55 protein-coding genes (1 of these 55 running past the window's edge) are annotated in these 55,913 nt (G+C 68.2%); 25 read left to right on the top strand and 30 right to left on the bottom strand.

Features of this window, described 5'->3' with window-relative positions:
• The 4 genes from A5784_RS19355 to A5784_RS19340 all read left to right on the top strand — a co-directional run.
• Window positions 1-663, top strand: the 3' portion of a protein-coding gene (locus tag A5784_RS19355) for an SOS response-associated peptidase (RefSeq protein WP_197514799.1). 135 nt of this gene lie to the left of the window's left edge; the window shows 663 of its 798 coding nt (coding positions 136-798); the start codon falls outside the window, past its left edge; its stop codon occupies window positions 661-663.
• An 8-nt stretch (window positions 664-671) separates the two neighbouring features.
• Complete coding sequence (locus A5784_RS19350) at window positions 672-2,165, top strand: DUF7059 domain-containing protein (protein ID WP_156750655.1); 1,494 nt, start codon at window positions 672-674, stop codon at window positions 2,163-2,165.
• A gap of 61 nt (window positions 2,166-2,226) precedes the next feature.
• Window positions 2,227-2,826 carry a TetR/AcrR family transcriptional regulator gene (locus A5784_RS19345; protein WP_064946518.1) on the top strand — a complete coding sequence of 200 codons (600 nt, stop codon included), beginning with the start codon at window positions 2,227-2,229 and terminating at the stop codon, window positions 2,824-2,826.
• Window positions 2,823-3,662, top strand: coding sequence for an enoyl-CoA hydratase/isomerase family protein (locus A5784_RS19340; RefSeq protein WP_064946517.1), 840 nt, complete (start codon window positions 2,823-2,825; stop codon window positions 3,660-3,662). Before A5784_RS19345 ends, A5784_RS19340 begins: the two co-directional genes overlap by 4 nt.
• Here the strand turns inward: A5784_RS19340 and A5784_RS19335 are convergent.
• The 3 genes from A5784_RS19335 to A5784_RS19325 all read right to left on the bottom strand — a co-directional run bounded on the left by A5784_RS19335 (window position 3,659) and on the right by A5784_RS19325 (window position 6,326).
• On the bottom strand, window positions 3,659-4,438 hold the full coding sequence (locus A5784_RS19335) for a class I SAM-dependent methyltransferase (protein WP_064946516.1): 780 nt from the start codon (window positions 4,436-4,438) through the stop codon (window positions 3,659-3,661). The genes A5784_RS19340 and A5784_RS19335 overlap by 4 nt on opposite strands.
• 99 nt (window positions 4,439-4,537) lie before the next feature.
• Window positions 4,538-5,395, bottom strand: a complete 858-nt coding sequence (locus A5784_RS19330; RefSeq protein WP_082944935.1) for an SDR family oxidoreductase — start codon at window positions 5,393-5,395, stop codon at window positions 4,538-4,540.
• A gap of 34 nt (window positions 5,396-5,429) precedes the next feature.
• A complete protein-coding gene (locus tag A5784_RS19325; RefSeq protein ID WP_064946514.1) occupies window positions 5,430-6,326 on the bottom strand; it encodes a LysR substrate-binding domain-containing protein in 897 nt (298 codons plus the stop codon).
• A gap of 77 nt (window positions 6,327-6,403) precedes the next feature.
• Here A5784_RS19325 and A5784_RS19320 point away from each other — a divergent pair, with 77 nt between their 5' ends.
• The 4 genes from A5784_RS19320 to A5784_RS19305 are packed head-to-tail and all read left to right on the top strand — an operon-like array spanning window position 6,404 to window position 9,820.
• Window positions 6,404-7,627 (top strand): acetyl-CoA C-acetyltransferase, encoded by a 1,224-nt coding sequence (locus tag A5784_RS19320; protein ID WP_064946513.1) that lies wholly within the window; start codon window positions 6,404-6,406, stop codon window positions 7,625-7,627.
• Window positions 7,624-8,370 carry a 3-oxoadipate enol-lactonase gene (gene pcaD / locus A5784_RS19315; RefSeq protein ID WP_064946512.1) on the top strand — a complete coding sequence of 249 codons (747 nt, stop codon included), beginning with the start codon at window positions 7,624-7,626 and terminating at the stop codon, window positions 8,368-8,370. The genes A5784_RS19320 and pcaD overlap by 4 nt, the downstream gene beginning before the upstream one ends.
• Window positions 8,367-9,143, top strand: a complete 777-nt coding sequence (locus A5784_RS19310) for a CoA transferase subunit A (RefSeq protein WP_064946511.1) — start codon at window positions 8,367-8,369, stop codon at window positions 9,141-9,143. Before pcaD ends, A5784_RS19310 begins: the two co-directional genes overlap by 4 nt.
• Window positions 9,140-9,820 carry a CoA transferase subunit B gene (locus A5784_RS19305; protein ID WP_064946510.1) on the top strand — a complete coding sequence of 227 codons (681 nt, stop codon included), beginning with the start codon at window positions 9,140-9,142 and terminating at the stop codon, window positions 9,818-9,820. The genes A5784_RS19310 and A5784_RS19305 overlap by 4 nt, the downstream gene beginning before the upstream one ends.
• Here the strand turns inward: A5784_RS19305 and A5784_RS19300 are convergent.
• Complete coding sequence (locus tag A5784_RS19300; RefSeq protein ID WP_064946548.1) at window positions 9,766-12,420, bottom strand: helix-turn-helix transcriptional regulator; 2,655 nt, start codon at window positions 12,418-12,420, stop codon at window positions 9,766-9,768. The genes A5784_RS19305 and A5784_RS19300 overlap by 55 nt on opposite strands.
• 73 nt (window positions 12,421-12,493) lie before the next feature.
• Here A5784_RS19300 and A5784_RS19295 point away from each other — a divergent pair, with 73 nt between their 5' ends.
• Together A5784_RS19295 and A5784_RS19290 are read left to right on the top strand one after the other, a co-directional pair.
• On the top strand, window positions 12,494-13,846 hold the full coding sequence (locus A5784_RS19295) for a 3' terminal RNA ribose 2'-O-methyltransferase Hen1 (protein ID WP_064946509.1): 1,353 nt from the start codon (window positions 12,494-12,496) through the stop codon (window positions 13,844-13,846).
• Entirely contained in the window at window positions 13,843-16,338 is a 2,496-nt protein-coding gene (locus A5784_RS19290) for a polynucleotide kinase-phosphatase (RefSeq protein WP_064946508.1), read from the top strand. The genes A5784_RS19295 and A5784_RS19290 overlap by 4 nt, the downstream gene beginning before the upstream one ends.
• Here A5784_RS19290 and A5784_RS19285 read toward each other — a convergent pair whose 3' ends face one another.
• From A5784_RS19285 to A5784_RS19260, 6 genes are read right to left on the bottom strand one after another with little or no spacing between them, the layout of a single operon-like run.
• Window positions 16,339-17,355 (bottom strand): zinc-dependent alcohol dehydrogenase family protein, encoded by a 1,017-nt coding sequence (locus A5784_RS19285; protein WP_064946507.1) that lies wholly within the window; start codon window positions 17,353-17,355, stop codon window positions 16,339-16,341.
• Window positions 17,356-17,381: 26 nt separating this feature from the next.
• A complete protein-coding gene (locus A5784_RS19280; RefSeq protein WP_064946506.1) occupies window positions 17,382-17,759 on the bottom strand; it encodes a YchJ family protein in 378 nt (125 codons plus the stop codon).
• Window positions 17,760-17,766: 7 nt separating this feature from the next.
• Entirely contained in the window at window positions 17,767-18,699 is a 933-nt protein-coding gene (locus A5784_RS19275; RefSeq protein ID WP_064946505.1) for a LysR family transcriptional regulator, read from the bottom strand.
• A 45-nt stretch (window positions 18,700-18,744) separates the two neighbouring features.
• Complete coding sequence (locus A5784_RS19270) at window positions 18,745-21,165, bottom strand: CaiB/BaiF CoA-transferase family protein (protein WP_064946504.1); 2,421 nt, start codon at window positions 21,163-21,165, stop codon at window positions 18,745-18,747.
• A gap of 5 nt (window positions 21,166-21,170) precedes the next feature.
• Entirely contained in the window at window positions 21,171-22,358 is a 1,188-nt protein-coding gene (locus A5784_RS19265; RefSeq protein WP_064946503.1) for an acyl-CoA dehydrogenase family protein, read from the bottom strand.
• 1 nt (window position 22,359) lies between these two features.
• Entirely contained in the window at window positions 22,360-23,448 is a 1,089-nt protein-coding gene (locus A5784_RS19260; protein WP_064946502.1) for an acyl-CoA dehydrogenase family protein, read from the bottom strand.
• A gap of 176 nt (window positions 23,449-23,624) precedes the next feature.
• Here A5784_RS19260 and A5784_RS19255 point away from each other — a divergent pair, with 176 nt between their 5' ends.
• Both A5784_RS19255 and A5784_RS19250 read left to right on the top strand, forming a co-directional pair.
• Entirely contained in the window at window positions 23,625-24,791 is a 1,167-nt protein-coding gene (locus A5784_RS19255; protein ID WP_064946501.1) for a thiolase family protein, read from the top strand.
• Between the two features lie 12 nt (window positions 24,792-24,803).
• Complete coding sequence (locus A5784_RS19250) at window positions 24,804-25,187, top strand: Zn-ribbon domain-containing OB-fold protein (RefSeq protein WP_064946500.1); 384 nt, start codon at window positions 24,804-24,806, stop codon at window positions 25,185-25,187.
• A 2-nt stretch (window positions 25,188-25,189) separates the two neighbouring features.
• On the opposite strand, the gene benC is transcribed toward A5784_RS19250, so the two are convergent.
• From benC to benA, 3 genes are read right to left on the bottom strand one after another with little or no spacing between them, the layout of a single operon-like run.
• Window positions 25,190-27,751, bottom strand: coding sequence for a benzoate 1,2-dioxygenase electron transfer component BenC (gene benC / locus A5784_RS19245; protein WP_064946499.1), 2,562 nt, complete (start codon window positions 27,749-27,751; stop codon window positions 25,190-25,192).
• Window positions 27,752-27,758: 7 nt separating this feature from the next.
• Window positions 27,759-28,274 (bottom strand): benzoate 1,2-dioxygenase small subunit, encoded by a 516-nt coding sequence (gene benB, locus A5784_RS19240; protein WP_064946498.1) that lies wholly within the window; start codon window positions 28,272-28,274, stop codon window positions 27,759-27,761.
• Window position 28,275: 1 nt separating this feature from the next.
• Window positions 28,276-29,643, bottom strand: a complete 1,368-nt coding sequence (gene benA / locus A5784_RS19235; RefSeq protein WP_156750654.1) for a benzoate 1,2-dioxygenase large subunit — start codon at window positions 29,641-29,643, stop codon at window positions 28,276-28,278.
• A 212-nt stretch (window positions 29,644-29,855) separates the two neighbouring features.
• On the opposite strand from benA, the gene A5784_RS19230 reads away from it, so the two are divergent.
• The 4 genes from A5784_RS19230 (at window position 29,856) to catC (ending at window position 33,063) form a co-directional block, all read left to right on the top strand.
• Window positions 29,856-30,758, top strand: a complete 903-nt coding sequence (locus tag A5784_RS19230; RefSeq protein WP_064946546.1) for a LysR family transcriptional regulator — start codon at window positions 29,856-29,858, stop codon at window positions 30,756-30,758.
• Window positions 30,755-31,858 (top strand): mandelate racemase/muconate lactonizing enzyme family protein, encoded by a 1,104-nt coding sequence (locus A5784_RS19225; RefSeq protein WP_064946497.1) that lies wholly within the window; start codon window positions 30,755-30,757, stop codon window positions 31,856-31,858. Before A5784_RS19230 ends, A5784_RS19225 begins: the two co-directional genes overlap by 4 nt.
• Window positions 31,859-31,930: 72 nt before the next feature.
• Window positions 31,931-32,785, top strand: a complete 855-nt coding sequence (catA, locus tag A5784_RS19220; RefSeq protein ID WP_064946496.1) for a catechol 1,2-dioxygenase — start codon at window positions 31,931-31,933, stop codon at window positions 32,783-32,785.
• Window positions 32,785-33,063 (top strand): muconolactone Delta-isomerase, encoded by a 279-nt coding sequence (gene catC / locus A5784_RS19215; RefSeq protein ID WP_064946495.1) that lies wholly within the window; start codon window positions 32,785-32,787, stop codon window positions 33,061-33,063. The genes catA and catC overlap by 1 nt, the downstream gene beginning before the upstream one ends.
• On the opposite strand, the gene ybaK is transcribed toward catC, so the two are convergent.
• Window positions 33,060-33,545: a Cys-tRNA(Pro) deacylase gene (gene ybaK / locus A5784_RS19210; protein ID WP_064946494.1), complete on the bottom strand. Its 486-nt coding sequence runs from the start codon at window positions 33,543-33,545 to the stop codon at window positions 33,060-33,062. The two genes, catC and ybaK, sit on opposite strands and share 4 nt — an antisense overlap.
• A 227-nt stretch (window positions 33,546-33,772) precedes the next feature.
• Between ybaK and A5784_RS19205 the strand changes: the two genes are divergently transcribed.
• Window positions 33,773-34,411, top strand: coding sequence for a sigma-70 family RNA polymerase sigma factor (locus A5784_RS19205; protein ID WP_197514798.1), 639 nt, complete (start codon window positions 33,773-33,775; stop codon window positions 34,409-34,411).
• Complete coding sequence (gene rsrA / locus A5784_RS19200) at window positions 34,408-34,710, top strand: mycothiol system anti-sigma-R factor (RefSeq protein ID WP_064946492.1); 303 nt, start codon at window positions 34,408-34,410, stop codon at window positions 34,708-34,710. The genes A5784_RS19205 and rsrA overlap by 4 nt, the downstream gene beginning before the upstream one ends.
• A gap of 80 nt (window positions 34,711-34,790) precedes the next feature.
• Here the strand turns inward: rsrA and A5784_RS39965 are convergent, their stop codons facing one another.
• Window positions 34,791-34,883, bottom strand: coding sequence for a 50S ribosomal protein bL37 (locus A5784_RS39965; protein ID WP_087078850.1), 93 nt, complete (start codon window positions 34,881-34,883; stop codon window positions 34,791-34,793).
• A 129-nt stretch (window positions 34,884-35,012) separates the two neighbouring features.
• Here A5784_RS39965 and A5784_RS19195 point away from each other — a divergent pair, with 129 nt between their 5' ends.
• Window positions 35,013-35,228, top strand: a complete 216-nt coding sequence (locus tag A5784_RS19195; protein ID WP_029373615.1) for a biotin/lipoyl-binding carrier protein — start codon at window positions 35,013-35,015, stop codon at window positions 35,226-35,228.
• Window positions 35,229-35,270: 42 nt separating this feature from the next.
• Window positions 35,271-36,764, top strand: coding sequence for a sensor histidine kinase (locus tag A5784_RS19190; RefSeq protein ID WP_064946491.1), 1,494 nt, complete (start codon window positions 35,271-35,273; stop codon window positions 36,762-36,764).
• A 146-nt stretch (window positions 36,765-36,910) separates the two neighbouring features.
• On the opposite strand, the gene whiB1 is transcribed toward A5784_RS19190, so the two are convergent.
• The 10 genes from whiB1 to A5784_RS19140 all read right to left on the bottom strand — a co-directional run bounded on the left by whiB1 (window position 36,911) and on the right by A5784_RS19140 (window position 44,853).
• Window positions 36,911-37,165 carry a transcriptional regulator WhiB1 gene (whiB1, locus tag A5784_RS19185; RefSeq protein ID WP_029373613.1) on the bottom strand — a complete coding sequence of 85 codons (255 nt, stop codon included), beginning with the start codon at window positions 37,163-37,165 and terminating at the stop codon, window positions 36,911-36,913.
• A 257-nt stretch (window positions 37,166-37,422) separates the two neighbouring features.
• Window positions 37,423-38,385 (bottom strand): diacylglycerol/lipid kinase family protein, encoded by a 963-nt coding sequence (locus A5784_RS19180; RefSeq protein ID WP_064946490.1) that lies wholly within the window; start codon window positions 38,383-38,385, stop codon window positions 37,423-37,425.
• A gap of 23 nt (window positions 38,386-38,408) precedes the next feature.
• A complete protein-coding gene (locus A5784_RS19175; RefSeq protein ID WP_064946489.1) occupies window positions 38,409-38,915 on the bottom strand; it encodes a M15 family metallopeptidase in 507 nt (168 codons plus the stop codon).
• Window positions 38,916-38,934: 19 nt separating this feature from the next.
• On the bottom strand, window positions 38,935-39,309 hold the full coding sequence (gene pcaC, locus A5784_RS19170; protein ID WP_064946488.1) for a 4-carboxymuconolactone decarboxylase: 375 nt from the start codon (window positions 39,307-39,309) through the stop codon (window positions 38,935-38,937).
• A complete protein-coding gene (locus tag A5784_RS19165) occupies window positions 39,306-40,502 on the bottom strand; it encodes a lyase family protein (RefSeq protein ID WP_064946487.1) in 1,197 nt (398 codons plus the stop codon). The genes pcaC and A5784_RS19165 overlap by 4 nt, the downstream gene beginning before the upstream one ends.
• Window positions 40,499-41,068: a protocatechuate 3,4-dioxygenase subunit alpha gene (gene pcaG / locus A5784_RS19160; RefSeq protein ID WP_064946486.1), complete on the bottom strand. Its 570-nt coding sequence runs from the start codon at window positions 41,066-41,068 to the stop codon at window positions 40,499-40,501. The genes A5784_RS19165 and pcaG overlap by 4 nt, the downstream gene beginning before the upstream one ends.
• A complete protein-coding gene (pcaH, locus tag A5784_RS19155; RefSeq protein ID WP_082944942.1) occupies window positions 41,068-41,784 on the bottom strand; it encodes a protocatechuate 3,4-dioxygenase subunit beta in 717 nt (238 codons plus the stop codon). Before pcaH ends, pcaG begins: the two co-directional genes overlap by 1 nt.
• 80 nt (window positions 41,785-41,864) lie before the next feature.
• Complete coding sequence (locus A5784_RS19150) at window positions 41,865-43,199, bottom strand: MFS transporter (RefSeq protein ID WP_064946484.1); 1,335 nt, start codon at window positions 43,197-43,199, stop codon at window positions 41,865-41,867.
• Between the two features lie 41 nt (window positions 43,200-43,240).
• On the bottom strand, window positions 43,241-44,101 hold the full coding sequence (locus A5784_RS19145; RefSeq protein ID WP_064946483.1) for a shikimate dehydrogenase: 861 nt from the start codon (window positions 44,099-44,101) through the stop codon (window positions 43,241-43,243).
• A 107-nt stretch (window positions 44,102-44,208) separates the two neighbouring features.
• Window positions 44,209-44,853: a TetR/AcrR family transcriptional regulator gene (locus A5784_RS19140; protein WP_064946482.1), complete on the bottom strand. Its 645-nt coding sequence runs from the start codon at window positions 44,851-44,853 to the stop codon at window positions 44,209-44,211.
• An 80-nt stretch (window positions 44,854-44,933) separates the two neighbouring features.
• Here A5784_RS19140 and A5784_RS19135 point away from each other — a divergent pair, with 80 nt between their 5' ends.
• Genes A5784_RS19135 through A5784_RS19125 form a run of 3 tightly spaced genes read left to right on the top strand, consistent with a single transcriptional unit; the run spans window position 44,934 to window position 47,541 of the window.
• Window positions 44,934-46,718 carry a bifunctional sugar phosphate isomerase/epimerase/4-hydroxyphenylpyruvate dioxygenase family protein gene (locus tag A5784_RS19135; protein ID WP_064946481.1) on the top strand — a complete coding sequence of 595 codons (1,785 nt, stop codon included), beginning with the start codon at window positions 44,934-44,936 and terminating at the stop codon, window positions 46,716-46,718.
• Complete coding sequence (aroQ, locus tag A5784_RS19130; RefSeq protein ID WP_029373603.1) at window positions 46,715-47,155, top strand: type II 3-dehydroquinate dehydratase; 441 nt, start codon at window positions 46,715-46,717, stop codon at window positions 47,153-47,155. The genes A5784_RS19135 and aroQ overlap by 4 nt, the downstream gene beginning before the upstream one ends.
• On the top strand, window positions 47,152-47,541 hold the full coding sequence (locus tag A5784_RS19125; protein ID WP_064946480.1) for a hypothetical protein: 390 nt from the start codon (window positions 47,152-47,154) through the stop codon (window positions 47,539-47,541). The genes aroQ and A5784_RS19125 overlap by 4 nt, the downstream gene beginning before the upstream one ends.
• 5 nt (window positions 47,542-47,546) lie before the next feature.
• Here A5784_RS19125 and A5784_RS19120 read toward each other — a convergent pair whose 3' ends face one another.
• A complete protein-coding gene (locus tag A5784_RS19120; RefSeq protein WP_064946479.1) occupies window positions 47,547-48,377 on the bottom strand; it encodes a helix-turn-helix transcriptional regulator in 831 nt (276 codons plus the stop codon).
• A gap of 83 nt (window positions 48,378-48,460) precedes the next feature.
• Here A5784_RS19120 and ilvD point away from each other — a divergent pair, with 83 nt between their 5' ends.
• Entirely contained in the window at window positions 48,461-50,371 is a 1,911-nt protein-coding gene (ilvD, locus tag A5784_RS19115; protein WP_064946545.1) for a dihydroxy-acid dehydratase, read from the top strand.
• On the opposite strand, the gene A5784_RS19110 is transcribed toward ilvD, so the two are convergent.
• Genes A5784_RS19110 through A5784_RS19095 form a run of 4 tightly spaced genes read right to left on the bottom strand, consistent with a single transcriptional unit; the run spans window position 50,355 to window position 55,018 of the window.
• The gene (locus A5784_RS19110; protein ID WP_064946478.1) at window positions 50,355-51,851 is read right to left on the bottom strand and encodes an aldehyde dehydrogenase family protein; all 1,497 of its coding nucleotides are present in this window, start codon (window positions 51,849-51,851) and stop codon (window positions 50,355-50,357) included. The two genes, ilvD and A5784_RS19110, sit on opposite strands and share 17 nt — an antisense overlap.
• A 33-nt stretch (window positions 51,852-51,884) precedes the next feature.
• Window positions 51,885-53,189: an alanine racemase gene (locus A5784_RS19105; RefSeq protein WP_064946477.1), complete on the bottom strand. Its 1,305-nt coding sequence runs from the start codon at window positions 53,187-53,189 to the stop codon at window positions 51,885-51,887.
• A 3-nt stretch (window positions 53,190-53,192) separates the two neighbouring features.
• Window positions 53,193-53,540 carry a hypothetical protein gene (locus A5784_RS19100; protein ID WP_064946476.1) on the bottom strand — a complete coding sequence of 116 codons (348 nt, stop codon included), beginning with the start codon at window positions 53,538-53,540 and terminating at the stop codon, window positions 53,193-53,195.
• Window positions 53,541-53,551: 11 nt separating this feature from the next.
• The gene (locus A5784_RS19095; RefSeq protein ID WP_064946475.1) at window positions 53,552-55,018 is read right to left on the bottom strand and encodes an APC family permease; all 1,467 of its coding nucleotides are present in this window, start codon (window positions 55,016-55,018) and stop codon (window positions 53,552-53,554) included.
• Window positions 55,019-55,250: 232 nt separating this feature from the next.
• Between A5784_RS19095 and A5784_RS19090 the strand changes: the two genes are divergently transcribed.
• On the top strand, window positions 55,251-55,895 hold the full coding sequence (locus tag A5784_RS19090) for a FadR/GntR family transcriptional regulator (RefSeq protein ID WP_064946474.1): 645 nt from the start codon (window positions 55,251-55,253) through the stop codon (window positions 55,893-55,895).
• Window positions 55,896-55,913: the final 18 nt, after the last annotated feature.

The following is a 55,913-nucleotide window of genomic DNA, read 5'->3' as shown; positions in this document are numbered from 1 at the left end:
AACGTGGCGCCGACGACGACCATCAGCAGCGTGGTCAAGCGGCACACCGAGCCCGACGACGAGTCGACGCGCCGGGTGCGGTCCATGCGCTGGGGGTTGATCCCGCCGTGGGTCAAGACGGCCGAGGACGGTGGCCCGGACAACAAGGGACCGCTGCTGATCAATGCCCGCGCCGACAAGGTGACCAGCTCACCGGCGTTCCGTAATTCGGCGAAGAACAAGCGCTGCCTGATCCCGATGGACGGCTGGTACGAGTGGCGGCCCAACGCCGCCGAGGCAGGCAAAAGGGCGAGCAAGACGCCGTTCTACATGTACGGAGCCGACGGCGAGCCGTTGTTCATGGCAGGCCTGTGGACGACGTGGCGCCCGCACGGCGCCCCCAAGGATGCCCCGCCGCTGCTGAGCTGCACGATCATCACCACCGACGCCGCCGGGCCGCTGGCCGAGATCCACGACCGGATGCCGCTGTCCATCAGCGAATCGGATTGGGACCGCTGGCTGGACCCGGACGCCCCGATCGACGAGGGCCTGCTGCGCGGCCATGGCGACCTGGACCGGATCGCCATCCGAGAGGTGTCGCGGCTGGTCAACAGCGTGCGCAACAACGGCCCCGAGCTCATCGAGCCCGCCAAGCCGGAACCTGAAGAGGCGGGCCTGTTTTGACCGGGTCGATCGACCCCGCCCTCGAACCCGCAGTGGTCGACGCCATCGGCGCCGACCTGCGCGAGGCCGGCTATACCATCGACGGGGTCGCCGAACTGCTGGGCGAGCAGGCCAACGCGGCGCTCGGGCGTGGCGTGTGGTGGCCGGTGCTGCGGGCGACGCGCGCCGCCCCCGCAGGCCGGCAACGGCTGGCGGTGCTGATCCGGCTGTTCCTGCTGGGTGCCGAGGAGCCGCACGAGCAGGCGCAGGCGGCCCTGCCGTCGACCCCGTTGGCGACCCTGGCCGCCGCCGGCGTGGTGGAGATAGCCGGCGGCATGGTCCGCGCGGCGCTCGACATCCGCCCGCACAGTGACGGCGTGCGCGAGTTCTACGTCGTGTCCGATCAGGACGCGGCCCTGCGCAGCGGGCCGTTGCGCCACGACCATGTGCTCGGCATCGGCGCCGCGTCCATGTCGCTGGCCCGGGCCGTCGTTCGCACGCCGGTGGGCCGGGCGCTCGACCTGGGCACCGGATGTGGCATCCAGGCGCTGCATCTCGACGCGCATTGTGCCCAGATCGTGGCCACCGACACCAACGACCGGGCGCTCGCACTCGCGGCGGCCACGGCCCGGCTCAACGGCATGGCGTGGGATCTGCGCGCAGGCAGCCTGTTCGAGCCGGTGGCAGGGGAGCGGTTCGACCTGATCGTCTCCAATCCGCCGTTCGTGGTGGGCTCCGGTGCGCGCGATTACATCTACCGCGACTCGGGGGTCGCCGGAGATGCGTTGTGCCAGAGCATTATTGAGCAGATCCCCGATCATCTGAACCCGGGTGGAACAGCCCACATCATGGCCAATTGGGTTGTGCTGGGCGATGATTGGCGCGACTGGGTCCGCGGTTGGCTGGCCGACACCGGGCTGCACGCCTGGGTGGTGCAGCGTGAGCTGGCCGATCCCGTCAGCTACGTGTCGCTGTGGCTGTCCGATGCCGGTGAGACGCCGGAGCAGGCGGCGCAGCGGGGCGGTCCGTGGCTGGATTGGTTTGCCGAGCAAGGCATTACGGGCATCGGCATGGGCATGATCTCGCTGCGCAAGCCGTACGGCGACGAGGCGCCCGAGCAGATTCTGGAGGAGATCACCGGCGCTGACGAGCTGGTGACGGGTCCGGAAGTCGACGCGTTCTTCGCTCGTCGGGCCTATCTGCGCGGCACCGGAGACGATGCGCTCTTGGGCGCCCGCCTCTCGACGGCGCCGGTGTTCCTGGAGGAGCAGTTCCTACCGGGTCCCGACGGCTGGCAGTCGCTCGGTGCGGCCGTGCGCCGCCCGGGCGGCCCCGGCGCGATCATCGGCGTCGACGAGGTGCTGCGGGCGCTGATGGCCGGCTGCCGCGGTGAGGTCCCGCTCGGCACCCTCATCGAATTGCTCGCGGCGCATCACGGTGTCGACGCCGACGCGCTGGCCCGTGCCGCGTTGCCCGAGGTCCGCGACGCGATCGGACGCGGCATCCTCTACCAGGCGCAATAGCAGCAGTTCGGCTGCGGCCGGTAGCGACAGAGGATTTCTCGGTTCTGGTAGAGTTTTCCTCGTGGCCGGGTCTGACGCCGCACGGCGGGACGCGCGTGGCCGGCTGTTGGCGGTGGCGCGGCGGCGGTTCGCGGCCGACGGCGCGCTCGGCCCGACGCTCGACGAGGTACGCCGTGAGGCGCAGGTCAGCGTCGGTGCTCTTTACCACCACTTCCCGGACAAACCCGCGCTCGCCGCGGCGGTGTACGCGCAGGTGATGGCCGAATACCAGGCAGCCTTCCTTGAGGCGCTGCGGGAGCAGGACAGTGCCGAGGGGGGTGTCCGCGGGGGCGTCCGGCAGCATCTGGAATGGGTTGCCGCACACCGTGGCGAGGTGCGCCTGCTGCTGGGCGACCGGCTGGACAGTGCCGAGTTGCAGGAGGCCAACCGGGTCTTCTTCGCCGCGATCCGCGACTGGTGGCGCCCTCACCACACGTACGGGGCGCTCGTGGCCATGCAGCCGGGGGTGACCGCCGCGTTGTGGCTCGGGCCGGCCCAGGAGTATGCCCGCTATTGGATCACCGGCGAGGAAGCCGAGATCGAGGCCGGGATCATCGAGACGTTCGCCGATGCGGCGTGGGCCGCGTTGCGCGCCAAGCCGATCGAGGAGGATACCCAATGAGTCTGTACCGGGACATGACCGCCGACGGGGACGCCCCGCACGCGCCACAGCGGGTGCGTGTCGAGCGCCGCGACGACCGCGCGGTGGTCACTTTGGACGAGCCCGACCGGCTCAACGTGCTGTCTGCCCCGCTGGTTCGGCAGCTCCGGCGAGTGCTGGAAGATCTGGTGTCCGACAACGACATTCGATCGGTGGTGCTGACCGGCGCCGATCCGGGCTTCAGCGCGGGTGGCGACCTGCGGATGATGCGCACGGCCGTGCAGCGTCAGAGCGAGGCCGAGGGCACCGCGGATGTCTGGCGGTGGATTCGCCGGGAATTCGGCGGCATCGCGCGACTCATCGCCGGGTCCGACACGATCTTCGTGGCCGCCGTCAACGGCCCGGCGGCCGGGGTCGGGCTGGCGTGGGCGTTGAGCTGTGATCTGGCGATCGCCAGCGAGCGGGCCGTGATCGTGCCCGCGTTCGGCCGCCTCGGCCTGATCCCGGAAGTGGGCACCAGCTGGGCGTTGACGCGGCGGCTCGGGTATCAGGGGGCGCTTGCCTATTACCTGCGGGGCGACCACATCGACGCCGAGACGGCGCAGCGCCTCGGGCTGGTCCACGAGGTCGTCCCTCACGAGCAACTGCTCACCGTGGCCGACGAATGGTGTTCGCGCGTCGCGGCATTGCCGCCGCACGCGGTCGCGATGACCAAGCCGCTGCTGCGCACGGCCGCCGACGCAGGCTGGAACGATGCCCTGACACTGGAGGAGTTCGCCGAGCCGACGTGCTTCACAACCGGCGCCTTCGCCGACAGCGTCGAAACCCTGCTCTCCGGCGGCACCAGCTCGGACTAGCCGCGGCGGCGGGCCGTGGCGATCAGGTACGGGCTGTCGAACACCACGTGACCGGAGTCCTCGACATGGCGGGCGAATGCCGACTCGAACGCGCCGAGCAACGCTGCGCGCCGTGTGTCGTCGAGACAATCCAGCATGGTGACGTGCATCGGTGATTCCCTCGCGATGAAATCCATGGCAGCGGGCTGTGATTCGAATACCCAGGTGTGGCTGCCCGTCCCGATCGTGATGTCGTCGAAGGCGCCCGCGAGCCGCTCCCGCAGCACATCGGCGTGCCCCCATTGGTCGGGGCGGGGCCCTGAGTCCTGCGGCGGCCCCAGCGTCTCGACGATCGGGGTGAAGAACGGATTGTCGGCATCGGGAATCCACGACGAGAATCCGAAGACGCCGTCGGCTCGCAGCAGCCGTGACACCTCGGCGACCAGGCTCTGCGGCTCGACGAAGATGGTGCCCATGTTCGACACCACGGCGTCGAATTCGGCTGCGGGCAAACCGGTGTCCGCCGCATCGGCAACCACCCACCGGACCGCGTCCGCCGCCGGCTTCTGTTGCGCGATCGCGATCAGTTCGGCGGTGAGGTCCACGCCGGTGACGTGGGCTCCTGCTGCTGCTGCGGCGAGCGCGGCACTGCCGGTACCGCAGGCGAGATCGACCACTGCGGCGTTTCGCAGCGGCTGCCTGCGGTCCACGGTGGCGACCACCTGGGTCGCGATACCTGCGATGCGTTCGCCGACGGCTTCGTAGCGGCCTGCCGCCCAGCCTGTGGGGTCTGCCATGCCACGAGCCTAGATGTGGCCGGCCCGGCGCCCACTGGCGAATGGCCAGTTATCGCCCGCCGCACTCGGTTTGGCGTGCGATAACTGGCCAGTGAGCGGTTAGGGCTGGACGTAGCCCGGCGGGTTGGGGGTGTCGACCCACAGGTCCACTCCGAGATCCGAGCCGGGGATGCAGTCGTACACCGATAGGTCGGTGACGCCGTTGGCGAGCAGCACGTCTTCACACAGCAGGCTCTGGCCGGTGTACTCGCGGGCGTCTTGGGTGAAGATCGCGTAGGCGGCATCGGCGTAGACCGACGGTTTGCGGGCCCGGGCCATCGCCTCGTCACCGCCGAGCAGGTTCTGCACCGCGGCGGTGGCCACCAGGGTGCGCGGCCACAGCGTGTTCGACGCGATGCCTGCTTCGCGCATCTCTTCGGCGATACCCAACGCGCACAATGTCATCCCGAACTTGGCCATCATGTACGCGGTGGGTTTGAGCCACTCGGACTCCAGGCGGATGGGCGGTGAGAGGGTGAGGATGTGCGGGTTCTCCCGGCCCTTCATGTGCGGGATGCAGGCTTGTGACACGGCGTAGGTGCCGCGGATCTGGATACCGTTCATCAGGTCGAAGCGCTTGAGCGGCACCTCTTCGATCGAGCCGAGGTTGATGGCCGAGGCGTTGTTGACGCACAGGTCGATACCGCCGAATTGGGCGACCGCTTGTTCTACTGCTGAGGCCACCGAGTCGCCGTCGCGGACATCTCCGACGATCGGCAGGGCTTGGCCACCGGCCTCCTCGATCTCCTTGGCGGCGGTGTAGATCGTGCCTTCGAGCTTGGGGTGAGGTTCGGCGGTCTTGGCGACCAGCGCGATATTGGCGCCGTCGGCGGCGGCCCGCTTGGCGATCGCCAGGCCGATACCGCGGCTGGCGCCGGAGATGAACATGGTTTTTCCAGACAACGAGGTGTTTGCCATGGGGCCACGATATGCGCCCGGGTGGTCCCGGCGGTCACGCTTGCCGATCAGCGGTCAGCCCGTGCAGCGCCGCCAGCACGTTGGCGATCACCGCCGACTCATTGCCTGCCAGGCGCGCGGCCACCAGATCGACCCCCAGCGTGTCGGGTCCCAGTGGCACGTAGGTGACCCCGGCGATGTCCAGCGCCGCAGTGGGGGCGGGCACGATCGCGACTCCGAGCCCGGCCGCGACCAGCGTGATCAGGGTCGAGGTCTCGGATACCTCCTGGCGGATGGTGGGGGTGTACCCGGCGTCGGCGCATACCGTCGCGACCAGGCTGCTCATCACCGACCGGCCATGCCCCACATGGCCGACGAAGGTGTCGTTGCGCAGGTCGGCGACGGTCAGTTCGTCGTGCCCGGCCAGCGGATGATCGGCGGGCAGGGCGACCAGCAGTCGGTCGCGGCGCACGGTCTCGGTGGTCAGGCCCTCGCCGTCCACGGGTGGGCGAAGTAGCGCCAGGTCGATGTCGCCGGCCCGCAGGGCGCTCAGCTGGGCGGGGGCAAGCATCTCGCCTCGCACGCTGACCTCGACACCGGGCAGTGACTCGCCCAGCGTGCGTACCAGGCGGGGGAGCAGGGAGTAGGTGGCCGAGCCGACGCACCCGATGGCCACCCGGCCCTCGACTCCGGCGGCGATGCGCCGGGCCTGGGTGCCCGCCTCGTCGACGGCGTCGAGGATCTCGACGGTGCGTTGCAGATACGCCCGCCCGGCGGGGGTGAGCTCGACGATGCGGGTGGTGCGGGTCAGCAGCGGCACACCGAGCTCGCGTTCGAGCTGACGGATCTGCTGGGACAGCGGCGGCTGAGCGATGTGCAGGCGTTCGGCAGCGCGCCCGAAGTGCAGCTCCTCGCCGACGGCGCGGAAATACCGGAGGTGACGCAACTCCACAGATTAGGACGATACAGATATTAATAATGCGAATCTAGGTATTTCAGAATATCTGTCGAGGTGCCTACCGTCGAAGTATGAGTTCCGCGACCGATGTGGTGATCTGCAACCCCGTCCGCACGCCAGTGGGCCGAATGGGCGGTGCGCTGGCGGCGCTCACCGCCGCCGATCTGGCCACCCTGACACTGCGGGAACTCGCCGCCCGCGCCGACTTGCGCGAGCACGACGTCGACGACGTCATCCTCGGCAACGGATACGCGAACGGCGAGGCGCCTGCCATCGGGCGCATTGCCGCACTGGACGCCGGTCTGGGCACCGGGGTTCCCGGCCTGCAGATCGACCGACGCTGCGGTTCGGGCCTGCAGGCCGTCCTCTACGCCGCGGGCCAGGTCGCCACCGGCGCTGCCCGTCTGGTGGTGGCCGGTGGTGCCGAGTCCATGTCCAACGTCGAGCACTACGCTCTCGGATTGCGCACCGGCGTCCGCCAGGGCGGCATCGAACTGCACGACCGTCTCGACCGAGCTCGTGAAACAGCTGGTGGCACAAGCCATCCCATGGCAGGCGGAATGATCGAGACCGCGGAGAACCTGCGCCGCGAATACCGCATCACCCGCGAAGAACAAGACGAGCTGGCGGCCCGCTCACATCACCGCGCGGTGGCCGCCCACGACGCCGGCCGGTTCGCCGACGAACTCATCGCCGTCACCGTCGCGGGTAAACGCGGCAAGCCCGACACCGTGGTCGACCGCGACGAGCATCCGCGAGCCGATATCAGTGTGGAGCGCCTCGCGGCGCTGCGCGCGATCCGCGGCAAAGTCGACGCCGACGCCACCGTGACCGCAGGCAACGCATCGGGTCAGAACGACGGCGCCGCCATGTGCCTGGTCACCACCCGCGCCGAGGCCGAAAAGCGGGGCCTGACACCGCTGTTGGCGTTGCGCGCCTGGGCGGTTACCGGCTGCGCCCCCGAAAAGATGGGCATCGGCCCGGTTACGGCCACCGCCGCAGCGCTGGACCGCGCCGGGCTGACCCTCGACGACATCGACCTCATCGAACTCAACGAGGCCTTCGCCGCGCAGGTGCTCGCCGTATTGGCCGAATGGAAGGTCGACCCGCTCGACGACCGGCTCAACCCGAACGGATCCGGCATATCCCTCGGGCACCCGATCGGTGCCACCGGTGCCCGCATCCTGGCCACCGCCGCGTATGAGGCCCATCGGCGTGACGCGCGGTACATGCTGGAGAGCATGTGCATCGGTGGTGGACAGGGCCTGGCGGCGGTGTTCGAGGTGACCAAGTGACTGACGTCCACGCCGTGGTGAGCGGCTCCGGTCCCGCGGTGGTGTTGTCGAACTCGCTGGGCTCGACCCACCGCATGTGGGACGCCCAAATCGCCGACCTCGAAAAGCGTTTCACCGTGGTGCGGTACGACACCCGCGGGCACGGTGCGTCCCCGGTGCCCGACGGTCCTTACACCATCGACGATCTCGCCGACGATGTCATCGCCCTGCTCGACCGGCTCGGAATCGACCGCGCGCACATCGTCGGCCTGTCACTGGGTGGCATGACCGCGATGCGGTTGGCTGCCCGCAACCCCGAGCGCGTCGCGCGAATGGTGTTGCTGTGCACCGGTGCTGCGCTTCCGCCCGCCCACGCCTGGACCGATCGGGCCGCCACCGTGCGGGCCGAGGGCAGCCAGGCGGTCGCCGCGGCCGTGGTGGACCGCTGGTTCAGCCCAGGCTATCGCGGCGACCGCGCGCCGTGGGAGGCGATGGTCGCCGCCACGCCTGCCGAGGGGTACGCAGGCTGCTGTGAGGCCATCGCGCAACTCGATCTGCGCCAACAACTTTCGACGATCGCCGCGCCGACGCTGGCCATCGCGGGCACCGACGACCCGGCCACCCCGCCGGCCAAGCTCGAAGAGATCGCCAACGCCATACCGGACGCGAAACTGCTCGTCGTCGAGCACGCGGCCCACCTGGCCAACGCCGAACAACCCGGCATCGTCACCCCCGCCCTCATCGCACACCTGGAGCAGTCATGACGCTGAACAAAGTGGTCGGCTCGGCCGCCGAAGCGGTCGCCGACATCCCCGACGGCGCCAGCCTGGCGGTCGGCGGGTTCGGCCTCGCCGGGATCCCGTGGTTTCTCATCGAAGCGCTGCTGCAGCAGGGCGCCGGGGACCTGACGATCGTGTCCAACAACTGCGGTGTCGACGGCGCCGGGCTGGGCCTGCTGCTGGAGGCCCGCCGGATCAGCCGCGTCATCGCCTCCTATGTCGGGGAGAACAAGGAGTTCGCCCGTCAATACCTGACCGGTGAGCTGACCGTCGAGCTCACCCCGCAGGGCACGCTCGCCGAACGCATGCGCGCAGGCGGCAGCGGTATCGGCGCGTTCTTCACGCCGACGGGTGTCGGCACGATGGTCGCCGACGGTGGCTTGCCGTGGCGCTACCACACCGACGGCAGCGTGGCGCTGGCCTCACCGCCCAAGGAGGTCCGCACCTTCGGCGGTACCGAGATGGTGCTGGAGGAAGGCATCGTCACCGACTACGCACTGATCCGCGCGGCGGTCGTGGACAAGGCGGGCAACTGCAAATTCCACGCCGCCGCACGCAATTTCAACCCGCCCGCCGCGATGTCGGGACGGGTCACCGTGGTCGAGGCCGAGCGCGTCGTCGAGGTCGGCGAACTGCATCCCGACGAGGTGCACCTGCCCGGGATCTTCGTCAAGCGGATCGTCGAGCTGACCCCGGAACAGGCCGCCCACAAGGACATCGAAAAGCGCACCACCCGCACCCGAGGAGCCGAGCGATGAGCTGGAACCACGACCAGATGGCCGCCCGTGCCGCCCGTGAGCTGCGCGACGGGGACTACGTCAACCTCGGCATCGGCCTGCCGACCCTGATCCCTGACCATCTGCCCGACGGTTCGGACGTCACGCTGCACGCCGAGAACGGCATCCTGGGGGTCGGACCGTTCCCGTACGACGACGAGGTCGACCCGGACCTGATCAATGCAGGCAAGCAGACCGTGTCGGTGGTGGCGGGTGCGTCGTACTTCGACTCGGCAACGAGTTTCGCGATGATCCGCGGCGGCCATGTCGACGTCGCGGTGCTGGGCGGTATGCAGGTGGCAGGCAACGGGGACCTGGCCAACTGGATGGTGCCCGGCGCGATGGTCAAGGGCATGGGTGGGGCGATGGATCTGGTCAACGGTGCCGGTCGCGTGATCGTGCTGATGGACCACGTCACCAAGAAAGGTGCGGCCAAGCTGGTTTCGGCCTGTGATCTGCCGCTGACCGGCAAGGCCGTGGTGAGCCGCGTGATCACCGACCTGGCGGTGCTCGACGTCACCGGCGACGGGTTCGCGGTCGTGGAGCTGGCGCCCGGCGTCACATTCGACGAGGTGGTCGAGAAAACCGCGGCGCCCGTTGCGGATCAACGGCGCAGCGCGACGAGTTCGGCGCGCGAACGCACACCCAGCTTGGCGTAGATCCGGGTCAGGTGGTACTGCACAGTTTTCGGCGAGACATAGAGCTCCGCCGCCACCTCGCGGTTGGAGAGGCCTTGGGCGACAAGTGAACTCACCGCATCCTCCTGAGGGGTGAGCTCGACGCTGTCGCGGGAGCCGCGCAGCAGGTGCAGGCCGCCCGCCTTGAGTTCACGCTCGCAGCGTGTCACGTAGGTCTGCGCGCCGAGCGCGAGATAGATATCGCGGGCCGTGCTGATGACCGCGTCGGCCTCACGGCGCTTACCGGCCCGGCGCAGCGTCTGCCCGTAGGCGAAGTTCACCCGTGCGGTGTCGTACCGCAGCGGCAACCCGTCGAGCAGCTCCAGAGCCCGCTCGAACGCTGCGCGTGCCGCGGGCAGATCCCCACGCGCCCCGAGTAACCGGCCGCGCGCGTAGCCGAGCCGCGCCATCGCCGACCGGTGCTCGCGCTCGGCAGCGCGCCGTTCGTGTGGTCGCAGAAACTCGTCGGCGGCGTCGAGGTCACCGCCGAGAACCATGGCGTTGGCCAGCATGTCGGGCCACGGCCAGTACCCCGGTTCGGTCAGCGACGTGCCGGCTGCCATCGCCGCCAACGGCTCGAGCACCCGGCGCACCTTGGCGTAGTCCGCGTCGGCTTCGGCGACGTAGGCGCGGGCCAGCAGCACCGGGATCTTCATCATTTCGTAGTCCTGCGTGACCGCGTCGGCCGCGCGGACCGAATCCTGGGCCGCGGCCCAATTGCCGCGCAGTGCATGGACTTGCGCGGCCGTCCATTCCAGCAGCGGGGTGACGATGGTGATGCCGCTCAGCTCCGCCAGCGCGCGACCCGACTCGACACTGGCCAGCGCCTCGTCCCAGTCGCCGCACACGAACTGAACACGGGCCAGCCAACCCAACGCCCACAACGTGATTCGGGTCGAGCCGCCCAACGCGGCCGTCGCGACCGCACTCTCCAGGTTGCTGCGGGCCGTCTCGACATCGTCGCGGATGAACTGTAACCAGCCGCGCCCCATTGTCACCCGCTGCGCCTGGGCGCCGTGCGGCAGCCGCGCGGCCACCTCGTCGTAGGCCGCGGTTGCTTCCCGCGGATGTCCCGCGGCGGCCAGGCCGAGCCCCCGGATCGCGGCCGCTTCGATTCCGGCGGGCGAATCGGGGTTGGCCAGCCGCAGCGCGGTGTCGGCCCAGTCGACCACCTCGTCGCCGCGGCAGCGGACCAACGTGTGCAGCACATAGCGCTGTGCGATGAGCGCCGCGGTCTCGGGGTCGCGGTCGACGTTGACGATGTCCCACGCCCGGCGCAACCGCACCTCGGCCTCCGTGGCGCGGCCCCGCAGGATTGCCAGATACGCCAAAACCGCATTGCGCAAGGGTGTTTCGCGCAAACTCTCGACCGAGGGCACCAGCGCCGCGGCGGCGCCGCAATCGCCCGCCGCGACCAGGGCGTCCACCGCGAGCGTCAGCCGCTCCTCGCGGAGCAGCCGGTCTGGGGTGAGCCGGCCGGCGTCCCGGAACAGGGTTGCCGCCGAAGCCCAGGATCCCTGCGCACCGCGCTCGCGGGCCAACCTGTCGACCTCGGCGGCCAGCTCGGCGTCGAGGGTGGGCGTGGCCGCCACCAGATGCTGCAGCCGGGCCACCGGATCTCCGACGATATCCGCCGCGTGCCGGTGGGCGGCGCCTGCCGCCTGCACCCCCATGGTGTCGAGCAGCGCCGCGCGGGTCATCGGATCACGCAGTCGCGGCTCCAGCGGCGACACCCGGTCGAGCAGCCCGGCGGCTGCCGCGTCGTCGATGGCGCCGCGTGGATCCGTCAGTCCCGCCAGTTCAGCGACCTCGCTGAGCGCGACACCGGCGTCGCGGACCGTTTCCAGGATGGCCAGGGCGCCAAGCAGCGCCCGGGCCTGCGCGCCGCACCGGTCTAGCCGGTCCGCCACCTCGGCCCTCACATGCGCCGGGGCAGGCAACGACGCGTCGGGCCGCGCCCAGATCGACCCCGGCAACTCGTCGAGCAGTGCGAGCACGTCCCGGGGATTGCCTGCAGTGTGCTCGGTGAGCAGCTGCGCCATTGCCGGATGCAAGGCCCGGCCTCGGTCAGCGGCAAGTTCGGCGACCGCCTGCCGACTCAGCCCGGGCAACCGCAACCGGTCGGCGGCCAGATCGGCGATCGGCCGGGGTGGGGCGTCCGCTCCGGTGGCCACCACCACCAGCACGGGAAGCTCGCGCTGATGCCGCACCAGCGTCGAAATCGCTTGCAGGGAAAGAGAATCGGAGTATTCGGCATCATCGATGAGCAGCAGGGCGGGCTCCGGACCGCGCAACAGATCCACCAGATGCGCTGCGGCGTCGACGGGATCGTCGGGAAAGTCGTCCTGCAGCAGCTGGGCCAGGACGCCGCCCGGCAGATCGGACTCCCACGCCGCCGCGGCCGCCCACCTGGCTCCCTCGTGCCGGGCGGCCAGTTCCCGCAGCAACGCGGTCTTACCGATGCCGGGGCGCCCGAGCACCGCGACGACCGCGGCGCCGCGGGTGACAGTCGCTGCCAGCCGGCCCGACAGGTCGGCGAGATCCCCGTCCCGGCCGACGAAACCGGTGGACCCTGCAGGCATCGTCACATGGTAGGTCGGTCTTCGTCTGAAATTCGAGCGACAAGCGCCGGGGCGCCGCGTTTACTGTCGAACCGTGTACCTGACCGTGTCGACCACCCACCGTCCTGCCACCGATCTGGGCCACCTGCTACACAAGCATCCCGACCGGGCGCAGCAGTTCGAGGTTGCGGGCGGCGTCGCGCACGTGTTCTATCCGCAGGCCACCGACGCACGGTGCACGGCGGCGCTGTTCTGCGACATCGACCCGGTCAACCTCGTTCGGGGCAAGCACAACACCGCATTCTCCCTGGGCCAGTACGTCAACGACCGGCCGTACGCAGCAGGATCGTTGCTCGCCGTGGCGATGGGCACGGTGTTCAAGTCCGCGATGAAGGGGGTCAGCGCCAAGCAGGATCTGGCCGACACGGCCATTCCGCTCGAGGTCGGCATGCCCGCACTGCCCGGCGGGGCCGCACTGGTGCGCGACCTCTTCACGCCTCTCGGTTGGCAGGTCGCGGCACGTACACAGCCGCTGGACGCGGCGTTTCCGGAGTGGGGTGAGTCGCCGTACACGGACGTGCGCCTGACCGGGACGCTGCGGCTCTCCGATGCGCTCAACCATCTCTATGTGCTGCTGCCGGTGCTCGACGATGCCAAGCACTACTGGGTCGGCGAAGCCGAGGTCGACAAGCTGCTGCGCGCCGGGGAGGGCTGGCTGGACACCCACCCGTTGCGCGAGGTCATCAGTCGCCGCTACCTGCGGCACCGGCGCGAATATGTCGATGCCGCACTGGCGCGGCTGTGCGACGACGCGCCCGCAGAAGATCAGGGTGCCCGGGTGGTATCGGAATCCCTTGCCGCGCAGCGCCGTCGCCGCGTCGTCGAACTGCTCACCGATCTCGGTGCCGCCCGCGTCGTCGATCTCGGCTGCGGGGCGGGGGCTTTGGTGCGGGAATTGGTGACCCACCCCCGGTTCACCGACATCCTCGGCGTCGATGTGTCCGCCGCCGCGCTCGATGCGGCAGCCCGGTCCTTCGAGCACGCCGGTGACCGGGTCAGGGACCGGGTCACGTTGCGGCAGTCCGCGCTGACCTATGCCGACCCGAGCCTGGCCGGATACGACGCGGCAGTGCTGATGGAAGTCATCGAGCATGTCGACGAAAACCGCTTGCCCGCACTGCACTACGCGGTATTCGGAGTCGCCCGGCCGCGTGCGGTCGTCGTCACCACCCCCAACGCCGAGTACAACGTGCGGTTCGACTCGCTGCCCGCCGGGCAGTTCCGGCACCCCGACCACCGGTTCGAGTGGAACCGCGCCGAGTTCGGCCGCTGGGCTGCCGCGGTGGCCGACCGGTACGGCTACACCGTGCGGTTCGAACCGATCGGGCCGCAGGACCCGGACCTGGGACCGCCGACGCAGGCCGCGGTGTTCGAGGTGACGGCATGAGGCTCGCGATCCCCGACATGTCGCTGGTGGTGCTGGTCGGTGCGTCCGGATCCGGCAAATCAACGTTCGCCGCCAAGCACTTCCGGCCCACCCAGGTGCTGTCCAGCGACACCTTCCGCGGTTTGGTGTGTGACGACGAGAACGACCAGTCGGCATCGACGGCGGCCTTCGACGCGCTGCACTACGTGGCAGGCAAGCGGCTGCAGGCGGGCCGGGTGACGGTCGTCGATGCCACCAACACCCAGCGCAGTCCGCGCAAGGCGCTCATCGACCTGGCCCGCGCGCACCACGTGCTACCGGTGGCGATCGTGCTCGACGTACCGGAGTCGGTCTGTATCGACCGGACGCGGGCCCGCACCGACCGCAGCTTCGGCGACGCGGTGGTGCGCCGTCAGCGCGACGAACTGCGCCGCAGCCTGCGCAACCTCGAAAAAGAAGGCTTCCGGCGCGTGCACGTGCTGTCCTCGGTCGATGCGGTGGAGTCCGCCGAGATCACCATCGAGCCGCTGCTCAACGACAAACGCAGCGAGACAGGGCCGTTCGACATCATCGGTGACGTGCACGGCTGCCGCGAGGAACTTGCCGAGCTGCTCACGACGCTCGGTTACGTCGTCGGGCCCGGCGGGGCCCGCCATCCCGACGGCCGGCGCGCGGTGTTCGTCGGAGATCTCGTGGATCGCGGTCCCGACACCCCGGGAGTGCTGGCCCTGGTGATGGACATGGTCGATGCCGGAAATGCGTTGGCGGTGTGTGGCAATCACGAACAGAAGCTGCTGCGCGCATTGCGTGGACGCAAGGTCACGGTGAGCCACGGCCTTGCCGAGACCCTGGAGCAGCTCGCCGCGCAACCGGACGAATTCCGGGACAGGGTGCGGGAGTTCTGCGATCGCCTGGTGGCCCACTACGTGCTCGACGGCGGCAAGCTGGTGGTCGCCCATGCGGGGCTGCCTGCGCACTATCACGGCCGGGCCTCCGGGGCGGTGCGCAGCTTCGCGCTGTACGGCGACACCACCGGCGAGACCGACGAATACGGCCTGCCCGTGCGTTATCCGTGGGCCGACGACTATCGCGGCTCGGCGACCGTCGTGTACGGACACACCCCGACGCCGGTCGCCGAATGGGTCAACAACACCATCTGTCTGGACACCGGGTGCGTGTTCGGCGGCCGGCTCAGCGCGCTGCGCTACCCGGAACGCGAGGTGGTTTCCGTTGCGGCCCAGCGCACCTGGTACGAACCGGTGAAGCCGTTGCAGCCCGCCATCACCGAGGCCGCCGTCCTGACCCTGGCCGACGTGACCGGGCGGCGGGTGATCGAGACGGGCCAGCTGGGGCGCATCACCGTGCATCCCGAACAGTCGGCGGCCGCGCTGGAGGTGATGAGTCGCTTCGCCGTCGACCCGCGCTGGTTGCTCTACCTGCCGCCCACCATGAGCCCGCCGGACACCAGCTCCCGCGACGGTCTGCTCGAGCACCCCGACGAGGCGCTGCGCGCCTACCGCAACGCCGGTGTCGAGCAGGTGATGTGCCAGGAGAAGCACATGGGCTCGCGCGCCGTCGTGCTGGTGTGCCGGGCCTCCGGCAAGGTGCGTTTCGGCGTCGACGGTCCCGGCGTGGTTCACACCCGCACCGGGCGGGCGTTCTTCGACACCGGCCTCACCGAGGCGTTCCTGGACCGGGTCCGGGCCGCGGCCACCCCGCTGTTCGATGAGCTCGACACCGACTGGCTGCTGTTGGACACCGAGATCATGCCGTGGACCGCCAAGGCTGCAGGCCTGGTCACCGGGCAGTACGCCCCGGTCGGAGCGGCCGCCGACGCAGTGCTGGCAGCGGCAGGCCAGGGGCTCGCGGCGGCTGCCGACCGGGGAGTCGACGTGGCAGAACTGTTGGCGCGCACCAGGTCACGCGCCGCCAACACCGACGGCTACCGTGCGGCCTACCGCCGCTACTGCCGGCCCACCAGTGGCCTGACCGGAGTCACGGTCGCACCGTTCGCGCTGCTGGCCGCCGAAGGCCAGTCGTTCGCGAGGCGTCCGCACGACTGGCACCTGGCGCTGGCCGACCGGCTGGTCGCAGCCGATCCGGACCTGTTCGTCACCACGCGGCGGCTGACCGTGGACACCGGTGACGACGCCTCGGTGGCGCAGGCGGTCCGGTGGTGGGAGGAACTCACCGGGTCGGGTGCGGAAGGCATGGTGGTCAAACCGGCGGCAAACCTGGTGAGAGCCGGAAAAGGACTGGTGCAACCCGGGATCAAGGTGCGCGGGCGGGAGTACCTGCGCATCATCTACGGCCCCGACTACACCGAGGACAGGCACCTCACGCGGCTGCGGGAGCGCAACCTGAACCGCAAACGGTCGCTGGCATTGCGGGAGTACGCCGTCGGCATCGAGGGACTGGACCGCGTTGCGGCGCGAGAACCGTTGTGGCGCATCCACGAATGCGTCTTCGCGGTGCTGGCGCTGGAGTCCGACCCGGTCGACCCCAGGCTGTGATCAGGGCTGGAGCAGCACCTTGATGGCGCGGCGTTCGTCCATGGCGCGATAGGCCTCGGCGACGTCGTCGAGCGGCATCACGGTGTCGAACACCCGGCCCGGGTCGATGGTCCCGTCGAACACCAGGTCGATCAGGTGCGGCAGGAACCGGCGCACCGGGGCCAGGCCGCCGTTGACGCCGACCTGCGTGCGGAACAGCTTGGTGCCGTCGATGGTGACCCCGTGCGGCACGCCGACGAAGCCGACGGTGGCCCCCGGGCGGGCCGACGCGATCGCCTGATCCATGGCGTCGGCGGTCCCGACGCATTCCAGCACGGCGTCGGCCCCGACACCGTCGGTCATGTCCTTGATCTTGGCCACGCCCTCCTCACCGCGTTCCTCGACGATGTCGGTCGCGCCGAACGCGAGGGCCAGCTGTTGACGCGGTGCGTGCCGGCTCATGGCGATCACCCGTTCCGCGCCCAGCTGCCTAGCCGCGATGACCCCGCACAACCCGACCGCGCCGTCACCGACGACTGCCACGGTCATGCCAGGCGCGACCCGCGCGGCGTCGGCGGCGAACCAGCCGGTGCCCATCACGTCGGAGGACGCCAGCAGGCTGGGGATCAGGTCGGCCGACGGCTGCTCGGGGGTGGCAACGAGGCTGCCGTCGGCCCACGGCACTCGCACCGCCTCGGCCTGACAGCCGATCATCGGTTTCGCGTTCAGGCAGTAGGTCTGAAAACCATTGCGGCAGTTGGGGCAGGTGCCGTCGGAGGAGAAGAACGAGCCGATCACGAAGTCGCCGGGTTTGACGGTCGTGACAGCGTCACCGACGGCCTCGACGACCCCGCAGTACTCATGGCCGAAGGGCCTTGGCTTCGGGGTCTCGTTGATGCCGCGATAGTTCCACAGGTCCGACCCGCACACGCAGGAGGCGGCGTTGCGCACGATCGCGTCCGTGGGTTCGACGATCGTCGGTTCAGGCAGTTGCTCCAGCCGGACGTCGCCCTTGCCGTACATGACCGCTCCGCGCATGATCGTTGTCTCCCTTACTTGTTCGATTACTTGCCATCGATGTAACGCCATGCTCCGCTGCGGTCCCGGTCGAACCGGCTGCGCTCGTGCAGGATATGTCGCTTACCGTCGTGTTCGTACTGGGCGCGGAATTCCACCACGCCGGTCTCGTCGTCGGTGCCGCCCGCGTCGGTGTCGACGATCTGCAGCCTGCGCCACACGATGCCGTCGTCGAGGTCCAATCGCTTCGGCCGGGTCTCGGGATGCCAGGTGGCCATCAGATAGTCGGCGTCGTTCAGGGCGAATGCGCTGAAGCGGGATCGCATCAGTGCCAGCGCCGTGGCGGCCCTGCGTTCGCCGTGGTGCAGCGCGCCGCAGCATGGCCCGTACTCCTCACCGGATCCGCACGGGCATGCCTGTTGCATCGGCCGATTATCCCAAGCCGTGGCGCACCGGTGCCACTGCTGCGGCGATCCGATCCACCAGGGATTCGATCTGTGCGGGATGCCGGACCCGGTCGGGCACCCAGGCCAGCGCGATTTCTGCTGGCGGCCAGGTGCTTTCGTCGATGGGGATGAGGTCGAACTCCGGCGGTGAGAATATCCTGCCGATCGCCGACGCGGGAGCGTAGCTGACCACGGCGACCAGGTGCCGGTTGAACACCTGGGTGGCCATCTCCAGTTCCCCGCCGAGTTGACTCGTGGTGCGCACGATGCGGGTGACGCCGCGGGCGTTGAGCCGACGGGTCAGCCCGGCGAGCACGACCGGGTTCGGCCGGGCGAAGTCGATCACCACGTCACGGTCGCGCAACGCCTCGATGCCGATCATCTCTTGTCCGGCCAGGGGGTCGTCGAAACGTACCGCTACGGCCCCCTGGTAGGTGGCGACGATCTTGTGCCGCAGCCGCCGGTCAGCCGACGGCAGATGGATCAGCCCGAGGTCGATGTGCCCGGATACCAGTTTCGCGGTCACCTCCGCGGCCGATCCCGGGACGCTGAACTCGGTCGGTTCGGGCTGCCGGGCGACCGCGGCCTCCACCTGCGCGAGGAAGTCCGACGGGGCATACGCGGTGGCTCCAACGCGAATAGGCGTGGTGCCCTTGGTGATTCGTTCGACTGTGTCCTTGAGTTCGTCGACCTGGCGCAGGATGTCGCGGGCTGGGCCCAGCAGTTGCGCGCCAAGCGTCGTCAGCCGCACCTCGTGGTAGGTGCGCTCGAACAGGTCGCCGCCGAGTTCCTTCTCCAGCAGTTTGATCTGCTTGCTCAGCGGCGGCGGGGTGATCATCAGCCGGTCGGCGGCGCGTTTGAAATGCAGTTCCTCGGCAACCGCGACGAAGTACCGCAGGCGGGTGAAGTCGATCTCCATCGCCGCTACGCCCGCCGATCCGTTGGTGCTGTGATGCCCCGAATCTTACGAGACCGACCTGCCGGGCCCGTCAACGCTGCCATCTCCCCGTCGCTGTGCTCGCTCCACGGCGATCTCCAGTACGCCTCCGGCGAGGAGGTCGTCGATCTGCGGATCCGACAGGCCCAGCAAGTCCGCCGCGATCTGGCGGGTCTGCTCACCCAGCAGCGGCGCCTGGCCGAGCGGGGGATCGGCGACCCGCGCGGCATGGATCTGCGCATTCTCCATGGTGAACGGTTCGGCGCCGTGTGGATGGAGTTCCTCGCGAAACGCCCGGCGCTGAACGTAGTAGTCCCACTCCGGCACATCGGCGGCGTGCAGCACGGCACCTGCCGGGACACCGGCGGCCTGCAATCGCTGCATTGCCTCTTTCGGGCACCGCCCGGTGGTCCACGCCCGCACCGCGTCGTCGACCCGACCGCGATGCCGGTCGCGCCCGGCCCGGTCGGCCAGCTCGGGGTCGGTGTGCAGGTCGGGACGCTCGATGGTCGCGCACAGCGCCGCCCAGTCGGCGTCGTCGCGCACCGTGACCGCCACCCACGTGTCCGCGCCGGCGGCGGGGAACAAGCCCCACGGCGCATCGTGCTGCGGCTGGTCGGAACGCCGGTGCCCGCGCTGCTGGAGCACGTCGGCCGCGATGTCGGCGCCCAGATGGCTGAGCATGACCTCGGACTGGGCGACGCTCACCGAGCCACCGGTGCCGGTGCGTTCGCGCCGGAGCAGCAGCGCCAGCGCGGCCAGCGTGCCGATGCGGGCGCAGACGTGGTCGGGGTAGACGGTGACGGTGTCGCAGAAGGTGTCGGGTTCGTCCGGATACACCCACGCGGCGGTGAAGCCGGCCGCCGCGCGCACGAGGGGCCCGTAGCCGAGCCGCTTCGCCCACGGTCCCGTCGGGCCGAACGCCGAGCTGTCGACCACCACGATGCCCGGGTTGACGGTGCGCAGCGTCGCGTGGTCCATGCCGAGCGTCTCGGCTACCCCGGGTTTGAAGTTCGTCAGCACCACGTCGGCTTGGGCCACCAGCCGGTGCGCCAGCTCGCGGCCGCGCTGCGAGCGCAGGTCGACCCCGATCGAGCGCTTGTTGCGGTGCCCGGCCGCGAAGCCCTGTGTCATGTACTGCAGGTTGCCCCGCAGCCCGTCCGGGTAGGCCGAGTTCTCGATCTTGACGACGTCGGCGCCCAGGTCACCGAACAGCCGGCCGGTGTCGCTGCCGACGACGATCACCCCGAGGTCCAGCACCCGCAGCCCTTCCAGCGGCAGACCCTCGTCGCGCCGCGGCCTGCCGGACAGCACCGGGGCGGACGCGGGCCGTGCGGCACGGTCGGCCGGTGCGTTGAGCGCGCAGGCCCGCACGCCGTCGATCTCGGTGACACCCATGGGAATCGGGGCCACCACTCCGGGGGCGAGTTCGGTGTCGCGCAGGAAGCCGCGCTCTCGGACCTGTTCGGTGGCCAGCGCCTCATCGAGGGTCAGCACCGCCGCGGTCGGCACACCGTGGCGCTGGCCTGCGACCTCCAGCTCGGCCCGGGTCTTGTCGGCGCAGAACGATTCGATGGCCGCGAGCAGCGTGGGGGAGGCGAACCGCTCCCGCAGGCTGTCGAACCGCGGATCGGCGAATTCGGTTGGGCGGCCCATCCATTCGAACATGCCGCGCCACTGGCGTTTGGCCAGCAGGCAGATCCGGACGTGACCGTCTTTGCACGCGACGATCGGATAGCGCTGGCGTTCGGCGTTCCAGTCCCGGCGTTGGGCACTGATCGGCACCCCGACCGAGGCCGTGCCTGCTGTGCCGAACGGCGGGTCGAGGGCCGCCATGGCGCCGTCGAGAATCGAGAAGTCGATGAGATCGCCCTCGCCCGTGCGCAACCGGTCCAGGTACACGCTGAGGACCATCACCGCGGCCTGCGCGGCCGCCACCTGGTACGGCAACCAATCACCCGGCGGGACAAGAGGTTCTCGCCCCGGGATCCCCGAACGCGACAGCTCACTGGTCAGGGCATGCAGCACCGGGGTGCTCGCTTGCCATCCGCTGAAATCGGTGTCGCGACCGAAGTCACTGAGCGACAGGATGACGCACGCCGGGTGCTCGGCGTGGATCCGGTACACACCCAACGCCGTTTCGGCCGCCGAGCCCGGTCGGGTGTCCTCGACGAGGATGTCGGCGTCGGTGAGCAGCTGCGCCCATCGGCGCTGCCCCTCGGGTGTGGCGGGGTCGATGACGACCGGGCTCATGCCGTGGCGGTCGATGGCCGTCCCGAGCGACACCCCGCCGACCTGCGGTCCGACAGTGGCCTGTTCGGTCACCCCGCGCAGGTCGACCGGAATCACAGCGGCGCCCAGGTCGGCCAGCAGCCGACCGACGGCCGTCATCGGTCCGGTCGACAAATCGAGGATGCGTACGCCGGACAGTGGCGGGTCATATTCCATGGCGCTCAGCTCCGCCGGGCCTGACGGAACGGGATGTCCCTGTCGACTTCGGGTTCCTTCGGCAGTCCCAGCACGCGTTCGCCGATGATGTTGCGCTGGATCTGGTCGGTGCCGCCGCCGATCGAGGTGAAGTAGGCGTTGAGCGTCAGGAAGTTGATGTCGTCGGCCTCCGGGTTGTCGGCGCCGGCCAAAAGCGCCTGGGCCCCGATGATCTCGGTTTTCAGCTTGGCCTCGGCGTGCAGGATGTGTGACATGGCGAGCTTGCCGAGCGACATGATCGAGCTCGAGGTGCCCTGCGCGGCCGCTGCCTTGGCGCGAGCGTTGTTGAGCGCGTTGAGTTCCCGCAGCGACAGCACGGTCGCCAGTTGGTCGCGGATCACGGGATCGTCGAGGCGGTGATGCTCACGGGCCAGTTCGACGAGGTCGTCGGCGCGGGTGCGGTTGCGCGACGCGCGGGCGCCGTCGCCCATGATGGAGCGTTCGTAGGCCAGCGCGGTCTGCAGCACCCGCCAGCCGTTGCCCTCGCCACCGATCAGATGCGTCGCGGGCACCGACGCGTCGGTGATGAACACCTCGTTGAAGTGGGATTCGCCGGTGATCTGCACCAGCGGCCGCACCTCGATGCCGGCTTGGCGCATGGGCACGATGAAGAAGCTCAACCCTTTGTGCTTGGGCACGTCCCAGTCGGTGCGGGCGATCAACAGGCCGTAATCGGCGGTCTTGGCGCCCGACGTCCACACCTTCTGGCCGTTGACCACCCACCGGTCGCCGTCACGTACTGCGGTGGTGCGCACCCCGGCCAGGTCAGAACCTGCACCGGGCTCGCTGTAAAGCAGGCACATGCGGCTGCGTTCGGTCAGAAAGTCGCGCAGCAGAGTGCTTTTGAGCTCGTCGCTGCCGAACGCCAGCACGGTGTTGGCGGGGATGTTGTATTTGTCCTGTCTGGCCCCCGGAGCTTTGACGGCCCGGAACTCCTGCTCGATGACGGCGGCCAGGGCGTTGGGGTAGCCCCGGCCGAACCATTCGGTCGGGTAGGTGGGCGCAGCGTAACCTGCGTCGAGCACGCGCTCCAGCCACGCGATGTGTTCGGGCGAGCTCACCCACGGATCGCTGGATTTCGGCAGGCCGCGCCAGTTGGCGGCGAGCCAGTCGCGGACCTCGGCACGCAGCTGCTCTGGGGTGGGAAGCGTCATGTCAGGCGCCTTTCGAAGCGAGGTAACGGTCGCGGTGCAGTCGCGGGCTGCCGAGCAGGGGGACACCCGTGCGGGCCCGGCGCAGATACAGGTGCGCCGGGTGTTCCCAGGTGAAGCCGATGCCGCCGTGCATCTGGATGGCCTGCATCGCCGTGCGCCGGTACGCCTCCGCGCAGGTGAAGCCTGCGAGTGCGATTGCGCCCTCGGCGTTTTCGCCGCCCGCGGCGTGCTCGGCGGCCGCGTGTTGGGCGGCGGAGGTAGCCGACTCCACGTCGAGCAGCAGATCGGCGGCCATGTGTTTGAGCGCTTGGAAACTGCCGATGGGCCTGCCGAATTGGATGCGGGTCTTGAGATAGTCGACGGTGATGTCGAAGATGCGCCGCGCCCCGCCGACCTGCTCGCCGGCCAGCGCGATCGTCGCGAGGTCGAGTGCCTGTTGTACGGCGTTCCACCCCGCGGTGCCGACTCGTCGTGCCGGGGTGTGGTCGAACGTGTACGTCGACAGCGGCACAGTCGGGTCGAAAACGGTTGCGGCGGTGCGGGTGAACCCGTCAGCGCCGGGCTCCACCTGGAAAATGCCGGGGCCGTCCGCGGCTTCGGCGATCACCAGGATGACGTCGGCGACCTGACCGAACAGGACGTAATGCGCGCTGCCGGTCAGCGTGCCGTCGGCGCGGACGTCGACACCGTCGGGCGTCCAGGTGCCCCGGCTGCCGGTCACCGCGACGGTGCCGGTGCTCGTGCCTTCGGCCAGGGGTGGCAGCAGGCGGCGCTTGTCTTCTTCGCTGCCCGCCGCGGCGATCAGCGCGGTGGCCAGTACCGCGCTCGACACGAACGGGGCGGGCAGCAGTGCGGCGCCGGTCTCCTCGGCGACTGCCTCGACATCGAGCGCACCGAGCCCCACCCCGCCGTAGGCAGGCTCGACGAGCATGCCGGTCACGCCCTGCTCGGCGAGCCGGCGCCACAGGTCGCGGTCGAAGCCGTCGTCCGAGGCCATCACGCGGCGCACGTCGGCCTCGGTGCATCGACTGTGCAGCAGGTCGCGGACCGCGGCCCGCAACTCTGCGCGCTCGGCAACGCTGATCGTCATGCCGGAACCTCTCTGTCGGTGTCGACGTCCATGCAACCGTGCCTACCCCGTGGTGTAAATCACGCATCGCGACACCGGCAGGTTTCCGTTCGGGACATGCCCCGGTGAGCGGGTGGGTCGTTTACAAGCGTGGACGGCACCGGCGAAAGTGGGGTGGCATCGAGCAAGGAGCATCCATGACTGACATCACGCCGGCCATCGCGGGACTCGGCATCACCGAACAGGGCAAGGTGTACGGCCGGTCCGCGCGTCAGTTCGCGGCGCAGGCCGTCCGGTTGGCGGCCGCCGACGCCGGCGTGCAACTGTCCGACATCGACGGTCTCATCGTCTCGGGCGGCATCAAGGCCGGGGTCGGCATCGATCTGCAGGGCGCGCTCGGGCTGGTGGACCTCAAACTGCTCACGGCCATGCAGGGATTCGGGTCGACCGCAGCCCAGATGGTCCAGTACGCGTCGATGGCGGTCCAATCGGGCATGGCCGACACCATCGCGGTGGTGTGGGCCGACAATCCGCTCAAGGAATCCTCTAGCGCCTCGGCGGCTTATGTCGCGGCCCGGTCGGTACCCCGAGGCTGGGGCGGCATCACGGCCTCCAACGGCATCATGTCGCCGACCACGATGTACGCGCTCGCGGCCCGCAGGCACATGAAGAAGTACGGCACCACGTCCGACCAGCTGGGCCATATCGCGGTCGCGCAACGGGATTGGGCGCAACTCAATCCGGCCGCACACTTCTACGGCACCCCACTGACGCTGCCGGAGTACCACGCCAGCCGCTACATCGCCGAGCCGTTCCACCTGTACGACTGCTGCCTGGTTAGCAACGGCGGCGTGGCGATCATCGTCACGTCGCTGGACCGGGCCCGGGCGCTGCGGCAGCCGCCGGTACGGGTGCTCGGCTGGGCGCAGGCCCACCCGGGCCGTACCGGGGTCCGCAACGACGACTTCGGATTGGTCAGCGGCGCAGCCCAATCTGGTCCCCGCGCGCTGGCCATGGCCGACACCACGCTCGATGAGATCGGTGTCGCGCAGATCTACGACTGCTATACCTTCACCGCGCTCGTCACGCTGGAGGACTACGGCTTCTTCCCGAAGGGTGAAGGTGGCCCGGCGATGGCCGAGCCCGGGATGATCGGGCCCGGCGGCAAACTCAAGTTCAACACCGGCGGTGGCGAACTGAGCGCCTTCTACATGTGGGGCATGACCCCGCTGCACGAGGCCGTGGTCCAGACCCGCGGCCAGGGCGGGCCGCGCCAGGTCGCCGACCACGACCGGGTGCTGGTATCCGGAAACGGCGGCATCCTCGATTACCACTCGACGCTGGTCCTCGGCACCGACAACTAGAAGGGACTTCCCATGCCTGCGTTCGCCATTGCGCGCGACGATGCGACAGCCGCGTTCCTCGACGCCACCAAGCGCGGCGAGTTCCTGATCGTCAGGGACACCCACACCGGCGAGCTGCTCTCGCCGCAATTCGACGTGACCATCGAGCCGGGGCGCTACGAGTACGTACCCGCCGCAGGTACCGGAACGGTGGTCAGCTGGGCGGTGGTACATCAGCGCGGGGCGGGCCGGCTGCCGGTCGGCATCGTCGAACTCGACGAGGGCCCGTGGTGGTGGACCTCGTTCCCCGAGGCGGATCCGGACGCCGACCTCTACGGCGCGCGCGTCACCGTCGCGTTCGAACTGCTCGGCGATGGCGAAGCCGCAGAGGCGATTCCGTACTTCCGCGGGCTCTGAGGCTAGCCCAGGTCCCCACCGGCCACCGGCAGTACCGTGCCGGTGATGTAGGACGCCTCATCGGAGGCCAGGAAGCAGATCGCTGCGGCCTGCTCGTCGAGGGTTCCGTACCGGTGCATCAGCGACGAACCGAGGGTCTGCTCGATGTGGGCGTCGAACCAGGCCTGTGCGGTGTCGTCGACGGGAACGGGTGTGCCCCGGGAGATCCGGCGCGGGGGAGCCTGGGTGCCACCGGGCGCAGTCGCGACGACGCGGATACCGGCGTCGGCGTATTCCATGGCCAGCGACGCGGTGATGGCGTTGATCCCGCCCTTGGCTGCCGAGTAGGGGATGCGGTGGATGCCGCGGGTGGCTGCCGACGACACGTTGACGATGGTGCCCGCACCGCGGGACACCATGCCCGGCAGCACCGCCCGGCAGGCATACAGCGTGGTCATCAGGGACCGGTCGACCTCGGCGCGGATCTCGGCCTCGGTGAACTCGGTGAACGGCTTGAAATTGATGGCCCCGCCGACGTTGTTGATCAGCACATCGATCCGCCCGAACGCCGAAAGCGCCTGCTGGGCCAGCGAATCGGCGCCCTGATAATGCTCGAGGTCGACTGTCACCGCAACGGCGGTCAGCTCGTCGGCCAGTTCTTTGACCAGCTCTGAACGGTCGGCCAGCACCAGCATGCCGCCCTCGGCGCTGATTCTGCGCGCGGTCTGTTCGCCGATGCCCTGCGCGGCGCCGGTGACCACCACGACCTTCCCCGCGAACCGCCCGGGCATGATGAACTTCGGTTGTTTTGCCGCCCTGGATTTTTCGGCGTCGGCCATCGCGCGGCGCATGGTCTGCTTGGATCGGTCGGCGTGCGCGACGATGAGGGCCCGGGCGGCGTCACGGTCGCCCGCCTCGAACGCGGTGACGATGTCGACGTGGTCCTGCGCGCACAGCGGATGACACCACGTGGCGTTACGCAGCACCTCCTCCATGCGGCCCTTGACGCCAAGGGCCTGATAGGCATGCAGCAGATGCTCATTGCCCGTCAGGGTGAACAGGTAGTCGTGGAAGGCGGCGTTGGTCTCGGTGTACTGGGCGGCGTCGAAGAAATGGTCACCGTCCACGTACGGCACGGTGGCGTCGGCGAGCAGGCGGTAGCCCGCCAGTTGCCTGCTGGACAGCCGGCCCAGGGTGAGTTCGAGCGCGCCGAGTTCCAGAGCCTGCCTGGCCTCGAACAGGGCATCGGACTCGTGCACCTCGGGATGTTCTTCCCCGATCTGGTAACCGTCGGCGGTGACGGGTTCGGTTGGTGCGGGAGCGGTTTCGCGGGACACGAAGATCTCTTGCCCGGCGATGCCGCGGGCGCCGCACACGATGAGCTCGCCGGGATCGGGCAGGATGAGCTGCCCGGGCGGATTCTGCGACGAAACCCGCTGCCCGGCAACGATTTCGGCAGCGGGCAACATGGTCTGGCCGGTGACGGCGCGGGCGTCGGGTGCGGTGAGCAGGATCTCGGTGGCGCCTGTTGCGGATACCGGCGGCGTCTCTCGGGTGGGCGCGGGCTTCTCGCCGTGCGCGAGCGCGAACTTTTCGTAGAAGAATCCGCTCACATCGATCCCGAAACCGGTGATGTGCCCGCGCACCGAGTCGACCATCGCCGGTGGTCCGCACAGGTACACCGCGACGTCGCCGTGGTAGAGCTGTTCGGGACGCATCAGCGTCATCACCCGGCCCTTGTTGGCCGCGGTGCCGGCCGGGTCGGAGACGCAGTGCTCCCAGGTGAAACCCGGTAACCTGTCCGCGATTTCGGCCAGGGAGTCGGTCTCGACCACGTCGATGTCGGATTTGACGCCGTAGATCAGGTGGATCTTGCGGTGGCTGCCTGCCGCGGCCAATGTGCGCAGCATCGACAGGATCGGCGCCAGTCCGGTGCCACCGGCCAGCATGAGCACCGGCCGGTCCGCCTCCCGCAGGAAGAACGATCCGTGCGGGCCGCTGAACGTGATCTCGTCGCCGACGGCGGCGCGCCGCGCCAGATACTCGGACATCAGACCGCCCGGGCTGAGTTTCACCAGGAACGTCAGGCGGTCGTCATGCGGAGCGTTGGCGAACGAGTACGAACGCGTCTGCCCGGTGCCGGGAATTTCTATATTGACGTACTGCCCCGGCAGGAACGCCAACTCGCTGCGGTTCGGGATGGCGATCGAGAAGCGGACGGTGCTGTCGGACAACCGGTCAAGGGCCACCAACGTGCCGGTGTAGCGTGCGGCCTGGGTCTTGGCGACATCGGAGGTGCTGGCGATCTGCAGCACCAGGTCTGAGGTGGGCTTCATGCAGCAGGGCAGCACGTAGCCCGCGGCGGCCTCGTCGTCGGAGAGGGCGTCGGAGATGTAGCTGCCACCGTCGTAGCTGCCCGATTCGCACAGCGCCTTGCAGGTTCCGCAGGCCCCGTCGCGGCAGTCCAGCGGGATGTTGATGCGTTGCCGGTAGGACGCGTCGGCGACGGTCTGGTCGTCGCGGCAGGTGATGAACCGCGTGACGCCGTCCTCGAACGCGAGCGCCACGGAATGTGTTGAACTCATGGCGATCCTAGAAGTGGTAGACGTCCACCACGTGGTGGATGTAGTCGTTTTTGAGCACGACGGTCTTGCGCCGGATCAATGGCTGGGCACCGGAGAAGTCGATGGTGTAGAAGGAGGTGCCGTAGTACGGGTCGATGGTCTTGTAGCGGAAATACATGGTGTGCCAGTTGAATCGGACATCCACCAGATCGCCCCGACGGTCGATGACCTCGACGTTGCTGATGTTGTGGCTCGTGCGCGGTTCGGGCAGCGACGTCGCCGATGACCGCTCGGTGCGGATCCGGAACACCCGGTCGGCCAGGCCGCCCTTGTTGGCGTAGTAGATCAACGAGATGTCCCGTTGCGGATCGGTCACCAGCTGATCGTCATCGGTCCACGACGGCATCCAGTAGACGACGTCGTCGGCATAGCAGTCCAGCCACTTCTCGAACTCGCGGTCGTCGAGGTACCGGGCCTCGCGGTAGAGGAACTGTTCGATCGCGTTCTGGGTGATGAGTTTTGCGGCCTGCTCGGTGCTGGTCATGTCACTTCCCGCTTTCGTTCGCCACGGCCGCCCGCATGGTCTGCAGCCAATACCCATGCTGGACGGGGTAGAGGCCCTCGTCCTCGTTCTTGACCCCCGCCGACACCACCCCGTGCAGTCCCAGCGACTCGGCGAGCGGGTCGGGGCCGGAAAGCCAGTGCTGCGCACCGCGACTCATATCGTTCCACGGTGCTGCGGTCGCGCGGAACGTCAACTGGCAGGACCGGAACTCCTCCAGATCGTCCGGGGTGGCCATGCCGGAGGCGTTGAAGAAGTCCTCGTACTGCCGGATCCGCTGGGCCCGGGCGGTGTCGCTCTCGCCTTTCGGGGCGATGCAGTAGATGGTGACCTCGGTCTTGTCCGGCGCGATCGGCCGGAAATGCCGGATCTGCGTCGAAAACTGGTCCATCAGATACAGATTCGGGTACAGGCAGAGGTTGCGTGAGCCCTTCACCATGAACTCGCCCTTGGCCTCGCCGTGCTGGGCCTTCAGTGCGTCGAGCTGATCCCACAGTGGGCGGTCCTGCGGGTTGGCCGCCCATGTCCACAGGCACAGGTGCCCGTGCGGGAACGACCAGTAGCCGCCACCGGACTTGCCCCACCCGCCGGCGTCGAGCACCTTGGCCTCGTTGGCGGATTCACCGGTACCGCGCCTGCTGGTGGTGGCCGCATAGTTCCAGTGGGTGGCGGTGACGTGATAGCCGTCAGCGCCGTTCTCCGCCTGCACCTTCCAGTTGCCGTCGTAGGTGTAGGTCGACGATCCGCGGAGCACCTCAAGACCGTCGGGGGACTGATCGACGAGCATGTCGATCACCGTCGTCGCGTCGCCGAGATGCTCGGTCAGGGGCAGCACATCAGGGTTGAGGCTGCCGAACAGGAAGCCTCGGTAGTTGTCGAATTTCGGCACCGCGGTCATGTTGTGCGAGCCGCCCGCGTCGAAGGTGTCCGGATACCCGGCGCCCTCGGGATCCTTGACCTTCAGCAGCGAGCCGTCGTTGCGGAACGTCCACCCGTGGAACGGGCACGTCAGCGTCATCCGGTTGTCGGTCTTGCGTCGGCAGATCATGGCGCCGCGGTGCGCGCAGGCATTAATCAGGCAGTGCAGTTCGCCATCGCGGTCGCGCGTGATGACCACGGGCTGGCGGCCGATGTAGGTGGTGAAGTAGTCGCCGGGGTTGGGCAGCTGGCTTTCATGCGCGAGGTAGATCCAGTTGCCCTCGAAGATGTGCTTCATCTCCAGTTCGAAGATGTCTTCGTCGGTGAAGATCCGGCGGTTGGCGCGGTAGATGCCGGCCTTCCGGTCGTCGATCACCGCGTCGGCCAACACGGACTCGACGTGGTGCAGATGCTCGGTGGTCGGTGCGCTCATGGGTGCCTCCAGCAGATCGGATAATGGCACCTTCCCACCGCGTGGTGCCCGTCACACCAGGCACATTGCTAGTCCTGGCCTAGGGCACGATTGATCAACGTGGGCGATCAATCACGCGAAACTATGTCCTTGTTATGTATGGATCGCGCTCTTAGCCTTGGATTCAGTGTCGCCCGTCACACGTCGAGGCGTCGGGAACCCAGGAGGTGGACATGGAGCTTCGGCACCTGCGCTACTTCGCCGCCGTCGCCGAGACGTGTCACTTCGGGCAGGCCGCCGACCAGTTGCATGTCGCGCAGCCCGCGCTGTCGTACGCGATCCGGCAGCTCGAAGCCGAACTCGACGTGACCCTGTTCAACCGGACCACCCGCCAGGTCGAGCTGACCGCGGCGGGGGAGTTCCTGCAGACCGAGGCTGCCCGCATCCTCGGTGGCGTCGACGACGCGGTGCGCGGCGTGCAGCGCATCGCGGCCGGACGCAGTGGCCTGATCCGGCTGGGATTGACCGGGACAGCGGCGTTTTCGCATCTGCCGCGCATCGCCCGGGTGGTCAAGCGCGAGCTGCCTGATGTCGCACTGGAGATCCGGGCCGACATGCTCACCCCCGACCAGTGCGATGCGCTGCGGTCCGGAGCGCTCGACCTCGGTGTCCTGCGTCCGCCCGCCGTCGGCGCGGACGTGCAGCTGCGCACCATCGAGGTCGAACCACTCGTCCTCGCGGTGTCGGTGGACCACCGGCTCGCGGTCGAGCCCGTCGTCTCCATGTCCGACCTGCGCGACGAGCCGTTCATCGGCTACGGCAGCCGGGACTCGGCCGTCAACGCGGCGGTGCTGCGCAGCTGCCGGGAGGCCGGCTACGCGCCGCACCAGGAGCACCGGGCCCCGGGTACCGCCGTACTGCTCGCGCTGGTCGCCGCGGGGCTCGGGGTCGCGGTCGTGCCGCAGTCGGTGCGGGCGCTGCCGCTCGACGGGCTGGTGTTCCGCGACCTGCTCGACGCACAGCACGTTGAGCTGTCGCTGGCCTGGCGTACCGGCGAGGACAACCCGCTGCTGCACGCCGTACTCGACCTGCTCACCAGCGCCCTTTCCGCCGATTCCGTTGGGGGACAACGATGAAGATCACCCAGATCGAAGCCATTCCGTTCAGCGTGCCGTATCGCAAACCGCTGAAGTTCGCCTCCGGCGAGGTGCACGCCGCCGAACACGTGCTCGTGCGGGTGCACACCGACGACGGCGTCGTCGGCGTCGCCGAGGCGCCACCGCGGCCCTTCACCTACGGCGAGACCCAGCGCGGCATCATCGCGGTGATCGACGGGATCTTCGCCCCGCAGCTCGTCGGCCTGGCCTTGACGGAGCGGGAAGTCGCGGCGGCCCGGATGGCCCGCACGGTCGGCAACCCGACCGCCAAGGCCGCCGTCGACATGGCCATGTGGGACGCGTTCGGGCGCACCCTCGGTCTGCCCGTCACCGATCTGCTCGGCGGCTACACCGACCGGATGCGCGTGAGCCACATGCTCGGATTCGACGAGCCGGCCCGCATGGTCGCCGAGGCCGAACGGATGCGCGACCAGTACGGCATCACCACGTTCAAGGTGAAGGTCGGCCGGCGTCCGGTCTCGCTGGACACCGCGGTCGTGCGGGCGCTGCGCGAGCGGTTCGGTGACACCGTCGAGCTCTACGTCGACGGCAACCGCGGCTGGTCGGCCGCCGAATCGCTGCGGGCCATGAAGGAGATGGCCGATCTGGGGCTGTTGTTCGCCGAGGAGCTGTGCCCGGCCGACGACGTGCTCGGGCGGCGCTGGCTCGTCGGGCAACTCGACGTGCCGTTCATCGCCGACGAATCCGTGCCGACCCCCGCCGACGTGACCCGCGAGGTGCTCGCAGGCGCGGCCACCGCGATCAGCATCAAGACCGCACGCACGGGCTTCACCGGCTCGGCCCGCGTGCTGCACCTAGCCGAAGGACTCGGCGTGGACGTGGTGATCGGCAACCAGATCGACGGTCAGATCGGTACCGCGTGTGCCGTGGCGTTCGGTGCCGCATCCCCGCTGACCACCCGCTACGCCGGCGAGCTGTCGAACTTCCTCGACATGAGCGATGACCTGCTGACCCAGCCGCTGCAGATCAGCGACGGCTACCTGCACCGCAGGCCCGGGCCGGGCCTCGGCATCGACATCGACCCCGACAAGCTCGCCACCTACCGCACCGACCTGTGATTTGTGTGCATTCACCGGCGGTGACCGCCGGTGAATGCACACAAATCACGCCAAACAGAAAGGAATTGACCAATGACCACCACCGAGAAGGCCTCGGCCGCCGCGTCCGGAGCCTCGGCCACCGAGCGGTTCCACGCCGACAAGTCACCGTTCGAAGCGGTGCGTGACGTCCCGGCAGAGCGGGTCGACATGCTGGCCCGCGAAGTCCTCGACGCCGTGCACGCGACCATCCGCCGCCACCGGGTCAGCTACGACGAGTACAACGCGCTCAAGGCGTGGCTCATCGGCGTCGGCCAGGACGGGGAGTGGCCGCTGTTTCTCGACGTCTGGGTCGAGCACGTCGTCGAGGACGTGGCGACGTCGCACCGGCACGGCAACAAGGGCAGCATCGAAGGCCCGTACTACGTCCCGGACGCACCCGAACTGGGCGCCGACGCGACGCTGCCGATGCGCGACGGCGAGGCGGGCACGCCGCTGGTGTGGGAGGGGCAGATCACGTCAACCGACGGAAAACCGTTGGCGGGCAAGGTGGAACTGTGGCACGCCGACTCCGACGGGTTCTACTCGCAGTTCGCCCCCGGTATCCCGCAGTGGAATCTGCGCGGCAGCATCTCCACCGGGGCCGACGGGCGCTTCCGGATCACCACCATCCGCCCCGCGCCCTACCAGATCCCCACCGACGGCTCGTGCGGCAAGCTCATCGCGGCGGCAGGCTGGCATGCGTGGCGGCCGGCGCATCTGCACGTCAAGGTCTCTGCGCCCGGGCACGAAATGCTCACCGCGCAGCTGTATTTCCCCGGTGACCCGCACAACGCCGACGACATCGCCGACGCGGTCAAGCCCGAGCTCATGCTGGCCCCGGTGGCCCAGCCCGACGGCAGTGAGACTGTGCAGTACGGGTTCGTGCTCGATCCGGTGGGTGCCTGATGCTGTTTCACGTCCGGATGGACGTCCGCATCCCGCACGGCATGGATCCCGACGTCGTCGCGCACACCGTCGCGCGGGAGAAGGCCTACTCGCAGCAGCTGCAGCGGTCGGGCAAGTGGCCGCACATCTGGCGGATCGTCGGTGAGTACTCGAACTTCTCCATCTTCGACGTCGAGTCCAACGACGAGCTGCACACGCTGATCTCTGGTCTACCGCTGTTCCCGTACATGGACATCCACGTGACGCCGCTGGCGCATCATCCCTCCGATATCAACTAAGCGGTGATCTCGGCCGTCACCGCGTCGGTGGCGCGGATCAGGTCGGCCGGTGCCAGCGACACATCCCATCCGCGCTTGCCCGCACTGCACAGCACCCGCTCGAAGTTCAGCGCCGAAGCGTCCACGACGGTCGGCAGCGGCTTGCGCTGACCCAAGGGCGATATGCCGCCCAGCACGTACCCCGACGAACGCTGCGCTGCGGCCGGATCGGCCATCTCGGCCTTCGGCACCCCCAGAGCCGCGGCCGCCGCCTTCAGCGACAGCTTGGCCGGCACCGGGACCACGGCTACCGCCAGGCCCTTGGGCAGGGCGATGACGAGGGTTTTGAACACCTGCTCAGCGATGATTCCTGCCGCCGCGAGTTCGGCGACGGCTTCTGCGCCGAACGATTCATTGCGGGGGTCGTGGTGGTATTGCACCACCTCGTGATCGATGCCCGCTGCGACGAGAGCCGCGATGGCCGGGGTCGCTGCGCGTGCCACCGGGCCAGGTTAGCCCGAAATCCGCCGAAAACCGCCCGGGAACAGAGCGCGCCCTGTGTGCTGTTGTTGCATGCAGCTTCGGTGGCCAGGGTGCACACCGGAGCTACCTGTCGGTAGCACGCTCTAGGATCGGAAGGGGAATTTTGGTGCCAACCGTGTGCCTTGAACGTCCGACTGACATCGGGCAGTTCGGCGGCGCCGCGACAGAAGGGACGGTGTTCCGCACCATGACTGACGTCGACGAGCGGGCTATGTCCGAGCCGCAGGAAACCGACGCGGAGCTCACCGCACGGTTCGAGCGGGATGCCATTCCGCTTCTGGACCAGCTGTACGGTGGCGCGCTGCGCATGACGCGCAACCCGGCCGACGCCGAGGACCTGCTGCAGGAAACCATGGTCAAGGCCTATGCCGGCTTCCGGTCGTTCCGCGAGGGCACCAACCTCAAGGCGTGGCTGTATCGCATCCTGACCAACACCTACATCAACAGCTACCGCAAGAAACAGCGGCAGCCGTCGGAGTATCCGACGGATGAGATCACCGATTGGCAGCTGGCGTCCAACGCCGAGCATTCCTCGACCGGCCTGCGTTCCGCGGAGGTCGAAGCACTCGAGGCGCTGCCCGACACGGAGATCAAGGCTGCGTTGCAGGCCCTGCCCGAGGAGTTCAGGATGGCGGTGTACTACGCCGACGTCGAGGGATTCCCCTACAAGGAGATCGCCGAGATTATGGATACGCCGATCGGGACCGTGATGTCCCGGCTACACCGCGGTCGTAAGCAACTGCGCGATCTGCTGGCCGATGTGGCCCGCGATCGCGGCTTCATCCGAGGCGAGCAGATTGGCGCGCCGGAGGGAGTGTCGTCATGAGCGACTTCGACGAGAACGAGCGCTGGACGCCTCCGATCGGTCCCATCGATCCCGAACATCCCGAATGTGCGGCGGTGATCGCCGAGGTATGGACGCTGCTGGACGGGGAGTGCACGGCCGAAAGCCGGGACAAGCTCAAGCACCACCTCGAAGAATGCCCGGCCTGCCTGCGCCACTACGGCGTGGAGGAGCGCGTGAAGCGGCTGATCGCCAGCAGGTGCAGCGGTGAGAAAGCGCCGGACAGCCTGCGCGAGCGGCTGCGTATCGAGATCAGCCGCACCACCATCATCAGGGGCTGAGTGACGAAAGGCCTGGAAAAGGCCTGTTAAATGCATGAAGGCCGGGCGGTGGCCCGGCCTTCAGATCGCGGTTGACGCGGTCAGCGCACTGACTTCGAACCGGCGTTGGGACGCTTGCCGTGGTTCGCCTGTGAATGCTTACGATCGCGCTTCTTGCGGCCACGCTTGGCCATGATGTTCCTCCAGATGTTCGAGAGCTTGCTCCCCAGTGTCTCACGGCCCGGCTACAGCACCGTCCACCCGGTCTTGTGGTTCGATATAGCCCGGGATACAGACAGCATCCAGAGTGAGTGGGGTGAAGAATGGCCGAGGACGTTCGCGCTGAGATCGTGGCCAGTGTGCTCGAGGTCGTGGTCCACGAGGGCGACCAGATCGGTGAGGGTGACACTCTGGTGCTGCTCGAGTCGATGAAGATGGAAATCCCCGTCCTCGCCGAGGTCGCGGGCACCGTGACGAAGGTCAACGTGGCCGAGGGCGACGTGATCCAGGCCGGCGATCTGATCGCGGTGATCGACTGACGCTGAGGGTGTAGATGCTCCTCACGCGCGTGAAGTTGGCTGATGTCCACTCTCGGTGACTTGCTGGCCGAGCACACCATCCTGCCCGGCAGCGCGGTCGACCACCTGCACGCGGTGGTGGGTGAATGGCAGCTGTTGGCAGACCTGTCGTTCGCTGACTACCTGATGTGGGTCCGTCGCGACGACGGCGTGCTGGTGTGCGTCGCGCAGGTGCGGCCCAACACGGCGCCGACTGTGCTGCTCGCCGACTCCGTCGGCACCCTCGCCGCCGCCGATGATCTCCCGGTCGTCACCACGGCCTTCGAGTCCGGTGCGATCGCGGCGGGCACCGACGGCCAGCACCTTCAGGACGTGCCGGGGCTCAATGTCGAAGCGGTCCCGGTGCGGCACCGCGACCAGGTGGTCGCCGTGCTGACCCATCAGACCGCGCTGGCCGCCCGGCGGCTCGCGAGTCCGCTGGAGGGCGCGTATCTGAACTGTGCGGGCGACTTGCTGCACATGCTGGCCGAGGGCACCTTCCCCAACGTGGGTGACTTGGCGATGTCGCGGTCCAGCCCCCGGGCGGGCGACGGATTCATCCGGCTCGACGAAGTCGGTGACGTGGTCTACGCCAGCCCCAACGCCATCTCGGCCTATCACCGGATGGGCCTGGCCTCCGAACTCGACGGGCACAATCTTGTCGCCACCACCCGCCCGCTGATCTCTGATCCGTTCGAGGCCCAGGAACTGGCCAACCATGTGCGGGATTCCCTCGCCGGCGGCTCCAGTATGCGTATGGAGGTCGACGCGGGCGGCGCGGCGGTGCTGCTGCGCACCCTGCCGTTGGTGGTGCACGGGGCGGGGGTGGGGGCTGCTGTGCTGATCCGCGACGTCACCGAGGTGAAGCGCCGCGACCGCGCACTGCTGAGCAAGGACGCCACGATCCGGGAGATCCACCACCGGGTGAAGAACAATCTGCAGACCGTCGCGGCGCTGCTGAGGTTGCAGGCACGGCGGACCAACAACGTCGAGGCGCGTGAGGCGCTGATCGAATCGGTGCGCAGGGTGACCTCTATCGCGCTGGTGCACGACGCTCTGTCGATGTCGGTCGACGAAGAGGTCAACCTCGACGAGGTGGTGGACCGGATCCTGCCGATCATGAACGACGTCGCATCGGTGGACACCCCGATCCGGATCAACCGGGTAGGGGACCTGGGCGTGCTGGACGCCGACCGGGCGACCGCGCTGGTCATGGTGATCACCGAACTGGTCCAGAACGCCATCGAGCACGCGTTCGACGTCAAGGCCCCGCACGGGTGCGTCACCATCCGCTCGGAGCGATCGGCCCGCTGGCTCGACGTGGTGGTGCACGACGACGGCCGCGGCCTGCCTGCTGGGTTCAGCCTGGAGAAGTCCGATCGGCTCGGCCTGCAGATCGTGCGCACGCTGGTCTCAGCAGAGCTCGACGGGTCACTGGGGATGCACGACGCGCCTGATGGCGGTACCGACGTGGTGCTGCGGGTGCCGATCGGCCGACGCGCCAGGGGTATTCAGTAAGGACGCCGGCTCAGCCGAATGCACAGTTTCGTTTCGATTCGCAATGTGATTGTCGTAACGCAATTTGCTATCGAATTCGTCAAAAAAGAGTTACGGCCCCGACGAATTTCGTCGAGGCCGTAGCAACCTGTTGGCACAGGCGAGGGTTAGACGCTGGTACGCGCCTTGGTGCGGGCGTTGCGACGCTTCAGCGCACGACGCTCGTCCTCGCTCATGCCGCCCCAGACGCCTGCATCCTGGCCGGATTCCAATGCCCAGCTGAGGCACTCGGTGGTCACCGGGCAACGGTTGCACACGAGCTTCGCGTCAGCGATCTGCGCGAGCGCCGGTCCGCTGTTTCCGACCGGGAAGAACAGCTCGGGATCCTCGTCGCGACAGACAGCCTTGTGGCGCCAATCCATTGGTCTAACTCCTTGTCAGATATGTATGTGTGCGCAGCGAAGCGCACGAGCTTTTTCTTCGGCTGTTAACGCGTGCATACGAAATGTTTCTGCACTGTTGCATCCGATGCTTTCACAGGCTGAACAGATGTCAATACTCGCGAGTTAACAAGTGCGCAATGTCACTTGCCCGACCTGTTACCAGAACCCTTACTCGGTTGTACTAGGCTCAACTCACCTGCGCCTTAAAACGACGGTAGCGGCTCAGTAATAGCAGGTCAAGAGGTTTTTGCCGGTGGCGCGACAACGCCGAGGGCTTCTGGGACAGCTGTGAACGTCATAGTTTCGCGCAGTCCGACGTAATCACCGTCGATCTGGCACGCGACCGGCGTGTCGCTCGTCACTGTCACGCTCGTCACGTCGTCGTCACGGATCAGGTGCTTGCCTGCGATGCGCGGCGTGCGGGAAACCATCTGCCGCACCAGCTTCAGATTGGCCCACACGTTCATGCTGGTCGTCGCGAACACGCCCAGCCCGGTCTCGAACGTGGTGTCGGGATTGGTCCACACCGGGCGGCTGTTGGCGTAGGTCCACGGGCTCGAGTTGGACACGAACACGAAATGCACGCCCGGCACGGGCTCAGCCCCGGGTAGGTGCAGGGTCAGCTCCGGATTCCTGCGGGCACTGGCCAGCACTTCGCGCACCGCCACGCGGATGTAGCGGGACGCGGTCACCTTGCGGCCTTTGGCGCGCTGCGCCTCCACGGCGGCGACGACAGCCCCGTCGACTCCCATCCCCGCGGTGAACACCGCCCAGCGTTCACCGCAGTCCATCAGCCCGATCCGGCGCCACTTGCCGCCCCGCCGGTAATCGCTGAGCAGGTCGACGAGCTGATTGGTGGCTTCGATCGGGTCCGGGCTGATGCCGAGGGCGCGGGCGAAGACGTTGGCCGAGCCACCGGGAACCACCGCGACAGCAGGCGCGACGTCGGCGTCAGGCCTGCCGCCGGAGTGCCCGAGAATGCCGTTGACGACCTCGTTCACCGTGCCGTCACCGCCGTGGACGATGAGGACGTCGACGCCGTCGCGGGTGGCATCGCGAGCGATCTCGATGGCATGGCCCCGGTGGTCGGTGTGGACGACGGTCAGCTTCACCCGGCTTTCCAGGGCGTGGGCCAGCAGGTCACGCCCGGCAGGAGTGGTCGACGTCGCGTTCGGGTTCACGATCAGCACGGCGCGCACGGGGCATGAGCCTATCGGTGTTGTCAGCCCGCCGCGTCGGGTAGCAACGGGGGACAGGTGCCGAACGGGTCGGCGGCGAGCTCGAAATGCCAGAGCTCATTGGCGTAGATCCGGCACAGGCCGAATCGCGCGCCGTTGGCGATGAGCCACTGGTCGGCGCCCGGGCCGCCCACGTCGACCGCTTGGCCCATGACGTGCTTGGACTGTTCGGGCGTCTGTACGTACTGGCGCGCGGCCGCCATGCTGCCGTAGGTCTGTACCGCCTGATCCAGCAAGCGTTGTTGGAATTCCGGCGACCGCCAGCCCGAGTTGATCGTCATGGTCACGCCGTCGGCCGCAGCGGCGGTGGTGGCGTGCTGGATGGCGGCCAGCAGCTGAGGGTCCAGCCGCCCGATCGCGGGATCCTGCGTGTCGAAGGCCGTCAGCACCTGGCCGTCGGCCAACGCGCCCTCACTGTCGGCAGCCGCGGTCGGCGCCAGCACGAATGCGGCGGTGACAGCTACGACCCCGACGGTCACGGCGATGCGCATGCGGCCCACCCTACGTCGGTCAGATCTCGCCGTCCTCGGCGAGCACACGGCTCGCGATGCGGAACGCGGTGTTGGCGTCGGGGACGCTGCAGTAGATCGCGGTCTGCAGCAGCAGCTCTTTGATCTCCTCCACAGTGACGCCGTTGCGCCGCGCAGCACGGACATGCATGGCCAGTTCGTCGTGGTGGGCGCGGGCGACCATTGCGGTGAGCGTGATCAACGACCGGCTGCGCCGGTCCAGGCCGGGGCGGGTCCAGATCTCGCCCCAGGCGTAGCGGGTGATCATATGCTGGAAGTCGGCGGTGAACTCCGTGGTGGCTGCGGTGGCCTGGTCGACGTGCGCGTCGCCGAGCACTTCGCGGCGCACCGCCATGCCGTCGTCGTAGGTGCTCATGACGTCTCCTTCAGATACTGGTGTGCTCGCCGCACCGCGATGTCGACGAGCGCCTCGGTGGCACCCAGATAATCCGGCGCGGGGGGCTTCCCGGTCAACGTGCTCATGGTCTGCTGTTCGTCGTAAATACCTTGTGCTGCAGCTTGATTGGCGGCAGCGCGGGCCGAGTGGAACTGCAGCCCGGCCAGCAGATCCGTGGCCTGCGAACCGGCCACCACGGTGCGACGGGCCAGCGTGGTCACGGTGGCCCATTCGGCATGCCAGCCCCCGTCGGCGCGTTCGTCGACGCCGGCGGCCGACGCCGCGTGCAGCGTGGCGCCCAGCGGTGGCGCGGTAAGGGCGGCGCGGCGCAACAGCACCGTCAGCACCGGATTGTTCTTGTGCGGCATGGTCGACGATCCGCCCCCGGAGCTCTCGGCCAGCTCGCCGGTGCGAACCCCGGCGGCGACGTCGTTGGCGATGTGCCCCCAGGCGTCGCAGCACCCCACCAGGGCGTCACCGGTCCGCGTGATGGGTGACCGCGTGGTGTGCCACGGCGCCGCAGGCGCTAATCCCAGTGCGCCCGACCACTGTTCGACGAGGCGCAGCGCCGCCTGCGCTGATCCGGTGAGCTCGGTGGTCGCCGCCAGGGAGCCTGCCGCACCGCCTGCCGAAACCGCGGGCTCGGGTAGGGCATCGAGCGTGTCGCCCGCATCGAGGACGGCGGTGAGCCAGATCGCGAATTTGCGCCCCGCCGTGCCGGGCAATGCCGGCTGGGTCAGGGTATGGGTGAGCATCGGTGCGCCACGGTGCGTTTCGATCAGCTCCACCAGGCGGCGCACCTGGGTGGTGAGGTCTCGGCGCACCGCGGCCAAGGCGTCGCGCAGACACAGCATCAGGGCGGTATCGAGCACGTCCTGACTGGTCAGTCCGCGGTGCAGCCACCGTGCCGCCTCGACGCCTGCCCGGGACCGCAGCAGGCCCACCAGGCCGGTGACGGGGTTGCCGTCCCGCTCGGCGCCGACGGCGATCTCGTCCAGATCCGCCCGCCCGACCAGCGTGCCGAGCTCTGTGGCCGCCGCCGGGGGAGCCACGCCTGCCGCGACAAGGGTTGCCAGCCAGGCGTTTTCGGTTGCCACCAGCGCGCCGAGGAACGCCGCCTCGCTCATCACGGGCCCTGCTCGGTGGTCGCCGGGCCAGAAGAGGTCGGTCACTGGCCCGGATACCGCAGGAAGACCGTCTCGTCGCGACCCTGCAATCGGATGTCGAACCGCAGGCCTTGCGCGTCGCGTTCGGCGATCAATGTCTGCCTGCGGTCCGCGGGCAGGCCGGCCAGCAGCGGTTCGGCGGCGCAGTTCGGACCGGGCACATAGGCGCGGGTGAACAGGCGGTTGAGCAAGCCGCGCCCGAACACGGTGACGGCGATGAACGGGGCACGGCCTGGATCGGTGGCCCCGGGTTCGACTGTGCTGAAACCGAAGTGGCCTTCGTCGTCGGTGGAGACCCGGCCGAACCCGGTGAACGTCCAGCCGTCGCGGCGTAGCGGACCCGCGGTGTGTGCGACGTTGCCCTCGGCGTCGGCCTGCCAGATCTCCAGCATCGCGTCGGGCACCGGTCTGCCGTCACCGTCGGTGACCGTGCCATGGAAGCGGATGGCGCCCGGGATGCCCGGGGGGACAAGCTCGTTGCCGCGTTCGAACGGCAGCGCGTAGCCGTAGAACGGGCCGATGGTCTGGCCCGGGGTGGCCGTCAGCAGAGTGGCCTGTGGCGTGGCGCCCATCAGTGGTTCTCCTCGAAATATGTGCGCTGCGAACCGGTCAGGACGATGTCCCAGCGGTAGCCGGTGCACCACTCGTGCGTGGTGACGTCGTGGTCGTAGGTGGCGACGAGGCGGTCGCGGGCCTTGGCGTCGGTGATCGACTGATAGATCGGGTCCAGCGCGAACAGTGGGTCGCCGGGGAAGTACATCTGGGTGATCATCCGCTGCGTGAAATCCGTGCCGAACAGCGAGAAGTGAATGTGCGCAGGCCGCCATGCGTTGTGGTGGTTCTTCCACGGGTACGGTCCCGGTTTGATCGTGGTGAACCGGTAGGTGCCGTCGTGGTCGGTGAGGCAGCGTCCGACGCCGGTGAAGTTGGGGTCCAACGGTGCCCGATGCTGGTCGCGCTTGTGGATGTAGCGGCCCGCCGAGTTGGCTTGCCAGATCTCGACGAGTTGGCGGCGCACCGGCCTGCCGTCTCCGTCGACGATGCGTCCGGTGACGACGATGCGCTCGCCGATCGGCTCACCGTGGTGCGCAATGGTGAGATCGGATTCCAGTGGGTGCACATCGCGTGCGCCGAACACCGGAGCGCTGAGCTCGAGGGTCTCGGGATCGGCGTGGTGCAGGTCCTTGGTCGGGTGGCGCAGCAGGCTGCTGCGGTACGGGGCGTAGTCCAGCCGCGGCTGGGTTTCCTCGATGCCGGACTGCAGGTAAGCGGTTTCGATGGCGGCCATCTCGGCGTTGATCTCGGCCTGGCTTGCCGAGGCGCTGTCGGGATTGGTGTCGATGATCTTCACGGTGGGCTCTTTCACTCTCACTGCGCGGCAGTCTTGGCGGTCGCGCGAGTGCCCAGCAGTTCTGTGGGCACCCCCCGGGTCTCGCGGGCCGTCAGGGCGGCGCCTGCGGCGATGAGGCAGACCACGGCGGTGAAGATGCTGATCACCACCCAGCCGCCGTCCCGGACGCCGCCGAGTGCGGTGACGATCGACGGTGCGAAACCTGCTACCAGGAAACCTAATTGGGTGCCGATCGCCACGCCGGAGAAGCGCACCTGGGTGGAGAACATCTCGCCGTAGAAGGACGGCCAGACGGCGTTGGCCGCGGCGTAGCCGAAGGAGAAGGTCGCCACCGCAAGCGCGAAGATGAGCACCTGGTTGCCGCCGCTCATGGACAACATGTAGAAGGGCATCATCACCGCAGAAGACAGTGCGCCGTAGATGAACACCGGTTTGCGGCCGATCCGGTCGGCCAGCTTGCCGAAGAGGGGCTGGGTGCCCAGCGCGACCACGTTGGCCGCCACCACCAGCCACAGCGTGATGTCGGCGGGCAGGCCCACCTCCTTGCCGTAGGCGATGGCCAGGTTGCCGAACACTGTCGAAACCGCGGCGATGAACGCGCAGAAGATGACGCGCAGCACGTCAGCCCAGTGGTTGCGCAGCAACGGGATCAGCGGCATCCGGGCGATGGTGCCCGCGGCCTTCGCCTCGGTGAACTGCGGTGTTTCGTGCAGCCGACGACGGATGAAGTACGCGACGACGACCACCACGGCGCTCATCCAGAACGGCACCCGCCAACCCCAGCTGTACTTGACCTCGTCGGGCAGGGAGACGAACGGGATGAGGATCAGTGAGGCCAGGATGAGCCCGCCCTGGGTTCCGGTCAGGGTCCATGACGTGTAGTAGGCGCGTTGGTCGTCGGGGGAGTGCTCCAGGGTGAGTGAGCTGGCTCCGGCTTGCTCGCCGGCTGCCGAAAAGCCTTGCATCAGACGGCAGATAACCAGCAGTGCGGGCGCGGCCCAGCCGATGGTGTCGAAGGTCGGCAGACAGCCGATCAGGAAGGTCGACAGGCCCATCAGCACGAGGGTGAACATGAGGACCCGTTGGCGGCCGACGCGGTCACCGAAATGGCCCAGTACGAAGGCACCGATGGGGCGGGCGATGTAGGCGAATCCGAAGGTGGCGAACGACATGACCAGGGCCGCCTTGTCGCCGGACGGGAAGAACACGTGCGGGAAGATCAGCGCTGCTGCCGAGCCGAACAGGAAGAAGTCGTAGTACTCGACGGCGCTGCCCATGAAGCTGGCCAGCGCGGCGCGCCGTGGGGTCCGCCCGATCGAGGCGTCTGGAGGGTGCGGGGCGGTTGTGGTCATGGCGTGCTCCTCAAAGTCGAATTGTGCTGGGCTGAGACGGTTTACGAGACAAGATCGCGGAAATGGGCGGACATCCTGGCGGCGTCCGGGGTGATGCCGGTGATCAGGGCGAACGCGTCGACGGCCTGATAGACAGCCATGTGCCCGCCGTCGAGGGTCCGGCAACCGGCGGCGCGTGCGTCCTGGAGCAGGGCGGTGTCCAGCGGGCGGTACACGATGTCGGCGACCCACATGTCGGGGTGCAGCAGATCGGTGTCGAAGGGCACGCCGGGGTGTTCGGCCATGCCGGTCGGGGTGGCGTGTACGAGGCCGTCCGTGTTGGGCAGCAGTACCGAGAGCTTGTCGAACGACGAGGCCTCGATGCGCGCGTCCGGGTGACGGACGGTGAGTTCGTGGGCGAGTGCCGAAGCCCGGTCGACGTCGAGATCGACGATGCTCAAGTGGGCGGTGCCCAGCCGCAACAGGGCGTCGGCGACCGCGGTGCCCGCACCACCTGCGCCCACCAGGGCCACCGATGTGGTGTCGGCGCCGGGCAGCCCATCGGCGAAACCGTGCGCGAAACCCGTGGTGTCGGTGTTGTAGCCGACGGCCCGGCCCTCGCGGAACACGACGGTGTTGACCGCGCCGAGGGTGCGGGCGGTGGCGTCGATGTCGTCCAGGTGATCGACGACGAGTTGCTTGCAGGGGTGGGTGATGTTGAGGCCGTTGTAGCCGAGCCGGCGGGCCCAGGTGAGCATCTCGCCGACCTGGTCGGGGGAGAGTCCGAGAACGTTGAGGTCCAGGGTGCGGTAGACGTATTCGAGCCCCTGTGCTCGGCCTTCGGCCATGTGCAGCGCGGGCGTCAGCGAGGGGCCGACGCCGGTGCCGATGAGCCCCGCCAAGTAGGGCTGCCGCTGTGTCATGCTCGCTCGTTTCTTAATGTACTAACTGGTTCGTACGGAAAGTAGAGCACTGTGATGCCGATCGCGTCAAGGGCGCGATGTGAGGTGGATCTCCGGTTCGGGGCCGATCAGGCCTGGCTGGTGAGCCAGCCGACCACCACGTCGCCGAGCATGCGCCGCAGGTGGGCCCGGCGCGACGTCTCGGTGAGGTCGGTGCCGAACAGGTAGCCGAAGGTGTAGCGGTTGGCCACCTGGAATACGCAGTAGGAGCTGATCACCAGGTGTACGTCGAGGGCGTCGACGTCATCGCGGAACATGCCGGCGGCGCGGCCGTCGCGCAGGATCTCGTCGAGCAGGGAGGTGGCGGGGGCCGAGAGTTCGGGCAGCTCACGAAGCTGCCGAATGAATTCGCCGCGGTGGATGTTCTCGATCGACACCAGACGAATGAAGGCGTCGTGGGCGATGTGGTGGTCGAACGTCACCTCGGCCAGTCGGCGGATCGCCACTACCGGATTGTCGTGATCGACCCGCAGCTTCTGTTCGGCCTCGCGGATCCCGCGGTACGCATTCTCCAGAACGGCCAGGTAGAGCTGCTCTTTGCCGCCGAAGTAGTAGTAGATCATCCGCTTGGTGGTGCGCGTGCGCTCGGCGATCTCGTCGACGCGGGCGCCCGAATAGCCCGACTCGGCGAACACCTCGGTGGCCACCTCGAGCAACTCCGCGCGCGTGCGTTCGGCATCGCGTTGCAACTCGGCTTTGGGCTTGGCGGCCATGTCCGGTGAGCTTACTGGGCGAACGGCGGATCACTGCGCCCTCTTCCACTCTAATGAACTAATTGGTACATTACGACGCCATGAGGATGTCGATCGCCACCGTCTCGCTCTCCGGCTCGCTGGTCGAGAAGCTGCACGCCTGCGCCGCCGCGGGTTTCGACGGCGTCGAGATCTTCGAACCCGATCTGATCGCCAGCGATCACTCGCCTGAGGAGATCCGCCACCTGGCCCGCAGGCTGGGGTTGAGCCTGGATCTCTACCAACCGCTGCGTGACCTCGAAGGCGTCGACGAGGCGACGTTCACCGACAACCTGCGACGGGCCGCCGCGACGTTTGCCACCGCGCAGCGGCTCGGCATCGACACCGTTCTGGTCTGCAGCAACGTCGCGACCGCCACCGTCGACTCCGAGGAAGTCTCCGCCGACCAGTTGCGCCGCATCGGCGATATCGCGGCCCGCTACGGCATCCGGATCGCATTCGAGGCGCTCGCCTGGGGCCGGTTCGTCGACGACTACCGGCGCGCGTGGCGCATCGTCGAGCTCGCCGACCACCCGAATGTCGGTGTGTGCCTGGACAGTTTCCATGTGCTCTCCCGCGGCCACGACCCCGCCGCCATCGAGGACATCGACGGGGAAAAGATCTTCTACCTGCAGTTGGCCGACGCGCCCGCCCTCACCATGGACGTCTTGTCGTGGAGTCGGCATCACCGGCTGTTCCCCGGCGAAGGGGCCTTCGACCTGCCCGCCTTCGTCCGGCACACCCTGGCCGCCGGGTACACCGGGCCGCTGTCGTTGGAGGTCTTCAACGACACGTTCCGGCAGACCGACCCGGGCCACACCGCCGTGCACGCGCTGCGGTCGCTGCGCTGGCTCGCCGACCAGGTCTCGCATGTGCTGACCGAGGCCAAGCCGCCCACCGGTTTCGACTTCGTCGAGATCAAGGCCGAGGACACCAGCGAGGTCGAGGTGATGCTGGGCCAGCTCGGCTTCACCCCGCGCGGGCGGCACCGCAGCAAACCGGTGTCGCTGTGGTCGGCAGGGCAGGCGCGCGTCGTGCTCAACGAGCAGCAGGCCCGCGATCAGGTACCGCACGTAGCGGCCGTCGGGTTGCAGGTGCCTGACGCCGGCGCGACCTCCGCCCGGGCTGCCGAACTGATGGCGCCGGTCGCGTACCGGCGCACCTACGCCACCGAACAACCGCTGGGCGCCGCGGTGGCCCCCGACGGCACCGCGTTCTTCTGGAGCACCTCCGACACCGCGGAGCCGGCGTGGGCGGCCGAGTTCGACGGCGGCGCCGACCGGGTGACGACGCCCGTCCGGGCGATCGACCACGTCAATCTCTCTCAGCCGTGGCAGACCGCCGAAGACGCCGTGCTGTTCCTCACCAGCGTCTTCGGCCTGTCCGCCGACGCCCCGGCCGAGGTGCCCGGCCCGAGCGGACTGGTCCGCAGCCAGGTCATGCGCAACGCCGACTGCTCGGTACGGTTGCCGCTCAATGTCGCGCCGCACATCCTCGACGGCGCGGACCTGCCCCAGCACGTCGCCTTCGCCTGCACCGATGTCGTCGCGCTGGCCCGCGCGGCGGCCGCCAACGGACTGTCCTTCCTGCGGGTACCGGACAACTACTACGACTATTTGTCCGGGCGCTTCGGCCTCGACGATGCTGTGGTCGCCGAACTGCGCGAGCTCAACCTGCTCTACGACCGAGCCGGCGCGGGCAGTTTCATCCACTTCTACACACGCACCGTGGGCACGGTGTTCTTCGAGTTCGTGCAGCGGGTCGACGGTTATGACGGATACGGCACTGACAATGCGCCGGTCCGCCTTGCTGCCCAGCGCAGTGGCGTCGGTACCGTACTGAGGTGACCGCTCGCCGACTGCTCCTGCTCAACGGGCCCAACCTCAACCTGCTGGGCACCCGCCAGCCCGAGGTGTACGGCGCCACCACCCTGCCCGAGATCGAGGCATCGGTGAGTGCGCTGGCCGCCGAACTCGGCTTCGAGGTACGCGCCGTGCAGAGCAACCACGAGGGCGTCCTCATCGACGCCATCCACGCGGCCCGGGCCGACTGTGCGGGCATCATCATCAACCCTGGCGCCTACAGCCACACCTCGGTGGCCATCCCCGACGCCCTCACCTCGGTCGAATTGCCGGTCGCCGAAGTGCATTTGAGCAACATCCACCGCCGCGAACCGTTCCGGCACCACTCCTACGTGTCGGCAGTCGCCGAGATGGTCATCGCCGGGGCCGGCCCCGCGGGATACGAGTACGCCGTCCGCTACCTCGCCGGCAAACTGCCATGACGCCACCGCCCGTGCAGCCGCCCATCGTCCGCTACGCGGGTTACCTCATCGCCGCGGAAGGCGCGCTCGGACTCCTCGCCGCCGTGGTCCTGGTCGTGCGCGCGCTGGCGGGCGCCGATCAGCACATCGTCAGTGGATACGGCACGGCGCTCTGGTTCGTCCTCGTCGGTGGCGGCGTGCTGGCCGGGGGATGGGCGTTGATCACCGGCCGCCGCTGGGGCCGTGGCATCGGGGTGTTCGCCAACCTGCTGCTGCTCGGCGTGGCCTGGTACGTGTTCACGTCGCATCAGGTGGGCTACGGCATCGCCGTCGGGGTGCTGGCTCTCGTCACGTTGGGCATGCTGCTCAGTCCGTCGGCCGTGCACTGGTCGTCGGGCCGGCAGTAGGCCACCTACGTCGAGGCCTGCCTGTCGACGAGTCGGTCGAGCTGTGCCGCCGCGGTGTCGGTGGCCGGGGTGTAGACGACGATGTTGAGGTCTGGCTGGTCGGCCGGGGTGAGCCGGTGGTACTCCAGTTCGACCTCGCCGGTCACCGCGTGATCAAAACGCCGGATCCGGGTCTGAAAGCCCTCGATGGCGTGGTCGTCCCAAATGCGATCGAATTCGGGGCTTTTCGCACGCAGTCGGTCGAGGAGGCGCGCGACGGCGGCGTCGTCGAGCCGCGCGCCGTTCTGCATGCGGAACTCGGACACGAAGCGTCGGCTCTCCACCTCCCAGTCGGGCATCAGCAATTTGATCGACGGGTCGGTGAACACGAGCGACAACAGATTCCGATCTTCGTCCGGCACCGCGCGCACCCGCGGGTACAGCGCTGCGTAGGCGCGATTCCATGCGGTGATCTCCCAATCCGGGTCGAGCGCGAAGGCGGGGGACCGGCCGAACGCCTCCAGGAGGCGGTGCACATGATCGGGTGGCTCACCCGGCGGTGCCGTACCGCCCGGCGAAAACCCGGCCAGCGACAGCAGATACGTCTGATCGGCGGGCGAGAGCGCGAGGGTCTGCCCGATGGCGTCGAGCACCTGCCGCGACGGATTGATGTCGCGCCCCTGCTCCAGCCAGGTGTACCAGGTGACGCTGATCGACGACAGGAACGCCACTTCTTCACGGCGTAAGCCGTTGGCGCGGCCGCGAATCGGTGGCAGACCGTGCTCCGAGCGGGCCACCGATTCCCGGCGCATGCGCAGGAACCCACCGAGCTCTGCGCGGGCGGCCTGGTTGGGCATCGTTCAATAGTAAAACTGGTAGTCGCAGTACTAGAGCCAGGACCGTCTTCGCCTGTCGCTCATGGTCCACAACCATGGGCATCATGCCCGAATTGAGATCCAGGACCATCACCCACGGCCGCAACATGGCGGGTGCGCGCGCCCTGCTGCGCGCCGCAGGCGTCTCCGCCGCCGACTTCGGCAAGCCGATCGTGGCCGTGGCCAACAGTTTCACCGAGTTCGTGCCCGGCCACACCCATCTGCAGCCCGTGGGACGCATCGTGTGTGAGGCGATCGGCGCGGCCGGCGGAATTGCCCGCGAGTTCAACACGATCGCCGTCGACGACGGGATCGCGATGGGTCACGGGGGCATGCTCTACTCGCTACCCTCGCGGGATCTGATCGCCGATTCGATCGAGTACATGGTCAACGCCCACCGAGCCGACGCGCTCGTGTGTATCTCCAACTGCGACAAGATCACTCCCGGCATGCTGATGGCGGCGCTGCGCCTCGACATTCCCACCGTATTCGTCTCGGGCGGTCCCATGGAGGGTGGCACCGCCACGCTGGTCGACGGAACGGTGCGCAGTGGGCTGCACCTGATTTCGGCGATGGCCGATGCGGTCGCCCCCGACATCTCCGACGCCGACATGGAGCGCGTCGAGTCCGCGGCGTGTCCGACCTGCGGGTCCTGCTCGGGCATGTTCACCGCGAACTCGATGAACTGCCTCACCGAGGCGATCGGGTTGGCCCTGCCGGGGAACGGGACGACGCTGGCGACCCACACGGCGCGCCGGCGACTCTACGAAGATGCCGGCGCGACGGTGATCGAACTGGCGAGGCGCTACTACGAGGAGGACGACGAGCGGGTGCTGCCACGCAATATCGCCTCTGCCGCGGCATTTTCCAATGCCATGGTGGTCGACATCGCCATGGGCGGTTCGACCAATACGATCCTGCATCTGTTGGCAGCGGCGCGCGAAGCCGAGGTGGATTTCGACCTGACCGACATCGAGGCCCTGTCGACGCGGATTCCGTGTATCTGCAAGGTGGCACCCAACGGCAGGTATCTGATGGAGGATGTGCACCGCGCCGGTGGCATCCCCGCGGTGATGGGTGAGCTGCGGCGCGCAGGTCTGCTCAACACCGAAGTGCATGCGATACACGCCGATTCACTCGCGGCGTGGCTCGATGAGTGGGATCCGAGGTCTTCGACGGTCTCGGCCGAGGCCGTCGACCTGTTCTACGCCGCGCCCGGTGGGGTGCGTTCGAGTTCGGCGTTCTCCCAGTCCCGCCGTTGGGAGAGCCTCGACCTGGATGCCGAGGCGGGCTGCATCCGCGATGTCGCCCACGCGTATTCCGCAGACGGCGGACTGGCGATCCTGCGGGGGAACCTCGCCGAGGACGGATGCGTGGTCAAGACCGCAGGCGTCGACGACTCGATCCTGCGGTTCAGCGGGCCCGCGGTGGTCGTCGAATCGCAGGAGGAGGCGCAGGACGTCATCCTGACCGGCAGGGTGCGGCCCGGCGACGTGCTGGTGATCCGGTACGAGGGGCCGCGTGGCGGCCCGGGGATGCAGGAAATGCTCTATCCCACCTCTTATCTCAAGGGGGTCGGGCTTGCCAAGGTGTGTGCGCTGATCACCGACGGACGGTTCTCGGGCGGATCGTCGGGGCTGTCCATCGGGCACATCTCGCCGGAGGCGGCGGCCGGTGGCGTCATCGCGCTGGTTCAGGACGGGGACCAGATCGACATCGACATCCCGGCCCGCCGCATCGAATTGCAGGTTGACGCTGCTGAACTCGATGCCCGCCGAAGCCGATTGGAGCAGGGCGGTGGGTATTGGCCCAAGCGCCGGGACCGCGCGGTGTCGCCGGCATTGCGGGCCTACGCCGCGATGGCGCTCTCGGCGGACCAGGGGGCGGTGCGCGACGTGTCGTTGATCGAGGCTGCGAGTCGAGCCGGAGCCCCGGCCCGACTCGCAGCGACGGGAGTGCCTACAACGCAATGTTGACGGCTTTGGTCTGGGTGTAGAGGTCGAGCGCCCCTGCACCCAGTTCCCGGCCCCACCCGGATTGTTTGTATCCACCGAACGGCATCGCCGTGTCGAAGCCGTTGTACTGGTTGATCCACACCGAGCCGGCCTGCAGTCGCCGGGCCAGCCGATGAGCCCGCGAGAGGTCACGCGTCCAGATGCCTGCGGCCAGACCGTAGATCGAGTCATTAGCCGCGGCGGCGATGTCGTCGTCGGCCCGGAACGGCATGGCGGCCACCACCGGGCCGAAGATCTCTTCGGAGACCACGCTGAATTCCGGTTGCACGTCGACAAATACGGTCGGCTCGACAAAGAAACCCGCGTCGCCCCATCGCTTTCCACCGCACAGGGCGCGTGCCCCGTCTGCCAGTCCCGCGGCCAGATAGCCGGTGACCTTGTCGAACTGGCTCTGCGAGATCAGCGGTCCGAGTTGGGTGGCGGGGTCGAGACCGTGCCCGATCGTGACGCGGGAGGCGGCGTCGGCCACCGCTGCGGTGAACTCGTCGAATATCTGGTCCTCGACGAACAAACGTGTTCCGGCGACGCAACACTGGCCGTGGTTGAACAACCAGGCGTTGAGTGAACCGGTCACCGCAGCGTCGAGATCGGCATCGGCGAACACGATGTTGGGGCTCTTGCCGCCCAACTCCAGTGACACCTTCTTGAGGTTGCCGCCGGCGGCAGCCAACACCCGTTTGCCGACCTCGGTGGACCCCGTGAACGCGACCTTGTCCACGTTGTCGTGTGCGGCCAGCGCGGCGCCTGCGTCCCCGAACCCCGTCACGATGTTCACCACGCCGGGCGGGAAGCCGGCTTCGAGGAAGAGCTCGCCCAACAGGAGTGCCGAAAGTGGGGTTTGCTCAGCGGGTTTGAGCACGACGGTGTTGCCCGCCGCCAGTGCCGGTGCCAGCTTCCAGGAAGCCATCAGGATCGGGAAGTTCCACGGCACGATGAGCCCGCAGACGCCGACGGGCTCACGCACCGTGTAAGCGTGGAACTCGCCGCCCGGAACGAAGGGCATGGAGACGTCGACCGTCGTGCCCTCGATCTTCGTGCACCAGCCGGCGTAGTAGCGGAAGACATCGGCGGCCCAGGCCACGTCGACCGCCGTGGCCACCGCGGCGGATTTACCGTTGTCGAGCGCCTCCAGTTGGCCGATCTGTTCGGCGCGTTCGGAGAGCAGATCGCCGACCCGCCACAGGAGGCGCTCGCGTTCATTGGGTTTCAGGTTGGGCCACACCCCGGCGTCGAAGGCGCGGCGGGCCGATCGCACGGCCCGGTCGATGTCCTGCGCGTCTGCGCGGGCGACCTCGGCCAGCAACCGTCCGCTACCGGGGTCTTCGGTCGAGAAGGTTCGGCCGGAGCCGGAGTCGACCCACTGGCCGTCGATCAGCAGGCGCTTCGGACCGTCGAGGAAGCGGGCGACCGCGGGCAGAACGGGATGGCCGGCAACGGTCATGGGATCGGTTGTGGTGGATGACATGGCCTCGCCTCAGTTCTCGTCGCGGTAGTGCCTGCCCACCGCATCCAGTCGGTCGAGGGTGTGCTGCAGCGGGAGGACATTGAACGTCTCGTCGAGGTGGTTACATGCGGCGTCGAAAACCCCTTCGACGCGGGGCGCCCCAGTGGAGATGCCGCTGACCGCTGCGGTGTACCCGCGTTCGAGGAAGGCCTGGGGGTGATGGACGATCAGCACGGTGTCGCCGATCGCAGGCATCGGCTCGCCGGGGCCGAATACCCCGTGGGCGTCGACCATTTGGTTGTAGAGGTACGGAATGCGGCACCCCCGGGCGGATTCGAGATCGGTGCCTGCAGCCGCGGCCATGGGTTGTGGGTCGTACAGATCGGAGACGAAGCTGAAGACGCCACCCGTCGTGTAGACATTGTCACCCCAGAAGTGGCTGACTTCGCTGACCACGACTTGCGCGGGCCGTTCGGCCAAGTCCTGCTTGGCGTGGAAGCCGCCCGAGCCGGCCAGTGACACCCCGGGCTCCACCTCGGTGACGCCGTAGCTCGCCAGCACCGGAAAGGTCCCGACGTTGGCATTGCCGCCGACGTTGAGATGCAGATCCCGCAGACCGAGCTCACGCTCCAGCAGCTCCTTGGCCCGCAGCATCGTGAAGAATGCCTCGGTCGGTTTCACCACCGACGGGTCCCCGGTCTCCCCGTAGCTGATGGCGGAAAACTGCGTCAACCCGGCGACTTCGACGTTCGGCAGGTCCAGCAGCGGGCGGATTCCCGCGACGCACGTGTCCTCGGTCCAACCGCCGACGAGGCCACTGAACGCGCCGTCGTCGACGCCGACAATCGGCGTTCCCGTTGACGCCTGGTTGGTCACCCGGACATACAGTCGCTGTGTGACTCCGAGCGCCGACGCGGCCGCGGACACCCGCTGCGCGGCTTCATAGGTGTAGACGGTGATGAACTCGGGGCGCATGGCGACCACAGCGGGCACCTGGGCAGCCGGGATGTTCTGGATGTGGCCGACGTTGCCGAGCGGGAACCCGTAGCGATGAATCCGGTGTGCCTGAAGCGTTTCCACTGCACACGTGGAGGGGATGCCGCACTCCAGCATCACCTTGGTCATGAAGGGGTTAAGGCCGTTCTGCTTGGTCATCGCGTACACCCGCAGCCCGTGCTGGTCGGCGGCTGCGGCGGTGCGGCGGGCATTGGCGGCGATCATGTCCAAGTCGATCAGTTGCGTCGCCGAGGGAACCGCACCTGCTTGGTGCAGCTCGATGGCCGCGGCGAGCATGGCTGGGTTGAGTTCGAAGGCGCGGTCGAGAAGTGTGCTCATAGCTCAGCTTTCGGTGTAGTAGGCGGCCAGTTCCGGAAGTGACAGGGCCGGCGGATTGTCGAGATCGAGTCCCGTGCAGCTGCGCAGCCGGTCCTTGAACCACCGGTCGAACGGCCGTGCCGATGCGCTCATCCGCTGCACTGCCACCGAGAAGTCGACGGATTCCAGGTAGGCGACCAGGATGTCGTCATCGCCGGATCGGGCGATGAACCATGCCTCCTTGCCTACCTCGAGTTCGCGTTGTGATTCGGCGTAGGCCTGCGCGCGCGGACCGGACAATTCGGCCAGGAATTCCTTGGTTGCCGGTAGCTGATCGGCGAGGATCGGCAGGTGTAGGAGTGTGGGGGACATAGGGTTTCCTTTCACTTGGTGGATACGGTGGTTGGGGTGTCGCCGTCGGGTACGGGGTCTCGGTGCCCGAAGTCGGCGTAGTCGGCATGCCGGGCGCGGCGCATGTAGTACGCGCCGAGCAGCCCGAGTCCAAAGGCCACGGGTAACAGCACCCAGAGATGGTTCATGAGGCTCGACGTGGCACCGGTCAGCGCCGGGAAGTGCCACACGGACAAGCCGATGCCGGTCGCGAGGAGGACGGCCGCGGCGGTCGGTGCGATGGTGGTGCGCCACAGTTCGCGGTCGGCCCGATGCGCGAAGAACCCGACCACCGCGCAACTGGCGAGCCCTTGCAGGCAGAGCATTCCCAATGCGCCGAGGCCGAGGAACCCTGCGGCGATGTCCTCCACGTCGAGGCGGGTGAGCGCCATGATGACCAGGACGGCCCCCGCGAACCCCAACTGAGTCCGGCTCGCGACGTGTGGTGTCCCGTGGCGCCGGTGTACCCGGGCGAGGGCGCGGGGCAGTGCACCATCGCGGGCCAGCGCGAACATGTAGCGGGCCGTGGCGTTGTGGAAGGCGAGAAGCGCGGCGAACAGGCTGGTGCACACCAGCAGATGCATGATGTGGTCGGATACTCCGCCGACGTACAGGCTGTTGGCCTTGAAGACGAAGTCCGAATCCTCTTGTGCCGCTTGGACTGCGCCATCGGCGCCGAATGCCGCGATCAGCGACCACGTGGTGAGGACGTAGAACCCCGTGATGAGTGCCAATGCGATGTAGGTTGCCCGTGGAATGGTGCGGCGTGGCTCGCGTGCCTCCTCGCCGTAGATCGCGGTGGCTTCGAAGCCGGTGAACGACGAGAAGGCGTAAACGATGCTCACCCCGATCGTCGCGGTGAAAACCGAGCTCGGTGTGAACGATTCCAAGGGGAATGCGGCCGGGCCGTTCTTGACCAGGACCATGATGTCGAGCAATCCGAGGATGACGAACTCGGCCGCCAGCAGCACACCGAGAACCTTGGCGCTGAACTCGATCCGGAAGTAGGAGAGCGTCACGAGCACCAGGTAGGCGAGCAATGACCAAACCTGCCAGGGCAGGTCGATACCCAGGTCGGCTGCCGCGGCGCCCTGGGTCGAGATGCCGACGAAGGCGATCAGTGCGACGACGTAGGCGTTGTAGCAGATCAACGCGATCATGGCCGCTCCCATGCCGAAAGCACGGCCCAGCCCTCGCGTGATGTAGACGTAGAAGGCGCCGGCGCTGACCACATGGCGGCTCATCGCCACGTATCCCACGGCGAACAGGGCGAGGGTCACGCCGGCGATGACGTAGATACCCGGGGTGCCGATGCCGTTGCCGTGTCCGATGGATGCGCCGGCCCCGACGAACATCGCCCCGAGCGGGGATGCTGCCGCTACGACCATGAAAACGATTGCCCCGGTGCCGATCTGGCCCGATCGCAGCGTTGGGGGAGGATTGCCGTCCGAGGAAGCCATACTGGCCAACTTTCTTGGGTGGTGAAAGGGTCTGCGGCCCAGGGGCTGTCGAGATCGTGGGCCGGAGGACAAGCCGCGTCGGCGGCTGACAGCAGCGTATAAGTCATCAGACAACCTGACAAGAGGCGGCGCGTGATTGGGTCAACTTCGCGGCATCCGGTGTCGGTTGGCTCACGTGCCGGGGTTGGGCGGTTGCGACCGGACACATCAGACAAGCTGATAGCGTTTCGCCATGGCAGAGCTTCGGAGGTTCTCGCTCGTAGAGCAGGCGGCAGACCAGATCGCGGCGCGTATCACGGCGGGCGAGTGGGAAATCGGAGCCAAGCTGCCCGCCGAGTCGGCGCTGGCCGCCGAGCTCGGGGTGGGCAGATCTACTGTGCGCGAAGCCGTCAAGGAGCTGCGGGGTCGTGGACTTGTGGAGGCGCGGCAGGGCTCGGGCGTATTCGTCATCGCACTGGAGCGATCCGAGGAGTGGGATGCGGTACTACGCCGGGCCGACATCGACGACGTCCTCGAAGTCCGAGAGGCCATCGAGGTGAAGGCCGCTGAATTGGCAGCCGGCCGTAGAGATTCCAGGGATCTCAGCCGGCTGCGGGTGACGCTGAAGAACCGGGCCGACGCCGAGACCGCTCGATCGGACGACAAGCTGGTGGATGCTGACATCGAGTTCCATCGCGCGATCGTGCGCGCCGCGCACAATCCGGTGCTTTCGGAGCTCTTCGAATCGTTTGCGCCGCGCATCCGGTCGGCGATGCTGGACATGCTGAACATGTCCCCGGATGATCGGCACCGCCATGACCAGGACGCGCATTCGCAGATCATGGAGGCGATCCGCCAGCGCGACTCGGCCCGGGCCCTGTCTCTTATACACATCTGACGCTGCCGACGATCGCAT

Source organism: Mycobacterium sp. 852013-50091_SCH5140682 (assembly GCF_001665685.1).
In the GTDB taxonomy this organism is placed as follows: domain Bacteria; phylum Actinomycetota; class Actinomycetes; order Mycobacteriales; family Mycobacteriaceae; genus Mycobacterium.
Note: the sequence above shows the minus strand (reverse complement) of the source record. Positions and strands in the feature narration are given on the sequence as shown.

Coding starts and splice junctions, on each gene's coding strand:
- A5784_RS19255 (WP_064946501.1), top strand. CDS start 23,625: ATGACTGACATCACGCCGGCCATCGCGGGACTCGGCATCACCGAACAG.
- A5784_RS19195 (WP_029373615.1), top strand. CDS start 35,013: ATGGCCGAGGACGTTCGCGCTGAGATCGTGGCCAGTGTGCTCGAGGTC.
- A5784_RS19265 (WP_064946503.1), bottom strand. CDS start 22,358: ATGACGCTTCCCACCCCAGAGCAGCTGCGTGCCGAGGTCCGCGACTGG.
- pcaH (WP_082944942.1), bottom strand. CDS start 41,784: ATGGCCGCCATCGAAACCGCTTACCTGCAGTCCGGCATCGAGGAAACC.
- A5784_RS19320 (WP_064946513.1), top strand. CDS start 6,404: ATGAGTTCCGCGACCGATGTGGTGATCTGCAACCCCGTCCGCACGCCA.
- A5784_RS19145 (WP_064946483.1), bottom strand. CDS start 44,101: ATGACACAGCGGCAGCCCTACTTGGCGGGGCTCATCGGCACCGGCGTC.
- ilvD (WP_064946545.1), top strand. CDS start 48,461: ATGCCCGAATTGAGATCCAGGACCATCACCCACGGCCGCAACATGGCG.
- A5784_RS19285 (WP_064946507.1), bottom strand. CDS start 17,355: ATGCGCGGAGCGGTCATGTACGGCAAGGGCGACGTCCGGCTGGAGCAA.
- benB (WP_064946498.1), bottom strand. CDS start 28,274: ATGACCAGCACCGAGCAGGCCGCAAAACTCATCACCCAGAACGCGATC.
- A5784_RS19150 (WP_064946484.1), bottom strand. CDS start 43,199: ATGACCACAACCGCCCCGCACCCTCCAGACGCCTCGATCGGGCGGACC.
- pcaG (WP_064946486.1), bottom strand. CDS start 41,068: ATGGGCGCCACGCCACAGGCCACTCTGCTGACGGCCACCCCGGGCCAG.
- A5784_RS19110 (WP_064946478.1), bottom strand. CDS start 51,851: ATGACCGTTGCCGGCCATCCCGTTCTGCCCGCGGTCGCCCGCTTCCTC.
- A5784_RS19335 (WP_064946516.1), bottom strand. CDS start 4,438: ATGGCAGACCCCACAGGCTGGGCGGCAGGCCGCTACGAAGCCGTCGGC.
- rsrA (WP_064946492.1), top strand. CDS start 34,408: ATGAGCGACTTCGACGAGAACGAGCGCTGGACGCCTCCGATCGGTCCC.
- A5784_RS19310 (WP_064946511.1), top strand. CDS start 8,367: ATGACGCTGAACAAAGTGGTCGGCTCGGCCGCCGAAGCGGTCGCCGAC.
- A5784_RS19305 (WP_064946510.1), top strand. CDS start 9,140: ATGAGCTGGAACCACGACCAGATGGCCGCCCGTGCCGCCCGTGAGCTG.
- A5784_RS19230 (WP_064946546.1), top strand. CDS start 29,856: ATGGAGCTTCGGCACCTGCGCTACTTCGCCGCCGTCGCCGAGACGTGT.
- A5784_RS19135 (WP_064946481.1), top strand. CDS start 44,934: ATGAGGATGTCGATCGCCACCGTCTCGCTCTCCGGCTCGCTGGTCGAG.
- pcaC (WP_064946488.1), bottom strand. CDS start 39,309: ATGAGCACCTACGACGACGGCATGGCGGTGCGCCGCGAAGTGCTCGGC.
- A5784_RS19330 (WP_082944935.1), bottom strand. CDS start 5,395: ATGGCAAACACCTCGTTGTCTGGAAAAACCATGTTCATCTCCGGCGCC.
- A5784_RS19270 (WP_064946504.1), bottom strand. CDS start 21,165: ATGGAATATGACCCGCCACTGTCCGGCGTACGCATCCTCGATTTGTCG.
- A5784_RS19280 (WP_064946506.1), bottom strand. CDS start 17,759: ATGCAACAGGCATGCCCGTGCGGATCCGGTGAGGAGTACGGGCCATGC.
- A5784_RS19105 (WP_064946477.1), bottom strand. CDS start 53,189: ATGAGCACACTTCTCGACCGCGCCTTCGAACTCAACCCAGCCATGCTC.
- A5784_RS19340 (WP_064946517.1), top strand. CDS start 2,823: ATGAGTCTGTACCGGGACATGACCGCCGACGGGGACGCCCCGCACGCG.
- A5784_RS19250 (WP_064946500.1), top strand. CDS start 24,804: ATGCCTGCGTTCGCCATTGCGCGCGACGATGCGACAGCCGCGTTCCTC.
- A5784_RS19205 (WP_197514798.1), top strand. CDS start 33,773: ATGACTGACGTCGACGAGCGGGCTATGTCCGAGCCGCAGGAAACCGAC.
- A5784_RS19260 (WP_064946502.1), bottom strand. CDS start 23,448: ATGACGATCAGCGTTGCCGAGCGCGCAGAGTTGCGGGCCGCGGTCCGC.
- A5784_RS19225 (WP_064946497.1), top strand. CDS start 30,755: ATGAAGATCACCCAGATCGAAGCCATTCCGTTCAGCGTGCCGTATCGC.
- catC (WP_064946495.1), top strand. CDS start 32,785: ATGCTGTTTCACGTCCGGATGGACGTCCGCATCCCGCACGGCATGGAT.
- benA (WP_156750654.1), bottom strand. CDS start 29,643: ATGAGCGCACCGACCACCGAGCATCTGCACCACGTCGAGTCCGTGTTG.
- A5784_RS19095 (WP_064946475.1), bottom strand. CDS start 55,018: ATGGCTTCCTCGGACGGCAATCCTCCCCCAACGCTGCGATCGGGCCAG.
- whiB1 (WP_029373613.1), bottom strand. CDS start 37,165: ATGGATTGGCGCCACAAGGCTGTCTGTCGCGACGAGGATCCCGAGCTG.
- A5784_RS19100 (WP_064946476.1), bottom strand. CDS start 53,540: ATGTCCCCCACACTCCTACACCTGCCGATCCTCGCCGATCAGCTACCG.
- A5784_RS19275 (WP_064946505.1), bottom strand. CDS start 18,699: ATGGAGATCGACTTCACCCGCCTGCGGTACTTCGTCGCGGTTGCCGAG.
- catA (WP_064946496.1), top strand. CDS start 31,931: ATGACCACCACCGAGAAGGCCTCGGCCGCCGCGTCCGGAGCCTCGGCC.
- benC (WP_064946499.1), bottom strand. CDS start 27,751: ATGAGTTCAACACATTCCGTGGCGCTCGCGTTCGAGGACGGCGTCACG.
- A5784_RS19140 (WP_064946482.1), bottom strand. CDS start 44,853: ATGGCCGCCAAGCCCAAAGCCGAGTTGCAACGCGATGCCGAACGCACG.
- A5784_RS19175 (WP_064946489.1), bottom strand. CDS start 38,915: ATGCGCATCGCCGTGACCGTCGGGGTCGTAGCTGTCACCGCCGCATTC.
- A5784_RS39965 (WP_087078850.1), bottom strand. CDS start 34,883: ATGGCCAAGCGTGGCCGCAAGAAGCGCGATCGTAAGCATTCACAGGCG.
- A5784_RS19190 (WP_064946491.1), top strand. CDS start 35,271: ATGTCCACTCTCGGTGACTTGCTGGCCGAGCACACCATCCTGCCCGGC.
- A5784_RS19300 (WP_064946548.1), bottom strand. CDS start 12,420: ATGCCTGCAGGGTCCACCGGTTTCGTCGGCCGGGACGGGGATCTCGCC.
- A5784_RS19090 (WP_064946474.1), top strand. CDS start 55,251: ATGGCAGAGCTTCGGAGGTTCTCGCTCGTAGAGCAGGCGGCAGACCAG.
- A5784_RS19125 (WP_064946480.1), top strand. CDS start 47,152: ATGACGCCACCGCCCGTGCAGCCGCCCATCGTCCGCTACGCGGGTTAC.
- A5784_RS19290 (WP_064946508.1), top strand. CDS start 13,843: ATGAGGCTCGCGATCCCCGACATGTCGCTGGTGGTGCTGGTCGGTGCG.
- A5784_RS19120 (WP_064946479.1), bottom strand. CDS start 48,377: ATGCCCAACCAGGCCGCCCGCGCAGAGCTCGGTGGGTTCCTGCGCATG.